The sequence below is a fragment of the Paenibacillus sp. JDR-2 genome, from assembly GCF_000023585.1.
Lineage (GTDB): Bacteria > Bacillota > Bacilli > Paenibacillales > Paenibacillaceae > Pristimantibacillus.
Genome location: NC_012914.1, coordinates 1,773,872 through 1,831,542, shown reverse-complemented (window position 1 = coordinate 1,831,542; position 57,671 = coordinate 1,773,872). Strand labels below are relative to the sequence as shown.

General features: G+C 51.0%; 49 protein-coding genes (1 of these 49 cut by a window edge). 12 read left to right on the top strand and 37 right to left on the bottom strand.

Annotated elements, in window-relative coordinates; genetic code table 11:
* Nucleotides 1-639: 639 nt before the first annotated feature.
* Nucleotides 640-1,368 (bottom strand): hypothetical protein, encoded by a 729-nt coding sequence (locus PJDR2_RS07950; RefSeq protein WP_015843152.1) that lies wholly within the window; start codon nucleotides 1,366-1,368, stop codon nucleotides 640-642.
* A gap of 89 nt (nucleotides 1,369-1,457) precedes the next feature.
* Between PJDR2_RS07950 and PJDR2_RS07945 the strand changes: the two genes are divergently transcribed.
* Nucleotides 1,458-1,652 (top strand): hypothetical protein, encoded by a 195-nt coding sequence (locus PJDR2_RS07945; RefSeq protein ID WP_015843151.1) that lies wholly within the window; start codon nucleotides 1,458-1,460, stop codon nucleotides 1,650-1,652.
* Here the strand turns inward: PJDR2_RS07945 and PJDR2_RS07940 are convergent.
* The 4 genes from PJDR2_RS07940 to nrdR form a co-directional block, all read right to left on the bottom strand.
* Entirely contained in the window at nucleotides 1,646-2,035 is a 390-nt protein-coding gene (locus tag PJDR2_RS07940) for a hypothetical protein (protein ID WP_015843150.1), read from the bottom strand. The two genes, PJDR2_RS07945 and PJDR2_RS07940, sit on opposite strands and share 7 nt — an antisense overlap.
* Before the next feature lie 824 nt (nucleotides 2,036-2,859).
* Nucleotides 2,860-4,587: an SGNH/GDSL hydrolase family protein gene (locus tag PJDR2_RS07935; RefSeq protein ID WP_015843148.1), complete on the bottom strand. Its 1,728-nt coding sequence runs from the start codon at nucleotides 4,585-4,587 to the stop codon at nucleotides 2,860-2,862.
* 94 nt (nucleotides 4,588-4,681) lie between these two features.
* Entirely contained in the window at nucleotides 4,682-5,065 is a 384-nt protein-coding gene (locus tag PJDR2_RS07930; RefSeq protein WP_015843147.1) for a VOC family protein, read from the bottom strand.
* 79 nt (nucleotides 5,066-5,144) lie between these two features.
* Nucleotides 5,145-5,612 carry a transcriptional regulator NrdR gene (nrdR, locus tag PJDR2_RS07925; protein ID WP_015843146.1) on the bottom strand — a complete coding sequence of 156 codons (468 nt, stop codon included), beginning with the start codon at nucleotides 5,610-5,612 and terminating at the stop codon, nucleotides 5,145-5,147.
* Nucleotides 5,613-5,729: 117 nt separating this feature from the next.
* Here nrdR and PJDR2_RS07920 point away from each other — a divergent pair, with 117 nt between their 5' ends.
* Nucleotides 5,730-5,939, top strand: a complete 210-nt coding sequence (locus tag PJDR2_RS07920) for an alpha/beta-type small acid-soluble spore protein (RefSeq protein WP_015843145.1) — start codon at nucleotides 5,730-5,732, stop codon at nucleotides 5,937-5,939.
* Between the two features lie 82 nt (nucleotides 5,940-6,021).
* On the opposite strand, the gene PJDR2_RS07915 is transcribed toward PJDR2_RS07920, so the two are convergent.
* The 13 genes from PJDR2_RS07915 to PJDR2_RS07855 all read right to left on the bottom strand — a co-directional run bounded on the left by PJDR2_RS07915 (nucleotide 6,022) and on the right by PJDR2_RS07855 (nucleotide 23,966).
* Nucleotides 6,022-6,588, bottom strand: coding sequence for a lytic transglycosylase domain-containing protein (locus PJDR2_RS07915; protein ID WP_015843144.1), 567 nt, complete (start codon nucleotides 6,586-6,588; stop codon nucleotides 6,022-6,024).
* The gene (gene coaE, locus PJDR2_RS07910) at nucleotides 6,585-7,181 is read right to left on the bottom strand and encodes a dephospho-CoA kinase (protein WP_015843143.1); all 597 of its coding nucleotides are present in this window, start codon (nucleotides 7,179-7,181) and stop codon (nucleotides 6,585-6,587) included. The genes PJDR2_RS07915 and coaE overlap by 4 nt, the downstream gene beginning before the upstream one ends.
* 44 nt (nucleotides 7,182-7,225) lie before the next feature.
* Entirely contained in the window at nucleotides 7,226-7,930 is a 705-nt protein-coding gene (gene ytaF, locus PJDR2_RS07905; protein ID WP_015843142.1) for a sporulation membrane protein YtaF, read from the bottom strand.
* 113 nt (nucleotides 7,931-8,043) lie between these two features.
* Nucleotides 8,044-8,907: a DNA-formamidopyrimidine glycosylase gene (gene mutM, locus PJDR2_RS07900; protein ID WP_015843141.1), complete on the bottom strand. Its 864-nt coding sequence runs from the start codon at nucleotides 8,905-8,907 to the stop codon at nucleotides 8,044-8,046.
* Nucleotides 8,908-9,004: 97 nt separating this feature from the next.
* Complete coding sequence (polA, locus tag PJDR2_RS07895) at nucleotides 9,005-11,677, bottom strand: DNA polymerase I (RefSeq protein WP_015843140.1); 2,673 nt, start codon at nucleotides 11,675-11,677, stop codon at nucleotides 9,005-9,007.
* A gap of 130 nt (nucleotides 11,678-11,807) precedes the next feature.
* Nucleotides 11,808-13,703, bottom strand: coding sequence for an S-layer homology domain-containing protein (locus tag PJDR2_RS07890; protein ID WP_015843139.1), 1,896 nt, complete (start codon nucleotides 13,701-13,703; stop codon nucleotides 11,808-11,810).
* A gap of 158 nt (nucleotides 13,704-13,861) precedes the next feature.
* Complete coding sequence (phoU, locus tag PJDR2_RS07885; protein WP_041614094.1) at nucleotides 13,862-14,533, bottom strand: phosphate signaling complex protein PhoU; 672 nt, start codon at nucleotides 14,531-14,533, stop codon at nucleotides 13,862-13,864.
* A gap of 22 nt (nucleotides 14,534-14,555) precedes the next feature.
* Nucleotides 14,556-15,329, bottom strand: coding sequence for a phosphate ABC transporter ATP-binding protein PstB (pstB, locus tag PJDR2_RS07880; RefSeq protein WP_015843137.1), 774 nt, complete (start codon nucleotides 15,327-15,329; stop codon nucleotides 14,556-14,558).
* Between the two features lie 207 nt (nucleotides 15,330-15,536).
* A complete protein-coding gene (locus tag PJDR2_RS07875) occupies nucleotides 15,537-16,676 on the bottom strand; it encodes a methyl-accepting chemotaxis protein (RefSeq protein ID WP_015843136.1) in 1,140 nt (379 codons plus the stop codon).
* A gap of 192 nt (nucleotides 16,677-16,868) precedes the next feature.
* Nucleotides 16,869-19,064: a hypothetical protein gene (locus PJDR2_RS07870; RefSeq protein ID WP_015843135.1), complete on the bottom strand. Its 2,196-nt coding sequence runs from the start codon at nucleotides 19,062-19,064 to the stop codon at nucleotides 16,869-16,871.
* Between the two features lie 445 nt (nucleotides 19,065-19,509).
* A complete protein-coding gene (locus PJDR2_RS31805) occupies nucleotides 19,510-20,049 on the bottom strand; it encodes a Gmad2 immunoglobulin-like domain-containing protein (RefSeq protein WP_190276182.1) in 540 nt (179 codons plus the stop codon).
* A gap of 223 nt (nucleotides 20,050-20,272) precedes the next feature.
* Entirely contained in the window at nucleotides 20,273-21,532 is a 1,260-nt protein-coding gene (gene tyrS, locus PJDR2_RS07860; RefSeq protein WP_015843132.1) for a tyrosine--tRNA ligase, read from the bottom strand.
* Between the two features lie 358 nt (nucleotides 21,533-21,890).
* On the bottom strand, nucleotides 21,891-23,966 hold the full coding sequence (locus PJDR2_RS07855) for a beta-galactosidase (RefSeq protein WP_015843131.1): 2,076 nt from the start codon (nucleotides 23,964-23,966) through the stop codon (nucleotides 21,891-21,893).
* 126 nt (nucleotides 23,967-24,092) lie between these two features.
* On the opposite strand from PJDR2_RS07855, the gene PJDR2_RS07850 reads away from it, so the two are divergent.
* From PJDR2_RS07850 to PJDR2_RS07835, 4 genes are all read left to right on the top strand, one after another.
* Nucleotides 24,093-24,920, top strand: a complete 828-nt coding sequence (locus PJDR2_RS07850) for an AraC family transcriptional regulator (RefSeq protein WP_015843130.1) — start codon at nucleotides 24,093-24,095, stop codon at nucleotides 24,918-24,920.
* 98 nt (nucleotides 24,921-25,018) lie between these two features.
* Nucleotides 25,019-26,200, top strand: a complete 1,182-nt coding sequence (locus PJDR2_RS07845) for a M20 family metallopeptidase (protein ID WP_015843129.1) — start codon at nucleotides 25,019-25,021, stop codon at nucleotides 26,198-26,200.
* A gap of 192 nt (nucleotides 26,201-26,392) precedes the next feature.
* A complete protein-coding gene (locus PJDR2_RS07840) occupies nucleotides 26,393-28,087 on the top strand; it encodes a M3 family oligoendopeptidase (RefSeq protein WP_015843128.1) in 1,695 nt (564 codons plus the stop codon).
* 14 nt (nucleotides 28,088-28,101) lie between these two features.
* Complete coding sequence (locus tag PJDR2_RS07835) at nucleotides 28,102-28,974, top strand: GNAT family N-acetyltransferase (RefSeq protein ID WP_015843127.1); 873 nt, start codon at nucleotides 28,102-28,104, stop codon at nucleotides 28,972-28,974.
* A 463-nt stretch (nucleotides 28,975-29,437) separates the two neighbouring features.
* Here the strand turns inward: PJDR2_RS07835 and PJDR2_RS07830 are convergent, their stop codons facing one another.
* From PJDR2_RS07830 to PJDR2_RS33430, 4 genes are all read right to left on the bottom strand, one after another.
* The gene (locus tag PJDR2_RS07830; protein ID WP_015843126.1) at nucleotides 29,438-31,057 is read right to left on the bottom strand and encodes a glycoside hydrolase family 9 protein; all 1,620 of its coding nucleotides are present in this window, start codon (nucleotides 31,055-31,057) and stop codon (nucleotides 29,438-29,440) included.
* A gap of 185 nt (nucleotides 31,058-31,242) precedes the next feature.
* Nucleotides 31,243-31,599, bottom strand: coding sequence for a nucleotide excision repair endonuclease (locus PJDR2_RS07825; protein ID WP_015843125.1), 357 nt, complete (start codon nucleotides 31,597-31,599; stop codon nucleotides 31,243-31,245).
* Between the two features lie 52 nt (nucleotides 31,600-31,651).
* On the bottom strand, nucleotides 31,652-32,686 hold the full coding sequence (locus tag PJDR2_RS32350; RefSeq protein WP_265525109.1) for a PLP-dependent aminotransferase family protein: 1,035 nt from the start codon (nucleotides 32,684-32,686) through the stop codon (nucleotides 31,652-31,654).
* 68 nt (nucleotides 32,687-32,754) lie between these two features.
* On the bottom strand, nucleotides 32,755-33,054 hold the full coding sequence (locus PJDR2_RS33430) for a GntR family transcriptional regulator (RefSeq protein WP_041613353.1): 300 nt from the start codon (nucleotides 33,052-33,054) through the stop codon (nucleotides 32,755-32,757).
* Nucleotides 33,055-33,165: 111 nt separating this feature from the next.
* On the opposite strand from PJDR2_RS33430, the gene PJDR2_RS07810 reads away from it, so the two are divergent.
* Nucleotides 33,166-33,714 carry a pyridoxamine 5'-phosphate oxidase family protein gene (locus tag PJDR2_RS07810; RefSeq protein WP_015843124.1) on the top strand — a complete coding sequence of 183 codons (549 nt, stop codon included), beginning with the start codon at nucleotides 33,166-33,168 and terminating at the stop codon, nucleotides 33,712-33,714.
* Nucleotides 33,715-33,774: 60 nt separating this feature from the next.
* Here PJDR2_RS07810 and PJDR2_RS07805 read toward each other — a convergent pair whose 3' ends face one another.
* On the bottom strand, nucleotides 33,775-34,749 hold the full coding sequence (locus tag PJDR2_RS07805) for a 2-hydroxyacid dehydrogenase (protein WP_015843123.1): 975 nt from the start codon (nucleotides 34,747-34,749) through the stop codon (nucleotides 33,775-33,777).
* 59 nt (nucleotides 34,750-34,808) lie between these two features.
* Between PJDR2_RS07805 and PJDR2_RS07800 the strand changes: the two genes are divergently transcribed.
* A complete protein-coding gene (locus tag PJDR2_RS07800; RefSeq protein WP_265525108.1) occupies nucleotides 34,809-35,780 on the top strand; it encodes a helix-turn-helix domain-containing protein in 972 nt (323 codons plus the stop codon).
* A 22-nt stretch (nucleotides 35,781-35,802) separates the two neighbouring features.
* Here PJDR2_RS07800 and PJDR2_RS07795 read toward each other — a convergent pair whose 3' ends face one another.
* The 7 genes from PJDR2_RS07795 to PJDR2_RS07765 all read right to left on the bottom strand — a co-directional run bounded on the left by PJDR2_RS07795 (nucleotide 35,803) and on the right by PJDR2_RS07765 (nucleotide 43,176).
* Entirely contained in the window at nucleotides 35,803-36,522 is a 720-nt protein-coding gene (locus PJDR2_RS07795) for a response regulator transcription factor (protein WP_015843121.1), read from the bottom strand.
* A gap of 91 nt (nucleotides 36,523-36,613) precedes the next feature.
* A complete protein-coding gene (gene pnpS / locus PJDR2_RS07790; RefSeq protein ID WP_015843120.1) occupies nucleotides 36,614-38,389 on the bottom strand; it encodes a two-component system histidine kinase PnpS in 1,776 nt (591 codons plus the stop codon).
* A gap of 52 nt (nucleotides 38,390-38,441) precedes the next feature.
* On the bottom strand, nucleotides 38,442-39,359 hold the full coding sequence (locus tag PJDR2_RS07785; protein ID WP_015843119.1) for a bile acid:sodium symporter family protein: 918 nt from the start codon (nucleotides 39,357-39,359) through the stop codon (nucleotides 38,442-38,444).
* Between the two features lie 176 nt (nucleotides 39,360-39,535).
* Nucleotides 39,536-40,948, bottom strand: a complete 1,413-nt coding sequence (locus tag PJDR2_RS07780; protein WP_015843118.1) for a PAS domain-containing sensor histidine kinase — start codon at nucleotides 40,946-40,948, stop codon at nucleotides 39,536-39,538.
* Nucleotides 40,949-41,068: 120 nt separating this feature from the next.
* Nucleotides 41,069-41,767 (bottom strand): Na-translocating system protein MpsC family protein, encoded by a 699-nt coding sequence (locus PJDR2_RS07775; protein WP_049790031.1) that lies wholly within the window; start codon nucleotides 41,765-41,767, stop codon nucleotides 41,069-41,071.
* Nucleotides 41,768-41,890: 123 nt separating this feature from the next.
* Nucleotides 41,891-42,601: a Na-translocating system protein MpsC family protein gene (locus PJDR2_RS07770; RefSeq protein WP_041613351.1), complete on the bottom strand. Its 711-nt coding sequence runs from the start codon at nucleotides 42,599-42,601 to the stop codon at nucleotides 41,891-41,893.
* A gap of 275 nt (nucleotides 42,602-42,876) precedes the next feature.
* On the bottom strand, nucleotides 42,877-43,176 hold the full coding sequence (locus PJDR2_RS07765; protein WP_041613349.1) for a hypothetical protein: 300 nt from the start codon (nucleotides 43,174-43,176) through the stop codon (nucleotides 42,877-42,879).
* Nucleotides 43,177-43,473: 297 nt separating this feature from the next.
* On the opposite strand from PJDR2_RS07765, the gene yfbR reads away from it, so the two are divergent.
* Genes yfbR through PJDR2_RS07750 form a run of 3 tightly spaced genes read left to right on the top strand, consistent with a single transcriptional unit; the run spans nucleotide 43,474 to nucleotide 45,159 of the window.
* Entirely contained in the window at nucleotides 43,474-44,070 is a 597-nt protein-coding gene (gene yfbR / locus PJDR2_RS07760; RefSeq protein WP_015843115.1) for a 5'-deoxynucleotidase, read from the top strand.
* A 59-nt stretch (nucleotides 44,071-44,129) separates the two neighbouring features.
* Nucleotides 44,130-44,576 carry a hypothetical protein gene (locus tag PJDR2_RS07755; protein WP_015843114.1) on the top strand — a complete coding sequence of 149 codons (447 nt, stop codon included), beginning with the start codon at nucleotides 44,130-44,132 and terminating at the stop codon, nucleotides 44,574-44,576.
* Between the two features lie 22 nt (nucleotides 44,577-44,598).
* Nucleotides 44,599-45,159, top strand: a complete 561-nt coding sequence (locus PJDR2_RS07750; protein ID WP_015843113.1) for a DinB family protein — start codon at nucleotides 44,599-44,601, stop codon at nucleotides 45,157-45,159.
* Between the two features lie 600 nt (nucleotides 45,160-45,759).
* Here PJDR2_RS07750 and PJDR2_RS07745 read toward each other — a convergent pair.
* The 6 genes from PJDR2_RS07745 to PJDR2_RS07720 are packed head-to-tail and all read right to left on the bottom strand — an operon-like array spanning nucleotide 45,760 to nucleotide 54,088.
* Nucleotides 45,760-46,632, bottom strand: a complete 873-nt coding sequence (locus PJDR2_RS07745; RefSeq protein WP_015843111.1) for a sugar phosphate isomerase/epimerase family protein — start codon at nucleotides 46,630-46,632, stop codon at nucleotides 45,760-45,762.
* Nucleotides 46,629-47,681: a glycoside hydrolase family 18 protein gene (locus tag PJDR2_RS07740; RefSeq protein WP_015843110.1), complete on the bottom strand. Its 1,053-nt coding sequence runs from the start codon at nucleotides 47,679-47,681 to the stop codon at nucleotides 46,629-46,631. The genes PJDR2_RS07745 and PJDR2_RS07740 overlap by 4 nt, the downstream gene beginning before the upstream one ends.
* Nucleotides 47,682-50,321: a transglutaminase domain-containing protein gene (locus PJDR2_RS07735; RefSeq protein WP_015843109.1), complete on the bottom strand. Its 2,640-nt coding sequence runs from the start codon at nucleotides 50,319-50,321 to the stop codon at nucleotides 47,682-47,684.
* Nucleotides 50,318-51,352, bottom strand: coding sequence for a carbohydrate-binding family 9-like protein (locus PJDR2_RS07730; protein WP_015843108.1), 1,035 nt, complete (start codon nucleotides 51,350-51,352; stop codon nucleotides 50,318-50,320). The genes PJDR2_RS07735 and PJDR2_RS07730 overlap by 4 nt, the downstream gene beginning before the upstream one ends.
* 28 nt (nucleotides 51,353-51,380) lie before the next feature.
* Nucleotides 51,381-52,667, bottom strand: a complete 1,287-nt coding sequence (locus tag PJDR2_RS07725; RefSeq protein WP_015843107.1) for an alpha-L-fucosidase — start codon at nucleotides 52,665-52,667, stop codon at nucleotides 51,381-51,383.
* Between the two features lie 26 nt (nucleotides 52,668-52,693).
* Nucleotides 52,694-54,088 carry an alpha-L-fucosidase gene (locus PJDR2_RS07720; RefSeq protein WP_015843106.1) on the bottom strand — a complete coding sequence of 465 codons (1,395 nt, stop codon included), beginning with the start codon at nucleotides 54,086-54,088 and terminating at the stop codon, nucleotides 52,694-52,696.
* Between the two features lie 118 nt (nucleotides 54,089-54,206).
* Here PJDR2_RS07720 and PJDR2_RS07715 point away from each other — a divergent pair, with 118 nt between their 5' ends.
* Nucleotides 54,207-56,465: a helix-turn-helix domain-containing protein gene (locus PJDR2_RS07715; RefSeq protein WP_015843105.1), complete on the top strand. Its 2,259-nt coding sequence runs from the start codon at nucleotides 54,207-54,209 to the stop codon at nucleotides 56,463-56,465.
* A gap of 40 nt (nucleotides 56,466-56,505) precedes the next feature.
* On the opposite strand, the gene PJDR2_RS07710 is transcribed toward PJDR2_RS07715, so the two are convergent.
* A protein-coding gene (locus PJDR2_RS07710) for an extracellular solute-binding protein (protein ID WP_015843104.1) crosses the window boundary here: on the bottom strand, nucleotides 56,506-57,671 show its 3' portion. 472 nt of this gene lie beyond the right edge of the window; 1,166 of the gene's 1,638 nt are visible here — the last part of the coding sequence; its start codon lies off the right edge, out of view — the gene reads right to left on this strand; it ends in the stop codon at nucleotides 56,506-56,508.

Sequence of the window (57,671 nt, the reverse complement as noted above, 5' to 3'; positions counted from 1 at the left end):
TTCTTGTTTCATAAGTAAGTTTCAGACATCAAGGCAACAAAAAAAGCCACTCCGCAATGTGAGTGACCCTGTTATACGTATATAGTTACAATGTGCGTTGCCTTTAAGACCTTGGAACTCACCGTCGTTCCAAACCTCCACTCCCCGCCCCTCACTATCGTTCGGCATTTCGCTATCGCAAAATGGGGATGTTGTTTTTAAACCATAATATGAATTGCCTTTAGATCAAAGGCACGGTAACACTTCGCTCACCGCAGAGCGCGCGTAGAACGCGCCATTACTTAAAAGCATACGAACTTTGTAACTTTGGAGATAAGAAGACAAGACCATTATACTGATGTTCAAATTTAGTCGTCAAATTCAAAATCAGCCGTTTTCGACCATAAACACCGAACATATGTGCCTATTCTTTACCTATCTTTATCAATAGAGTTTTTTCGAGCTTTTTCGACAGCATCTAAAAGGCGGTTAACCGTGCACACGTGTTTCTCCAAATAACCCTTGTGAAATTTCCTCATACACACGTTGCAGCGTTCTGTCTTAACCCGTGTCTTAGAGCTCTTCAAAGGATTAGCGAGCTCATTCAAACGCCTATCAACTCCTTAGATAAAATAATAAAAGCCGCTCGTGTGAGCAGCTTTATTCGTAATACCCTTTTTTTAATTCAGCCTGCAGATCAGCTCTTACTTTTGTTAATAACCGATCAATTTCTTCTTTCTTGGCACTCATTGCTTTACGTAGCTCGACCCCATCAGGGCCTTTCATTTCATCTTCAAATTCAATATCAACTAAATAATGGAGCATGTAAATACTTAATTGATGCAGTTCCTCTGCAATATTTTCGGAGAAATACAGCCATTGAAGTAATGTTTGATTTCTTGCCTCAGTCACAGACATACGTGCCTGAACGATTTCAACCCTTTTAATAAATTTTCTCAACTCAACGTATTGATGCTCCCTGTCTTCAGTCTCCCAAGAAGCAATAATAGGATCTAAATAAACATTATCGAGTTCATAAATTTCCTTTAGAGTGTGCCGCAACTCGATGCTGCTCATGTTTTTATAATCCGGTACTCTACGACCACCTCTCAATTCATTCAATCTTCCCTGGGCATTTAGGAACAACTCATACACATTAGGATATATCGCATGTTTTTTTGAATTATACAAACTGAAATCATGCATTTTCCGTTGCAAATCGAATTTGTTATACTCTTGTAAACTTTGCAATTCAGACTTATGGTTCTCTAACTTTTTGTTGAATATATGATCAACGTTAACCTTTGTGAGATATTTAACCCCCGCCCAAACTGTAATAATTAAGACGGCAACTGAAATTGTTAATTGTCCATATGTAAATGTAAACAAATTTTTTCCCCTCTCTGTCGAAAAAGAAATTCGCCATTTGAAAGGAAATTCCTTCTATTCTCCCGAAATGTAACCAAGGAGGCGATTACGTGCAACTCGAACTCATAACCGATGAAGACTTTAAATTCGCAATCGAAAGCGGCCAGACCGTTTCTTATCTTTCAACTGACTTCATTGGCAGCGGCCCGATCAGTCGCTACACCAGCGATTCTGTCCAGATCGACGGCAACCTGTTCCTTCGCTCCGAATTTAAGTTCTTCATAGAAAAAGCCATCCTTCATTGAGTGGATGGCTTAAACATTCCTGCTATATAATTTCCCAGCCGCATGCTCATCTCTGACTTAACGAGCATCTTCATGATGCCGAACTCTTCGCGATAACCCCGCAGCCTGAACTCAAAATGAATGGCAGCCGGATCGTAACGGTCCAACTTGTTCACCTTGCAGCCGATCCGTTTCAGTTCCTTCCGGATTTCATACAGGTCCGCGTGAATCCTTTTCCACAACGCATCAGCAGCTTTAATATATAACGGCTTTAGCGTATGGTCCGTGAATTCCATGTCCTTCTTGTTCTTCTCCACCAAATCGAGAAGCAGCGGCATGAGACAATAATCTCGAATTAACTCAATCTCTTCCTTGCTCGGAATATTTGGTTTTTGTCCGTCCAATTCAATCACCTCATGGCGATTATATAGCGAACAAACGTTCGAATCAAGTATTGACATATCCAGAGCCCGCACGATACGTAGTGAACTCAAGCCATGTCCCGGTTCAGGCTTTTTACGGGGAGAAAACAGCACCGGAAACGCGAAACTCCCATAGTAAAAATCGTGGGCATGGATTTGCACCATACATAGCACCATTTGACCGTCGGATTAACCGGCGGCGGCACCTTACTGGTAAGCGTCTACCTATTCCGCCACCACGATATCTCCGCAAGCTTGTGTCATTAGGCGAAGGCCATCGCCCCTTTTCTGTTAGTCGGTTGCCAACCGAGAGTGCGGAGTAAGCTAATACATCATCAGACGTTCTACAAGGCGATCTCAGACGTTGCAGGCTACCATACACAGATATACCACCACTACTCAGAACATATGTTCTGTGACCGCCTGAGAGCGTCAGATGACGAGATGCAAGGATCACCTCCGGCACAATGTCTGCCTTCAAGATGATTACTAAGGACAATCGCGATTAATCCCCGCTATGCTACCCTTGCGGTCATGCCGGAATGGGTACTGTGTTGTGTCGGGCAATGCGTTTTGTCCTCTCAACTATAAAGGGCATTTGTACGGCATAAAAACGCAAAAAAAGCCTCCGAAGAGGCTTTAACATTAACGGCTATGTTCACGATGCAATTGTTTCTCGAGCACCCTATTTGATGGTAGTGTTTTCGACTCATCCGCTCTCCCAGCTGAGCTATGGCCCCGGACAAGCAAAATAATAGCACAGACATTTCCACACTGTCAATCATTTTGCTCCTTTATTTTTACAGTCACTTCACATAGCCGAACCCTAGTATCGTAAACCTCTTGTCTTCCTGTCCGGAAGCCATTCTTATCTCGACGTTGTGCTCTCTTGTCTGCTGTTCGTTATACAAAATAACCGCATTGCAATGCGTCCAATTGTTCACATGCGGATCTGCGGTACTCACCAGTTGACCGTCCACCCAGACCTCGGCACTGCCGAAATCCTGACTGCCCGAGTCCTTGAACACTAGTAAAAGGCGCTTGCTGTTGATGGTCATTCTGAAGCCGCTCTCTCCCGACTCAGTCGAATGCATCCAGTTATGAGGGAACTGCGGCGTTCCGAAGGGATTGCTGTCCATCTCAACGAACTGCAGGTCGATGTCGCTCTGATCGAAACCGCCCGTTTCTATCCAAGCAACACCTTCATAGCTGCTCCGATCCAGCAAGCGCACGTCCACGAAATCATTCCCGATAACCGGAAGCATATCAGTCACTATGTCTTCTGCATTCGCCACTGAACGATCCGTCTCTTCGAATAAATAGGCCAAACAATCTGACATGACGGTATGGCCAACATTCGTCGGATGATAGATATCGTAGAAGAATTGCCTTTTTGATAGGATATTGCCTTCGACCTTAGCCAACTTGAACTGGTCGACTACCGCATCCTTTACGCTTACCATTGGAAGATCATAATGCCAACCGACAGGGGAAAGACGGTCCTGCAGGTTCCAGTCGTTCACAAATACGCTGAACAATAAAATAACGGCCGGCGCGTTGTCAGCATTGAGGGCTTTGAGCACCAGACTTTCATAACAGTTCCCTTTTGTCTCGTCCCCTTCATCATTTACGGCAAACTCAATGATAACGATATCCGGATCGATATCTCCATTCCGCAAAACATCCCGATCGTAACGTATCATTCCAAGTTCGGAAGGCGTGCCGCCAACCCCGGCTTTAATCAGATGGATATGCTCAGCGCCGGCACCAGCCTGCCCATACATCCTTTTAAACCGCTCATAAGCTTTGAACGCATAACACTCCGTATGAATCGGTTTCGCCCCGGCTCCTTGTGTAATGGAACCGCCAATATAGGCAATGGTAACATCCTCGCCTCGTCTTGCCTTCTCAATAGCGGCCTTCAACCGTTTGTTATTACCTTTATTCAGTAACGATTTGGCGATCATCCCGCGATAAACATCCGTCCCGAATTCAACAGGAGGTTCAACTTCCTTCTCCGGAACTTCAAATCCATCATTCAAGTACAGCTTTATGCTAACTGTCGCAAGCATACCGGCTTGGTCAAATTCAAATGCAAACTTGCCGGGCACGTCATCATCCGTTGACCATTCGATATCTGCTAGAACAACTACGGTCTCCGATCCGTCATTCTCGCAAGGAATCCGGATCCTGGTGCCAGACTCATATTTGCTTGTTTTCCCCCAATTCTCCAGACTGAAGAAAACCTCTGATCTGCAGTTGCTTTCATGTACGTTCACCGTTATCCCCATGCTATGTACCAGCTTGCGGAACCCTTTGCAGCTAGATAGAAGCGCCAATATTTCTTCGTCCTCAACGCCTCCGGAGAATTTTGCTTTCTCGCTCAGCCTTCCTTCCAGGTAGATCTCTTGCGTGAAATTCCCGTCCTGACGGGCACTTGCTTCTATTATGGTATCAAAAAGAATAAAAAATCCGCTTCGCTTCCCGGCCGGATCTTTAGGTGCTGCCGGACCTGTAAAGTTGCTATTCTGCAAATCTATCGCCTCCTGCTCCGAGTATCTCTCTATTCATTATAGAGAACGACCAAGCGAGCCCGCGCGGTAGAAATTAAAGATGTTATAGCAGAAATTATGTATAATTGGATACTTCCACGAGATTAAAATCCGGATCGCGAAAGTACACCGATACTATTGTTCCAACTGCCCCTGTACGGGCGACCGGCCCTTCTTCGACCGGCACATTGCAAGCTGCCAAATGTCGGATGACCTCATCCATCGATGTCTTCGTAACGAGACAGAAATCCGCAGAGCCCGGACGCGGGTTCCTTGCCTTTGGTTCAAATTCTTTACCCGCTTCATGCAGGTTGAACTTCTGCTGGCCGAATAGCAGCGCTTTCCGGTTATCGCCAAAGACGATGACCTCCATATTCAGCACCTTTTCGTAAAAAGCAGCTGTCTTCTCAATATCAGCCACAGTCAACACAAGATGATCCAATGCTTCAATCTTTACCATTTCCCCACTCCTGACTTGTATAGATGATTAGATGCAAAAATAGTCCTTCCCACAAAGGGAGGACTATTCACGTGCAGAATTAATTGTTCATTGGATGTTTGGATAACAAGCTGTTCAGTTCCTTCATGAACATGTCGATGTCCTTGAACTGTCTGTACACGGATGCAAAGCGCACATAAGCCACTTCGTCAACCGGGTACAGCTGGCTCATCACGATCTCGCCGATCTCGCGGCTTTCGACTTCCGCGAGCGCTGTTGTCCGGAGCTCCTTCTCCACTTCGGAGACGATGACCTCGAGTCGTTCAACCGAGACGGGACGCTTCTCGCATGCACGGATCAGACCGCGCAAAATCTTGTCGCGGCTGAACTCTTCCCGGCTGCCGTCTTTCTTAATAACAATAAGCGGTGTTTCCTCAATCATCTCGAAGGTCGTAAAACGGCGGCTGCATTTTTCGCATTCACGCCGTCTGCGGATGGACTTGTTCTCGTTAGCTGGCCTAGAATCAAGCACTTTCGTACCGGCAAAATCGCAGTAAGGGCATTTCATTTTTTTCACTCCTTCCGAATCCTGTTTTTATCTTTTAGGAAATTTCCAATCGTTACCTGAATGAAGTTGCGAATTCCGCACATAATACATTTACCAACCGCAAGGAGGTGAACATCAATGAGCAATAACAGCAACCAAGTACTTGTACCGCAAGCTACTGCAGCACTGGACCAAATGAAATATGAGGTCGCTCAAGAGCTGGGCATTGCGTTGTCGCAAGACGGTTACTACGGCAACCTGCTTACTAAAGACGCAGGCTACATCGGGGGTAACATTACTCGCCGCCTAGTGCAAATTGCCGAACAATCCCTTGCTGGCCGCCAATAATGATTTCATCAGTCATGTATAACAGATGCTTTGGCTGTTCCGTCCTGAAGCGACGGACAGCCAAGGCTTCTTCTTGTCCAAGTTAAATAACAGGATAAAGATCTTTGTACTTATTATAATAATAAATAACGCGTTGTACATAGTGACGTGTTTCCCCATACGGAATTTGATCCGTTGTGTCCAGCTTGCCATCCCATTTGCCCGTATCCAGCCACTTTTTCACATTGCCGGGACCGGCATTGTAAGCCGCAATTACGGCTACCGTATTCTGCTTGAACTGTTTATGCAAGGACTGCAAATACCATGCCCCTACTTCAATACTGACATCCGGGCGGTTCTGCAGCATATCTCTTGTGACATTGTTGAAATCTGCCTGCTTCACGATCCAGTCAGCCGTATCGGGCATGATCTGCATGAGGCCAAGCGCCCCTTTTTTGGAGACTTGTCCGGTCGAATAATTCGTTTCCGTCCGGATAATTGCCGCAATCAGATGCGGGTCAACACCATAATTTGACGCGCTTGCGCGTATGTCTTCCTTATATTGAATCGGATACATCATCCGGGCAAGCCAATTGGAATTAAGAAATAAGACGCCAATGAAGCCAATGAGCAGAATTAGCAGCACTCTTTTTCGAACTAACCACTTCATGGCAAACCCTTGCTCTTCCAAAAATCGTCTACCTGCCGCCTAGTCTCGTCAAGTGAGCCGCTATTATCAATAACCCATTCCGCATGGCTTCTCTTCTGCTCAATGTCCATTTGAAGTCCAATGCGTCTCTGTGCTTCATCTTCTGCTAGTCCGTTCCGTTCCATTAGCCTTTTTAACTGTAGCGTCCGGGGAACATACACGACCATTACCCCATCGTACAGCTTTTCTTGACCCGTCTCATACAAAAGAGGAATATCCGCAACGACCAATTGCCGGGGGTTCAGCTCTTCATACTGTCTGATCCGCTGCTGCATACGGTTGCGTATTGCCGGATGCAGGATATTCTCAAGCTGCGCCAGCAACTCTCGGTTGTTGAACACGATGCCGCCAAGCGCCTTCCTGTCCAATGTTCCATCCGTATGTATAACAGCTTGTCCAAACGCGGAGGCGACCGCCTCTAAAGCCGGTTCGCCGGGCATAACAACTTCTCTCGCAACCTGATCAGCATCGACCAGCATCGCACCGCGTTCTACCAGCATGGCAGCCACGGTGCTTTTGCCGGTAGCGATTCCGCCGGTTAAACCGATCTTCATTAGCTTTCACCCCGTTCGAGTAAATCCTGCGTGTTGCTCGTAATTTATAACAGCTTTAATATGCCGATTATGATTAATAAAATGCCCGGAAGCACCGATATCGCCCGCATGCCCTTCCAGTTTGAGAACCGGAAGCCAAACCGCATCCCGCCAAGCAGGAATAAAGCACTGGCTGCAGCAATCATAATAGGTGTTAATAAAGGAGATAATCCGATCATAGCCGCTCCGATTCCGGCGCCAAATGCGTCAAACGACAAGGCTACGCCAAGCATTAACGCTTCGGTTGCGGAGATCGTACCCGACTTATCCACGTCGGCGGCTTGCGGAGTCCGCAATATTTGTATAACCAATCCCAAGCGCTTCAATTCAACGATCACGACAAGAACCGGATGCGTGCGGTCAATCTGCTCCTGATCGGACCCCGCCGAATGATCCGCATCACCTTCAGCCTGGCCCTCGGCAGCTCCCGCTTCCCGGCCGCTCCGCCGAAGCTGCAGCAGCGCCCATGTGCCAATGCCCACAAGTACAACGGCTCCAATCAGCTTAGCCACAAAAGGCGACAAATACCCCGTAATCCATGAACCCACTATCATCGATAGGAAAATGACCAAACCTGAGCAACAAGCGATAATGACAACCGACAAGAGCGGTATTCTTATTCGCCGCAATCCGTATGTCACGCCTACTCCGAAGCCGTCCACGCTGACGGCAAAAGCAAGCACCAGCAAAGAAGCAAAATGCGCGAACAACCCGCAGCCCTCCCCGCATACCGGATGTCTCTAGCTGCGCCGACGCGCTTATCTAGACATCCGCCTATTGTTCGTAACAACAATAGCATATGCGGGGAAATCGTTACGGTGCATTAAACCTGCGGGACAGCCTTTTTGCGTGCCTTTGGCAAAGGCTGGCAGCTCGCGCAGGTATGCGTTCCTCTTCCGCCTACAACCGATTTCTCGATTAATCTGCCGCAGCTTGCGCAAGGCTCGTCTTTCCTCCCGTACACCAGCAGCTGGTGCTGGAACATCCCCATTTCGCCTTGTCCGTTTACGTAGGATTTAATGGAAGAGCCTCCTGCCGCTACAGCCTTCGCAAGCGTCGATACAATGGCCTCATGCAGACGGATCCATTCCGCTTTCTTCAAGGAATCCGCTGTCCGCTCCGGATGAATGCCCGCTAAGAATAAAGCCTCATCCACATAAATATTGCCAAGCCCCACGACATATTCCTGATTTAACAGAAGCGGCTTGATTAAACCTGTTTTTTTCCCAAGCAATCCTTTCAAGGCATCCGCTGTAAAAGCCTCATTCTCCAGCGGCTCGAGGCCAAGCTTGCTTAGCGGCTTCATCTCGAATTCCGTCCCCGGCTCGAACAGATGCATGGTGCCGAATTGACGTACATCCTTATATCTCAGATCCGTTCCGTCATCGAAGTGGAACAGGACATGCGTATGAAGCTCGACAGGCTCGTCGCTTGGAAATACGCCGTAGCGTCCTTCCATCCGAAGATGGGAGACCAGCACAAGACCGTCCATGACTACTCTCAAAAACTTTCCGCGGCGCTCAACCGTTTGGATCGTCCGTCCGGCAAGCGCCATTTCGAACGCCTCCGGTTCAGCCGGGCGTTGTATGATACGCGGCAGCTTCACTTCTACCGAAGCAATTCGCTTGCCTGCGACTAATTCAATTAATGTTCTTCTTACCGTTTCTACCTCTGGCAATTCGGGCATTATTATTCACCTCAAACCCATTATACCTGATTCGGATGGGCTGCGGGACGGGATTAGTTGACAATCCCGTTGCTTAGGCGAAACTTTCGCCATCTCCTTACTTCGCCTCGTACCAGTTAACCCCGTAGTTGACATCCGCCTTCAGAGGAACATCGAGAGTCAGCGCCCCGGCCATGGTGCTTGGCACAAGCTCCTTCATGAGCTCAAGCTCCTCTTCCGGAACTTCGAATACCAATTCGTCATGTACCTGCAGCAGCATACGGCTCTTCAGCCCGCGCTCGCGGAGCGTCTCATTCATGCGCACCATCGCCAGCTTAATAATATCGGCTGCCGTGCCCTGGATTGGCGTATTCATCGCCGTACGCTCTGCGAAGGAGCGCAGATTGAAGTTGGAGGCTTTAATATCCGGCAGGTAACGGCGGCGTTCCAGCAAGGTTGTCACAAATCCATCGCGACGGGCTTGCATAACAATATCGTCCATATACTTGCGTACGCCCTGGAACACCTCGAAATACTGCTCAATAAATTTCGCGGCTTCCTTACGGGTAATATTCAAGTTCTGGGATAAACCAAAGTCGCTGATGCCGTATACGATACCGAAGTTAACCGCCTTCGCCGAGCGGCGCATATTCGAATCCACTTGATCAGCCGATACGCCAAATACGTCCATCGCTGTTTTCGTGTGAATATCCATATCGTGAATAAAAGCTTCCTTGAGCCGCTCATCGCCGGAAATATGAGCGAGAACGCGCAGCTCGATCTGAGAGTAGTCCGCCGCAAGGATGTACCAGCCCGGTTCGGACGGGACAAACGCCTTGCGGATCTGCCGTCCTTCCTCAAGCCGGATCGGGATGTTCTGCAGATTCGGGAACTGGCTGCTGAGACGACCGGTTGCCGCAATCGTCTGGCGGTAATAGGTATGAATTTTACCCGTTTCCGGGCGGACCTCTTTCAGGAGACCTTCAATATACGTTGACTGCAGCTTGGACAAAGTACGGTAATGCAGAATCAACGGAACGATCTCATGATAGGGAGCCAGCTTTTCCAAAACTTCCGCATCTGTCGAATAGCCGGTCTTCGTCTTCTTCTGAACGGGAAGTCCCAGCTTTTCAAACAACACCTCGCCAAGCTGCTTAGGAGAGCCGATATTGAACTCCATTTCAGCCAAGCGGTAAATTTCGCTCACGGCTGCCGACAGCTTGGTCTCCAGCTCGCTGCCAAGACGCTCCAGCTCAGCCTTTTCCACCTTGATCCCTTGGCGTTCCATACCGGCCAATATAACAGACAACGGCTGTTCCAGCTCGAAATACAGCTCGTTCATGCCCCGCTTCTCGAGATCGGCACGCATCAGAGAAGTAAGCTTGCGGACGGCGTCCGCCTTCGCGGACAGATGACGATGCAACGTTTCGTTATCCGGCACTTTGAATTTGGCGCCTTTACCGTACACCGCTTCGTCATGAGGCACCGAAGACTGGCCATAACGGTCGCATAACGCATTTAGCGTCAGGTTCGTATCGGTCGGATCGAGCAGATAAGCGGCTAACTGCACGTCAAAAGCTGCACCGTGCCACTCAATTCCTCTCCATCCAAGCGCCAGCTCTATTTTATGCGTATCAAATCCGTTTTTAGGCTTGTCCGCATCCTCCAGCCATTTCCGCAGCTCCGCCGTGAACGGTTGTTGCAGCGCCGCTACAGGCACTACATACGCCGTATCGCCTACTGCTGCAGCAAGTCCCAACACTTCCGCCTGATGAGGATTCTCGCCGATTGCTTCCACGTATAAGCCATGCTCCGTGCCCTGCAATGCAGACAGCATGTCCTTCAGCGCTTCACCGTCATTATCGGATTCAATAACCACGATGTTAAGCTCTACTGCGGGAGCTGCCGACTCGTTGCTCCCCGCACCTGCTCCGTTGAGATCCAGCCGCTCGATAAGCGACTTGAATTCCAGCTTGCGGAACGCATCCGCAAGCGTTGCCGGCTGGTAGCCTTCGTAACGGATATCCTCCGCGCTATGCTCAAGCGGCACCTCGCGGAAAATCGTGGCCAGCTTTTTGCTCATGATCGCATCGTCTTTATGCGTCTCGACCTTTTCTTTCATTTTGCCTTTGAGGCTTTCCGTATTCGCCAGGACTTCCTCGACCGTGCCGAACTCATGCAGCATCTTCAGCGCCGTCTTCTCGCCTACGCCCGGAATACCCGGAATATTATCCGATGCGTCGCCCATCAATCCCTTCAGGTCGATGATCTGCATCGGCTTCAGCCCGTACTTCTCGTCAATGGCAGCCGGGGAGAAGTGCTCAACCTCGCTGATCCCTTTGCGTGTAATCGCAATCGTAACGTTATCGGAAGCGAGCTGCAGCATATCCTTGTCGCCCGTTACCACCAGCGTCTCAACCTTCTGCTCATCGGCCAGACGCGTCAGCGTTCCGATAATATCGTCGGCTTCGTAACCGGACAACTCGAATTGCGAAATGCCAAATGCCTTCAGCAAATCCTTCATTACCGGGAATTGCTCGGACAACTCCGACGGCGTTTTCGCGCGGCCGCCTTTATATTCTGTATAGCCTTCATGGCGGAACACCACTTTACCCGCGTCAAATGCAACCAGCACATGGGTCGGCTTCTCGTCTTCCAGCAATTTAAGCAGCATAGTCGTAAATCCAAATACCGCGTTTGTATGTAAACCTGCTGAATTCGTAAGCGGCGGCATCGCATAAAAGGCACGGTTTGCGATACTATTGCCATCAATTAATATCCACTTGTCCATTCCGACACCTCACCTCATTGTTCTACCCTCTATCATACCATATTTATGAAGCAATCTCCTTGCCGGCGGCCGGGCAACAATAAAACCGCCAGGGCATCCGCCCCGGCGGTTCACACTTCAACTAATCGGTTTATTTCGTAAACGTCAGGATCGACAACAGTCTGTACAGCATAGCCACGCTTTCGGCGCGGGTAGCTTCACCTGCGGGGTCAAACTCGTTGCCCGGTTTGCCGTTTACAATACCAAAGCCTGCAAGCTGGCTGATCGCTTCAGCTGCCCATGCCGGAATATCGCTTTGGTCAGTAAATGTTTCAGAGCCGGCAGCATCGCCTTTGTACCCTGCGAACGCCAGACCGCGAGACAGAATGACTGCCATTTCCTCGCGCGAAATCGTCTGATCCGGTCTAAACTCGCCATTTTCATAGCCATTGATAAGACCGGCCCCAGTTGCAGCAGCTACAACGGATGCAAACCAATCCTCCGCCTGAACATCGCCAAAATTGCTGTTTCCTGCCGCAGCCGGTGTAGCAAGACCAAACAGGCGAACGACCAGCGCCGTGAATTCGGCACGTGTAATGGAACGGTTCGGATCAAATGTTCCATCGCCTACTCCGTCAACAATCAGGAGGCTCGCGAGCGCATCAATTTCTTTTTTCGCCCAATGGGTCTGCGCGTCGGCAAACGATTTGTCTGTCTGCACGATCAGGAAGGTCCCATCGGTACGGCTCATCACGGAAACTTCGGAACCGCTGAGCGTAAACGGCACTGGCGTGTAGACGGGATTGCCTTTTGCATCGGTATCGACGCGGACAACCGCTACATGTCCGGCAGCCGGCTGGCTGCCAAGCTTAACCGTATGTTTGATGTAATGGCCAAGATCGTTAAGAACCATCTCTTGACCATCCTTTTTCACAGCTTTGAGCTTAAAGCTAGCTGAACCCAGAACATCAAGACCTGTCTTTTCTGCAGAATCGGCTGCCGTCTGGTCTTTTGCTACCTCGAGCTTCAACTGCAAGTCGGTCAACGAAAGACCAAGTAAACCGGCGAGCTTGCTCCAGTCGTATTGACCCGGATTAAAGCTATACGAGCCCGACTGCGATTCAAAGACGATTGTCTCTACTTTGTTCTGAGCGAGGAACTTCGCAAGTTCTGCCGCGCTGATAGCAAAGCTTGTACCCGGTACCTTCACCGTAATCGTGGAAGAGGTCGCATTGTTCAAGGCTTCCTCAAGCGGGCTTGAAGATTCAGACGCGCCACCGCCACCTCCTCCGCCTACAGGTGGAGTTACGACGGTCTCATCCTTTTTCGTAACCGTTAACGTGTAGGTCTCGGTTACAGTTCCATCCGGAGAAGTGACTTTAATAGTGAATACAGTGGTCTTGTCGGGGATACCATAGAAAACTTTTATTGGCTCTTCCGGATCCTGGACACCCCCCGCGATAGTTAATTGGGAATCCTCATCAGTCGGAATAATGCTCATCCAAAGCTGCTTTGTATTGCTTTCCACCTCGACAGAGTAGTTTTTTTCATCAGGATTTAGAACCGGCGACTTATCTACATCGTTCGTATTATCATACACGCCCAATCGCTTCAGTGAAGCATCCTTCTGATTGGTGCGTTTAACAATAATCTGGTATGACGCGCTTTTATCGCCTTGATCAACATGCACATGAACGATATAAGTTTTGCTATCCGGGGTAGCAAGCGTTACACTACCGCCTGTCTGTGATACAGCACCTGAGTAAGTGATTACCGCACCTTCCAATAAAGGCGTTGCTTCAAATGATAACTGAGTTACGGACGTGTCTACTACCAAGTCATAATTCCACTGCCACGAATCAAATTCAGGCGTAAGCAAATATTCATGATTGTCCTGGTCTTTAACGGTTAGATTCGTCAATCCATGTTCTGCATTGCCTGCAGCCTGCGCTGTTGGAATTCCTATACCGGACAATAATCCTACAGCCAACAAAACAATCAGAAGCATGCTTATCCATTTCTTTTGTTTGTCTAAAAAATTTAACATAACCCACTCCCCCAAACTAAATTGTAAAATCTCTCAAAATTTATAATAACTTTAATAAATATAACGATCTGAATCCTCCGTTGGCAAGGATATTTATGGAAGCAACGCAAAAAGCCCGTTACCCGAGTCACTCGGATAACAGGCTTCTTTTTAACCTCTTAAATGCTATGCTGAGTATTCAAATCAGGACGCTTGTTCGTTACGAGGTACACGACGCTTTCGCCTATGTTGGTTGCATGGTCGCCAATCCGCTCGATATTGCGGGCTACGAAGTTCAGAACCGTCGCCTGCGAGATGTTACGCGGGTTCTCCATCATAAGCGACAGCAGCTCGCGAGAGATTTGTGCGCATAGCGCATCCACCTGATCGTCCTCCGTCGCCAGCTTGTAAGCCAGATCCACGTTTTCCTGCACAAAAGATTGAATCGACTCGTACGTCATCGTCTGTACGATTTCCGCCATACGCGGCAGGTCAATCAAAGGCTTGATAAGCGGCTGGCCTTCGAGACGGATAACAAACTTCGCAATGTTTACGCAAAGGTCGCCCATTCTCTCCAGATCCGATGCAATCTTGAACGCGGCCAGAATCCGGCGAAGGTCCTTCGCAACCGGTTGCTGCGTCGCAATCAATTTAGAGCCAAGATCGGTAATCTTGTCCTCTAGATTATTCAAATGCTGATCATTGTTAATAATTGCTCTTGCCTTTTCCGTATCCGTGCCGCTCAGCGCCTTCATCGAATCAACAAGCGCTTCCTCCACGAATGTTCCCATTTCAACCAGCAGATTATGAAGCTGCTCCAAGCCATGGTCAAACTCTTTTCTTGTAGTCATCATTGTACACTTCCCCCTTGTGTTAGCCGAAACGTCCGCTAATGTAATCTTCCGTGCGCTGGTCGCTAGGATTGGAGAACAGCTTCTCCGTTTCCGAGAACTCCACAACCTCGCCGTTCAAGAAAAATACCGTTTGATTCGAAACACGAGCCGCTTGATGCATGTTATGCGTAACCATAACAATCGTATAACGGTCTTTCAGCTCTTGCGCCAATTCTTCAATCTTCAGCGTGGAGATCGGGTCAAGCGCCGAAGTCGCCTCGTCCATGAGCAGAACATCCGGATTAACGGCAATTGCCCGCGCAATACAAAGACGTTGCTGCTGACCGCCGGAGAGGCTAAGGGCGGAGCGCTTCAAATAATCCTTCACTTCATCCCACAGTACAGCCGACTTCAGACTTGTCTCGACAATCTCGTCCAGCTGCTTCTTGTTCGTAATGCCATGGAGACGCGGACCGTAGGCTACGTTGTCGTAGATGGATTTCGGAAAAGGATTCGGCTGCTGGAACACCATGCCAACCTTCTTGCGAAGCGTCTCGACATCTACATCGTTAGAGTAGATTTCCGTTCCGCCAATCGCGATGCCGCCTTCGATTCTTGTGCCCGGGATCATGTCGTTCATCCGGTTAAGCGTCCGGAGCAGCGTCGATTTGCCGCAGCCGGAAGGTCCGATAAAAGCGGTGATCGCTTTCTCAGGAATCGTGAGCGATACATCCTTCAAAGCATGGAAAGCTCCGTAATACAAATTCAGTTTGTTAATGTTAATTAAGGGTTGCGTCTGCAATAAAGTTTGCATGATCGTTCTCCTCCGTATATACATGGATAATGAACGGCAGCCCCAGATGAACGAATTTCATACTGAGGCTTGGCCATTCATTTCGAATCATAACCGTGAGTATAATGGGTAACCTATTGGATAATCGTAAATCACGTTTTTTTGCTCTGACGTATCTATCCTACTAGCCGTTTGTAAATCGGGTATTGTTGTTTTGTAAATTCCGTGTTAAAAATAGGACCCCAGAAGCTTATCGATCTCCTTGGAGACATGTACCGTCTGCTGATAAGCCTGTTCTGACAGCTTGCCAATCTGCTCCGAGCTGTTTTTGCTGTTCGCCGATGCCTGGAACAGGTGACTGAACACGCTGCCTGCTTCTTGAACGCATGATTCGCTGACTACAGCTTCTTCCCGGCCTTCGCGCGCAAGCGAAGCGGTCTGTTCAATCGCCGCAACAATTGTCTTCGTCAGCGTTGTAATCGCCTCGGCGGAACGCTTCGTTTCGTTGGCCAGCTTCATCACTTCACCGGCTACTACCGCAAAACCTCTTCCATGCTCGCCTGCGCGCGCCGCTTCAATAGAAGCGTTAATGGCAAGCAGGTTACTCTGCTCGGCCAGCTCTTTGATCAGCTTGGAGACATGGCTGATGGAGCCCGCTTCAGCCTGCAGCTCATTCATCCGCTGCTCCTGCTGCATCGAATTCGCGGCAAGCTTGCCGAAGGCTGCGGTCACCTTGTCCAACTGATTTTTGCCGCTTAGCGTCAGGTCCACCATATCCGCGGAAATCTGCTTTCCTTGCAATGCCGATTGACGCACCGAGCTTACGGCCTCATCGATCTCTTTCACCCGGCCGCCAACGCTGTTGATTGTCTTCACCTGTCCGTCCACCGCTTCCTGCTGAAGCTGTCTGGACATCCGAAGAAGATCCGATACGGTCAATATCCCAATAATCCGTTCTTCTCTGGTTACAATTACGCAGTTATATAAAACGCTGTCGTCGCGTTTTAGAGCATTATCGATTAATTGCTGCGGGGAATACGATTGATCTACGATTAACGGGGATGGGTCCATCAGTTCCGATATCGGCTTTTCATAATACAGATCTACGCCAAACCTCTGACTGAGCCGCATAAAAAATTGATTGCGCATCATAAGACCAACCGGCTTGTCCTTTTCGATCCCCTCACCGGCTATAACTGCGCATTCACTGTCCGGATATTGCTTGAATAACGCAATGGTATCTTTGCAGGAACAGGAGGCTGCAATAACCGGCGCCTTGCGGATATACTCCAGCAGGCGGGTTGAGATTGGGGCAGCAGCTTCAACTTGTCTCTCTTGCGGTTGACGATCCAATACAGCAATGGTCATAGTCTCTCACCTTTCTCTGTATGAACTCCTTTAGCACTACTATAGGGCTTAAGCATCAATTCCATTTCATAGAAATGTTTTCGCAGCGTAAAAAGTTGCCGAAAAATACCGGATTATTGTCGAAGCTAGCCGCATAGGCCAAAATAAAAAAACGGCGCATCTATGCGCCGTTTTTTGTTTAAACTTCCCTATTTAGTTCCAGGCCGCTTCCACCAATACGCCTTCCGGCTTGCCCGAGTGACGGATGAGCAGAGTTCCCGAGGCTTCATCGTATACATGATCCGCCGCAATTCCATCCACCGTTACTTCCTTAGGAGCCGAAGCGGCTAATAAACGGGTGCTGACCGTCATATCCGACGGGCTCTCCGAACGGAACGAAATCGCCTTCGCATCCGCCGTTTCGTCTTCGATACGCGAAGAGCTGACCAGAACCTTGGCCGATTTGCCGTCGCCGGCTGGCCCCGCAGCATCCAAATCGTATAGCAAGCAATTGTCACCCGGCTTTAGTTCCACGTTACGGACAATCGGGAGGTCATCCTCAAACAGATCAATATAATTCCCTTCGATTGCACTGCCATCGGTAACCTCGGACTCATCCAGAGCTTGCGCAATGACATAAGGTCCGCGCTTGATGCGGAGGATCCCGCTTTCCCGGTAAGCATCCGCTTCGCCCCTGAGCTTCAGCGCCAGCTGCACGCTGCTCCGGACGGAATCCGCGCCTTCGCTTGTACGCGACAGAGCGGCCGGATGAACGCGTCGCACAAGGACAAATCCGTCTCCGCAAGCATACTCGCCATCCTCTTGATTGGCCGCTAACCCCAGCGTTTCGAACAGATGCTGGTCCGGACGCTCGTAAGAGCGGCGGCTTCCTTCCCGGTTCCACCATTCGCGTACATCGTGGAAATCATCCGATCCGTCCCCAACGTAGATAAGCACGCCGCCGTCTCGGACCCATCCCGCAATAGCTTGGTGCAAGCCCGCATGCTCAGGCTTCATGAACTCATAGCTGAGCAGCAATACTTTGTAGTCATCCAAGTATCCCGGGAAGGTCAGCGCGTTATCCAGCTGTACCGGACGCAGCGGAACACCATGCTTCACAAGCGGCAGCGCCAGCCCGTAAAAGGCCGAGAAATCGAGCAGCTCACGTTGTTCCGGTGACAGCATATCCGAGGTTGTCACGCCGCCTTCTTTTTTGCCTGCCGAGATTTCCGGCTCTTCCGGCAGAACATCGCCACGCTGGTACATGGCCGAATTGGACAAAAGCAACCCGATCCCGCTTGTATAGACGTCAGTCTGCTCTTCCTCGTGATGATGAAGATCCCGGAGTACGTTCATCACCGTAAGCAGAACGGTTTTGTAGCTCGCCGGTATCCCTTCCTTACCTTGACCGTCCTCCGTCGGATAGCCGCGTGTGAATACCCTCCACGGCCAAGGACAGACCTCAAACTTCGATACGCCTGGATGAAGCAGGGAAGCGACAACCGTCGCACGGTAGTTATAACGGTAATCGCTCCAGCTATAGCGGGGATTATCCTCGATCGGATCGTGGAGGAACCACATGTCCCTTCCCGTACCGCGGGTCAGCTCCTGCATGACGCCGTATTCCAGGAACGCCGTCTCGAAGGTACGCTCCCGCCGGACACCCCGGTATACGTTCGGCGTTCTTGCCGTACCCGTCCAGATCTGAGCGATAAATCCGTCGCAGGACGGCATCGACACAAGCAGCGCCTCCGGGCTGATAATGCGCCATTGCGTGTAGTTAATCAAGCTATGAGTAGGAACATAGAACCGAACTTGGCGGTTATACGTAACAAGCGCGTATTCCTTCATCTGCGCGCAGAGCCGGTCAAGCGCACGGTAGTACAGATACGCCTTCAGCTTAGAAGCACGGTATTGAGCGTCCGGCGATAAGTGAGGAGCCGTCCACGGCTCCCCGTAATAAGTCAGCCACTCGCGCTTGAACGCCTCGGAATACCCCGATGCCGCCCAGTATTCCGGTTCCTCCAGATGGATCGCTTCGACGCCGCAGTCAATCGCCTTCTTGATATAAGTCGCCAAATATTCGGAGAAAGCGATTGTCGGGTCCATATACGGCACGTCTTTCCCATGCTGAATGTAGTTGCCGAACCGGTCCATCTGGGCTTCGTCCCAGTGATTTCTTCCGTCGAATTTCTCGTACAAATAATCCTGGTACTCGCCCCACGAGACGCCGGTCATGAGATGAATCGTATAGCCGGCTTTCCTCCAGCCCTCGATTCGCTCCTCCAGCTTATCCGACAACCCGTACACCATGACAAAATCCGTTCTAAGATCATACTTCGGGCCGTAAGGACGAGATTCCTGAAATCCCGTCCACTCGGCACGTTCATGCTGTTTCCCCACTCGCATGATGCCTCCTTTGCAGCCGAACCTTAGTTCGGCCTGTCGTCTTCATTTGATTGTGAAGGTCATTAAGATGATTCGGAAAATCAGAAAGTACAAGAAGTAGTTCTTGCCACACATATTAATATAAATATTAGATATAATCAATATTTCATTATTAGACCGATAGTGAATGATTCGACATAAAATGTCACGATTTTAAGATAAATTCGTCAAATTTCGAACCATTTCGCGGATTTTCTCTTCTTTTTGACCCATTTATTATATTTAATATTATTAAATTATGTTCTTATTTTATTTTTCTCTATTAGCCGGCCAAAAGATAGGACGGAAGAATCAATTTTCGAGAGCAGCAGCAAAAAACCGCAAGCCAAAGCGCATAATGCGCTTTAACTTGCGGCTTTATTGGCAAGACTGCTTTTAAAACAGCCAGCTCATTCACGGGAGAGTGCTAGAACGTTTCCAAAGGGATGCTTAACACATTGATTTGCGATCCGTCCTTCGCGCTGTTTTCGAAAAGCTCGAGCGTTAGCGTCCCGTTAGCAGGCAGCTGATCCGGCGGGATTGTTATCTTCAAAGAGAACGGCGACCAGGCAGGCGCTCCCTCGCCTAACGATTGATGACCTTCGAGCAAATAATCGTGTCCGTCTTCTACCGCGTATTGCATAACCCCCTCGAATACCCTACCCTTTCCGGTCACGGTATAATGACCACCCGAGCCGGTGACCAACACATCGCAGAACGCATTATTGCATGGGGCGATCACGGCTCCCGAGGAAATGACGACCTTGCCCAGCTTGTCATTCCAGGCCACGGAAGCGCCCAGCATATCCCCCATCGCCCGGAGCGGAACGTAAGTGTTGCCTTTGTAGACGAGGGCAGGCAATCCCTGCCCGGTATAGACCGAGCCGTTAACTTCGATTGGGTATGCCGCTTCCGTCAAAGAATAAGCCGTCTTATTCGTAGCCGCCATGGACGGAAAAGCCGTCATGAGCAGACCTCCCATTACTAAGCCAACCATAAAGCCTTTATATCCTCGAAGCATGTCTACACCTCATCTCAAGAATTCGCCCACCTGAACCGCTATATTCCATTCTATGTGGACAAGCATGCCGGACATGCCTATTGCCGCAACGAATCTGATCGACAAAAATAAAAACACCCCTGCCTCCTCCCAAACGGGGTAGAAGCAGGGGGTGCTATTTCAATCAGCCTTAAGCCATCTTCACCAGACTGTATTTCTTCTTGCCCTTACGGATAATGATGAACCGTCCTCCAATCGCATGTTCCGAGGACACCTCAAGCGTAAGGTCGGTTACGCGCTCGCCATTCATGGAGATGGCACCGTTCGTAATATCCTCCCGTGCTTGACGCTTGGAAGGCTCAATGCCGAGATCAACCAGCCAATCAACGATGTTCTTCGCTTCATTCGTCGACTCGAACGTCGGCATTTCCTTGAAGCCCTGCTCGATCTCGTCCGCGCTCAGCGACTTGATATCGCCGCTGAACAACGCAGCCGTAATGCGCAGCGCTTGCTGCAGCAGCTCTTCGCTGTGGACAAAGCGCGTCATCTCTTCGGCAAGCTTCTTCTGAGCTTCGCGTTTATGCGGCTCCGTAGCCACTTTCTCAGCTAAGCCTTCAATCTCTTCCTTCGAGAGGAACGTGAAGTATTTCAAGTATTTAACGACGTCACGGTCGTCCGTGTTAGCCCAGAACTGGTAGAACTCGTACGGTGTTGTCTTTTCCGGATCCAGCCAGATGGCGCCTCCTGCCGTCTTGCCGAACTTCGTTCCGTCAGCCTTCAGCATGAGAGGAATCGTAAGGCCAAACGCCTTCGATTCGCTGCCTTCCTTCTTGCGGATCAGGTCAAGGCCGCTCGTAATATTGCCCCATTGGTCGGAGCCCCCGATTTGAAGCTGTACGTCCTCTTCCCGGAACAAATGCAGGAAGTCGAGCGATTGCAAAATTTGGTACGAGAACTCGGTAAACGAAATGCCGCTCTCAAGCCGGCTCGATACGACATCCTTCGCAAGCATCGTATTGATGCTGAAGTTTTTGCCGTAGTCGCGAAGGAACTCGATAACATTGATTTTATGCGTCCAGTCATAGTTGTTGACCATTCGCATATTGTTGTCGCCTTCGGTGAGGAAAAGCTTGCGCAGCTGCGCACCAAGCGCTTCCACATTCGCCTCAATCTGTTCCAGCGTCTGCAAAGAACGCTCGGATGTGCGGCCGCTTGGGTCGCCAATCGTACCGGTCGCTCCTCCGATCAGAATAACCGGACGGTGGCCCGCCAGCTGGAACCGCTTAAGCACCATAAACGGGATCAAGTGGCCGATATGCATGCTGTCTCCCGTCGGGTCAACCCCGCAATAGAGCGAGACAGCCTTCTCGCTTGTCAATTCGCGCAGTCCCTCTGCGTCGGTTTGTTGGTTAATGGCGTCGCGCCATTCCAGTTCGTCAATAATGTTCATCCGTTTGCACTCCTTTTTAATCGTGGTGAAGACAGAAAAAAACGCCCCTATGTCTAAATAGACACAGGGACGATTGTTTACCGTGGTACCACCCAAATTGCATGAAGCCGCCTTGCGCAAGGCTGACCTTCATACCGCTCTAGGCGAGATATCGTTCGCCATAACCGCCCGGCATTACCCGGGATGCTCCAGAGTGTATTTCGCGGGACTTAATGTGTGCCGGGTTCCATCGCCCCCCGGCTTTCTAGAACAGGGATTAAGCCGCTACTGCGCTCTTTCGCCGCATAAGTTATATCAAGTTACAGAAATTATAGAGAATGGCGCAATAAATGTCAATCGCCTTTCGCCCGCAGCAGGCTTACGAGTGGAAGCTTGCTTTTCTTTTCAGAATTCGCACTCCGTTAAGCGGAAGCTCAAGCTCATTGCCCACCTTGCCGCCGGCAAGAACATCCTCGTACTCCTGCTCGTCAAGCTTCACTTGCTGTGCCGACTCGCTGAAATTCAGCACGAATACGTAATCAAACTCGCCGTCTGAACGCAATTGAGCCGTAACGCCTTGCGGAAGCTCCGTCTCAACAACGCGCTTCAGTCCTTCCTGCTCGACCAGCTTCTTGAAGAAATCGGTGAAGAACGGTTCGGTATTGCGGGAAGCGACATAATACGCTTTGCCTTCGCCAAGCTGATTCACCGTCAGTGCCGGGCGGCCTGCGTAGAAGTCATCGCCGTATACCGCCAAAGCTTCCGCGCCTTCCAGGTGAATCAGGTCGCAGAGTTCAATTGCATCATAGGAGCCAACAAGCCCCAGCTTGTTGCCTTCCGACATCACAACGCTGTTCTTTTCCCCGTCATACAGGGAGTCGATCTCTTCGGACCAGATGCCAAGCGTCTTGCGGAGCGGTCCAGGGAAGCCTTCCAGGAAGCAAAGATCGCTTTCGTTAACGATACCCGACCAGTAAGTCGCAACAAACGTACCGCCATTTTTCACAAACTCCTCAATCCGCTCGCCAACGCCCGGGCGAACCATATACAGCATTGGCGCAATCAGCAGTTTGTAAGAATCAAAGCAGCATTCCGAATCAATAATGTCCACAGGCACGCCCATATCCCATAGAGGACGGTAGTGACGTTTCAACGTTTCTTCGTAATGAATGCCGCCGTTGCGCGGTCCTTGCGAGTCCTTCACCGCCCAGCGATTCTCCCAGTCATTGATAAGAGCGACCTCAGGCTTAACGGAAGAACCAACAACCTCCTGCAGCTTCTCAAGCGCCTGACCGACATCCGTAACATCCTTGAAGACGCGGGTATTCTCATGGCCGACATGGTCTACGACGGCACCGTGCAGCTTCTCGCTGGAGCCGCGGCTTTTGCGCCATTGGAAATATTGAACCGTATCCGAACCGTGGGCAACCGCCTGCAAGGAAGCCAGCAGATGCATACCCGGCTTCTTCAGCTTGCTGATCGGCTGCCAGTTCGTCATGCTTGGCGTGCTCTCCATCAGCATAAACGGCTTGCCGCCTTTGAGCGAACGGAATACGTCATGGTTGAAGCCGATCCACGCCGCAAGCTCGCTTTGATCCTTCGCGTCATGCCAGGTCGGATAAGCATCCCAGGAGATAACGTCGAGAAGCTCGGAAAATTTCCAGTAGTTCAGCGGCTCAAAGTCCAGCATGAAGTTGGTTGTAATCGGCAGCTCCGGATTAATCCCGCGAAGCGGCTCCATTTCGTTGCGGCAGAAATCTACCGTTTGATCGGTGACGAATCTTCTCCAGTCCACGTTCATGCCGTGTACGGCCTTTTCCCCGCGGTAGGTTGGCGTATCGATCTGGCTGAAGCTTGTATATTTGTGAGCCCAGAAGGTTGTCCACCAAGCATGGTTCAACGCTTCAATCGTACCGTAGCGCTTCTCCAGCCAGTTCTGGAAAGCTTCTCTACAGTAGTTGCAGTGGCATTCGCCGCTGTATTCGTTGGAGATATGCCAGCCGATTACAGCCGGATGCTGCGAATAACGCTCTGCCAGCTTGCCGTTCATCTCCTTCACCTTCGCGCGGTATACCGGCGAGGAGAAGCAATGGTTATGGCGCGCGCCATGCATATTCCGGATTCCGTTCTCCTCTACGCGGAGAACCTCCGGGTATTTCTCCGACATCCAAGCCGGTCTTGCGCCGCTTGGCGTGGCAAGCAAGGCATAAATGCCGTTGGCCGCGAAACGGTCAATCAGCTGGTCCATCCATTCAAACGTATATACGCCTTCTTCAGGCTCATAAGCTGCCCACGAGAAAATGCCGACAGACATCACGTTGCTGCTCGACAGCTTCATCAGGCGAATATCTTCTTCCAGAACATGAGGATAATCAAGCCATTGGTCAGGGTTATAATCCGCTCCATGGAGCATTTGCGGGAATTTCGGGCTGATTGGCGGGAACTTCAAGGTCATGGGTGTTAACCTCCATACAAGTATATTGTCTATTACGATATTAATATTGTAATACGCTTTCAGATCCAATAAAATCACATTATATTCACATCACTTTAAATATATGAAACTGGAAGTGGCTCCATTATGGATAAATTGGTATTTCCTATTCTGGCCGATTCCGACCGTAAGCTCCCCATCTACGTGGACATTATCGGGCACTGGAATAACCAGGAGACGATCGACCGGCAGCAGGGCTTTCCGCATTATCAATGGCTTCAGTCCACCGGCGGCGAAGGCGTGCTTTGGATCGGTGACGAGAAATATACCGTAAAGCCCGGGCAGGGCTTCTGTTTATTCCCCGGCGTTCCCCACCGTTATTACGCGGTCCGGGATCCCTGGGATGTTTATTTCATCAGCTTTGGCGGCAGCCTTGCCAAGGACTTGCTTAACCAAGCGGGCATTAAGGAACCCGGTCTGTACTCCGTTACCGACAGCGAAATGATCGTTGCCCATCTTCGAGGCATTTCCGCCATGGCGGAGTCGGGGCTTCCATTTCTCGGCCTTGAATGCTCGAAGCTGTTGTATCTGTTCCTGCTCGATTTGATGAAGGTCGTACAGGTCAGCACCCAATCGGCAGAGCAATATTACATGCGGCTAAATCCGGTCATCCGCTATATCGAGGAGCATATCGACAGCGTCATGACGATTCAGGATTTGTCTTCGCGCATTGGCGTTACCCCGCAATATTTGTGCCGCTTGTTCAAGCAGCTGATGGGCATGCGTCCGATGGAATACGTGAACCGTGAACGGATTAACCGCAGCAAAGAGCTGATGTTTCTCGGCCGGGAGCATAAAATGCAGGAGATTGCGGCGAAAGTAGGTTTCGACAGCGCCAGCTATTTCAGTACCGTCTTCAAGAGAATGGAAGGGATGAGTCCGGAGCAGTTCAAGAAGATGCATGGCTTCCACTAAGCAAGACCGAGCTTCTTCACTAGCAGGCACTAGCAGGCAATGATGCGGCTTATCGGTTATAATGGTGGGGATAAAGTTTGATAGAAGGAGGCTTGTCCATGACAAGCAGCAACAAGCAACTCGTAATTGACATCATTGAATCCCATGCGGAATCATTCAAACAAATCTCGCGAACGATTGGCGCTAATCCGGAGCTGGGCCACCAGGAGTTCAAATCCGCGGCCATGCTGATCGAGGAGCTGGAGAGACAAGGCTTCTCGGTTGAAAAGGGAACGCTTGGCATTCCAACCGCTTTTATCGGAACCTATACGACCGGCAAGCCGGGTCCTACCGTTGCTTTTCTATGCGAATATGACGCCCTGCCGGAAATTGGACATGCTTGCGGTCATCATCTCATCTGCACGATGGGAATTGCGGCAGCTGTTGGGCTAAAGGCCGTCATGGATCAATTTGGCGGAACGATCCGCGTCTACGGCACGCCTGCCGAAGAGACCAAAGGCGCCAAGGTGCCTATGTCCGAAGCCGGGCTGTTCGACGATTGCGACTTCGCCCTGATGGCGCATCCTTATTATACGTTTGAGAAATCCGGCGATTCGCTTGCGCTTGACGCGATCCGGTTCGAATATTTCGGCAAGCCGGCCCATGCGGCGGCAAGCCCTTACGAAGGCGTGAATGCCCTCGACGCGGTTCTGCAGCTGTTCAACAGCATTAACGCTCTGCGCCAGCAGACCCGGAGCGACGCCCGCATTCATGGCATTATCGATAACGGCGGCAAAGCTCCTAACGTCATTCCAGACTACGCTTCCGCCCAGTTTTATGTCCGTTCCGCTTCCCGTGCCTACACGAACGAGCTTGCCGATAAGGTTCGCCGCTGCGCCGAAGGGGCCGCTTTGCAGACCGGCTGCAGGCTGGAGATGAGCAACTACGAGTTTTCCTATGACGAGCTGCTTACGAATGAAGCTTTGTCCGAATGCTTCACCGCCAATCTGTTTGAGCTAGGCGTAAAGCCGGAAGAGATCGAGACCGGGAAGGATCATGGCTCTCTGGATTTGGGCAATGTTTCCGTCCGCTGTCCTGCCATTCATCCTTACGTAAAAATCGTCGAGGAACGTTTCCTTCTCCATACCGTGGAATTCCGTGACGCGGCAATGACGGAGCGTGCGCTCGAGCGGATGATTTTCGCCGCCAAGACGCTGGCTGCGACCGCTTACGACGTGGTTTCCGATCCGGCCCTGCTTGCACGGATTCGCGAGGAATTTGAGCTCAGAACCCGGAAATAAACGCTGTATTCTGAACATACTTTCATGAAAGGCTTCTCTTCGCCTGAGCATTGGTGAAGGAAGCCTTTTTGCTTACGGATGAAGCAGGATTAACCGCTAATCCTAACGAATAGACATTTCAAGACAATCATTCTGCCATCCATTTCCTATTTCCCAAAAAAACATTGATCAAGAGAGGACAGGTGTATCCCCGTGAAATTTAATGAGTATCGTTACGAACGTCCCGAAGTAGCGTCTTTCGAAAAGCAGTTCAAGGAGCTTCTATCCGCCTTTAACGCGGCAAGCCGTTTCGAGGAGCAAGACGCCGCGATGACCGGCCTGAACAAGCTGCGGAGCGAATTTGATACGATGCAGCAAATTGCGAGCATCCGTCATTCGATTGATACCAACGATGAATTTTATAAAGCCGAGCAGGATTTCTTCGACGAGAACGGACCTGTCGTTCAGGAATACATAACGGATTATTACCGGGCGCTTGTGAATTCGGCATACCGCTCGGAGCTTGAAGCCAAATGGGGCCGTCAATTGTTCCAATTGGCCGAACTCTCGCTGAAAACTTTCAGCCCGGAGGTTATCGAGGATCTGCAGCAGGAGAATAAGCTGTCCACCGAATACACGAAGCTTATCGCTTCCGCCAAAATTTTGTTCGACGGCGAAGAACGGACGCTTTCGCAGTTATCGCCGTTCCAGCAATCGACCGACCGCTCCGTCCGCAAACAAGCGTCTGAAGCTTCTTCCGGTTTCATGAGCGGTAATGAAGCTGAATTTGACCGGATTTACGACGAGCTCGTCAAGGTGCGCACCCGCATCGCGAAAAAGCTGGGCTTCAAGAATTTCGTTGAGCTTGGTTATGCCCGCATGAGCCGTACCGACTATACGGCGGAGATGGTGGCGAATTTCCGCAATCAGGTGCTTGAGCATATCGTGCCGGTGGCGAGCAAGCTGAAGGAACGCCAGCGCGAGCGCATCGGCGTCGACCATCTCTACTACTACGACGAGAATCTTGCTTTCCTAACCGGCAATGCGAAGCCAAAAGGCAGCCCGGATTGGATCGTTGAGAACGGAGCACGGATGTACGCGGAGCTGTCGCCGGAAACGGATGAGTTTTTCCGGTTTATGCTGGATAACGGCCTGATGGATCTCGTTGCGAAAAAAGGCAAGCAAGGCGGCGGATATTGCACCTATATCAGCGAATACGGCGCACCGTTTATTTTTTCCAACTTTAACGGTACCTCCGGGGATATCGATGTGCTGACGCACGAAGCCGGCCATGCCTTCCAGGTGTACGAGAGCAGAAGCTTTGCCGTGCCGGAATACGCCTTCCCTACTTATGAAGCCTGCGAGATTCATTCGATGAGCATGGAGTTTTTCACCTGGCCGTGGATGGAGCTGTTCTTCAAAGAAGACGTGGATAAATACCGGTTCCAGCATCTGGCGAGTGCCCTTCTCTTCCTCCCTTACGGTGTAACGGTCGACGAATTCCAGCACTTTGTCTACGAGAATCCGGATGCTACTCCGGCTGAACGGAAGGCTGCATGGCGCGAAATCGAGAAGAAGTATTTGCCTCACCGTGATTATGAGGAGAACAGCTATCTCGAGCATGGTGCTTTCTGGCAGCGTCAGGGGCATATTTTCGGCAGTCCGTTCTACTATATCGATTACACCCTGGCGCAAATTTGTGCCTTTCAGTTCTGGAAAAGAATGCACGAGGACCGTACCTCGGCATGGGCCGATTACCACAAGCTCTGCCAGCAAGGCGGCAGCCTCTCCTTTACCGAGCTCGTTAAGGTGGCCGGCCTGATCTCGCCGTTCGAGGATGGCTGCGTTACTTCCGTCATCGGCAGCATCGACGGCTGGCTGGAAAGCGTTGACGACAAAGCTCTGTAAGGAGACTGCTGCTTATGAATGTGACATTCCAACCTCTCAGCGAGCTTCCGGTCAAGGAAATATCGGAGCTGTGGAATCAGTCCTTCGAAGGTTATTTTGTTCCGGCTGCGCTTCCGCTTGAGCGGTTCGTCGGCCGGGCCGCCTCCGAAGGCCTCTCGCTTGAGTATTCCCTCGCCTGTTATGTCGACGGAGAAGCAGCCGGACTTGTCATGAACGGCTTCCGTGAATATGACGGCCGAAAGCTGGCATGGAACGGCGGAACCGCCATCAAGCCGGCCTTCCGGGGCAAAGGCATCGGCAAGGCTCTTATGCTGAGGAACCTGCAGCTATACGAGGAGTTAAGCGTTGACCAGGCAAATCTCGAGGCGATCTCGCAAAATACGAATGCCATTCGGCTGTATGAAGCAATTGGTTATAAGCAGATCGACCGCCTCCTCATCCAGTCCACGGATCAGCCGATTCCGGATATGGACGACACGTACGAGCATCCATACCAGATTGAGCTTGGCATGGCAGCGGAAGCCGCACGGCTTCCGTTCTACACCCCGGGCGAAGTCTGGCAGGCTGGTCTGCCTAGCCTGAAGGATGGCGAGAGCGTTGCCGTCTTCGACGGCGGAGAAACAGCCGGTTATGCCTTGTACAGGAGGACGTTCAGCCCGGACGGCGACCTGACGGGCATTGTCCTGTACCGGGCTGAAGTCGCTCCGGGACGTACCGACGCCAAGGATGTAATGTTGGCCGCGCTGCAAGAAGTCTGGCAGCCCAGCGAGACTTGCCGGCGCTCGGCCTTTAATATCCGGGCATCCCATGCGGTGCTGGTCGAGCTGCTCGCAGAGATGGGGCTTGTGACCACATTGGAGCAGGTGTTGATGGTGCGAGAGATGTAGCTGGGTATGGTTAAGATCCCTAAGGGACCTTAACCATATCAAGCTGCTCCGTTTACTTCCTGTTAAGGTCCCTTAGGAACCCTAACAGGAAGCACCCCCCTCGTTTTCAACTATTCTAGGCTGTCCGTTCGTGATTAAGGCCCTTTAGGGACCTTAATTAAGAAATACGTTGCCTTAAGATGTAAGTTAAGGTCCCTAAGGGACTTTAACTTACTATAGCGGTTACGCAAAAAGACCCCGACGGGGTCTTTTAACTTGCCATCAGCTGTCTACTAACAATTCAGTAAATAAGACCCCATTAGGGTCTTATTCCGTGTTTGGCCCGCTTCTGCGTGGCACTTTTCAACTACCACAAATGCAATAAGACCCTCAGAGGGTCTTATCATTGCCATTTAGCCCACTGGGCTTATCAATAAGACCCCATCAGGGTCCTATTCCTATCCATGCTCAGCGCTCGGCCCTCCTATACAAAATGACTCAACACAAACACGGCAGGAGAATTCCAGTAGATCGTTACTTCGTTTGTCGAGTAGCTTTCCATCACATCCGCGAAGGAAGCGGCTGGGGCTCTGCCAGCCAGATGCTCCCGGGCATAGTCATCCTGAATGCCAAGGTTTGGACCGCCGGATACAAGCCCCGGAACCGGATCGTCCACGCCGTCGCCTTCCGATGGACGATGATGCGGATGTTTGACCGACCGGCTGCCGAACCCCGTTACATAACTGATGCCCATCACATTCATCCCGAATAGGTAATGGATATGATTCAACGCCAGATCCGCATACGTAACTGTTCCAGCCACGCGATCAGCAATTAGCAGCAGCATCGCATGATTGAGTACCAGCATATTGCTGCCCCATTTGTACTGCTCCGGCTGTAAAGATACGCCGAATCCATCCTTCCGGCTTACATCAGCAAGCCGCTCGGCTCGTTCCAACAGACCGGCCCGAAGCCGTTCTGTAACAGCCAGATCCCCCCGACGTTCCGACAACAGATAGGAGATTGTCCCGTAGCCGCCCATATCGGCCCAGCCAAGTTCGTACTTGTCGAATTCCCGCTCCGCCAACAGGAGAAAAGCCTCGTGATACCGCTCTTCTCCCGTTGTACGATACAGCTCGGCTGCTGCCCAATACCGCTCATCAATGTCCAGCTTATCGCCATATTCACCGGTTACAATCTCCGGCGGATTACGGAAGCCCGGTACTTCCGGATGCCGCTCAAGCCAATCCCATGCCCGCTCGGCGGCAGCTTTGCAACCGGCGGCAAGCCCTGCATCAAAACGCCCGTACACGCGCGCAGCCATCGCCATAATGGCGGCAAAACAACCCGTTGCCGTGGCCGATACCGGAGAAACGTACAGCTCGTCCGTATCGTCCTCCGGCATTGTATCCGGAGCAGGGAAACGCATAGTCGTCAGCTTATGGAACACGCCGCCGGACTCCGCATCCTGCATGCGTTGCATCCATTCCAGCTCATACCGGCATTCATGGAGCACATCCGGCATCACGCCGTCTGATTCAGGCAAAGGCAGCACACGCGCAAACGCATCCGGATAACATTCATAAGCAAGCAGCAAATCCGCAACGGCTTTTGCTCCCGGCCCCACGTATTTGCCATAGTCGCCGGCATCATGCCATCCGCCCCAGGCATCCACATTCCTCGATTCGTCTCCGTATACAATCGCAGGCGTCAGATGGCAAGCATCATGCTTCCACGCTCCCGCGTACGACTCCTCCAGTTTGATTCCGCAGCGGAAATAATAAAACGCTTTCAACAATGCCTGATGAGCAGCCCTATATCCCTCATCTCCGATAGCAAACCAATCCGAGACTTGCCCATGCTCCGTCTCCAGCTTGTAAATCCCGGCTTGCTGCACGCCGGAAAAATCCGCCCTGCTAACTTTCCTGCCGCTGGATCTGTCCCCAGCTGCAGTCCCGGTTTCCCCCTCCAACACCACTTCGCCGGTTTCCTGACTAATCAACCTGAACGTTCCGCCTTCTCCTTCTATAACAGCCGTCTTCCGGTCCATTCTCCGGAACCCAAGCTGGTTAACCGCAATCCTATTCCGCTTCCCCTGTTCCATAAGCAATCCCTCTTTTTCTCAGAAAATCGATATGCCGCTACAGTATAGCTTATCCTCTCGCGAATGGAACTACCGAAACTAAAGAACATCCTGAAGGATCTATACATTCCCCCATTCCTACTACAATCCCAATAAAAAAAGGCCCTCATCGCTGAGGAGCCTTCATAATCAGTCGCTTCCATTTTCTATCGGAACAACACCTTGTCCACGTTATACTTCGCCCGGAATTGATTGATCAGGTAAGTCTCGTAAATTTCACGCTCCACCGCATCCTCATTCACGTAAATCTCGATCTTGGTCACTTCATCGCGGTAATTTTTCATTGGGGATACGCTGTCTTCGAAATGCTTCTTAATGCGTGGTCTCAGCTTTCTGGCCTTGCCGACAAACAGCACGTCTCCCTTGAAATTGTAAAAAATAAAGAAGCCGCCCTTTTCACGCGTAATCAGATGGAAATCCGTAAAGTTGTAAATATGGCTGAGCTGCGGGTTCGTCTGTTTGTAAATCGTAACGTCCGGTTCCGGAATCGTAATGGTAATCAAAAAAATTCACTTCTCTTTCCTTAGTTAGGTCTCCATCGTATTGTATCACATCTTAAGGGAGCCAAGCCTTGCGCAGCAGAATAATTCCTTCGCGGATTTTCTGTTCGTTAAGTCCGCCAAAACCCAGCATGATGTACGATGGCGGACAAGCCTCCGGATTCAGCCAATGCTTCCTTGGCGTGTAAGTTATGACTCCATACTCCAGTGCCTTCTCCACAAGTTCATCGCCGGATCGTCCATAGACATCAAGCAGCAGATGCATGCCCGACCGCTCCCCGATAATGCCGGCATGGCTGCCGAGCTGTTCCTGGATCGAACGGAGCAGCATCCGGTGGCGGGATTGGTACAGCTTCTTCATCTTGCGGATATGACTTTCGAAATAACCTTCCTTCATGAACCGGTACATGGCGGCCTGAATAAGCGGCGATACCGATTGGCTGTATGCCTGCAGCTTGCTTCTGAAATCTTGCGCAGCCCGTTCCGGCAGCACCATATAGCTTAAACGTATTCCCGGCAGGAACGATTTCGAGAACGTACCCAAATAAATAACCTTGTCCCCGGTGTCCAGCGCCTTAAGAGCTGGAATCGGCTGCCCCTGATAACGCAGCTCGCTGTCGAAATCATCCTCGATGATATAGCCTTCCTGCTCATAAGCCCATTGAAGCAGCTTGATACGGTTCTGGACCGGCATGATCATCCCTAGAGGAAACTGATGGGAAGGCGTCACGTATACCATACTTGCCGCGCTTCCTCTCAAATGCTCGACTGAGATCCCGTCATGCTCGAGCGGCATAGGTATGATTCTTCGCCCCATGTTCATCAGTACCGTTCTAACCCCGTTATACCCGGGCTCCTCCATCGCAATCGCCTCAGGCAGAGGCAGCAGCTGGGCTAGCAGGCTGATCATTGTCTGAGTCCCGGCGCTCAAAAAAATTTGATCCGGCGCGCATACCACCCCGCGTGACTGGTACAAATAACGGGCAATCTCGGAACGAAGCCCCTTATGCCCTTGGCGATCGCCGTAGCCATATACCTCTGTCGTACATTCCTCCAGAGCATCGACCAGGCATTTCTTCCACAGCCGCACCGGAAAATGCTCCAGCTCTACATCGCCATATTCAAAGTTGATCGCGTTATGCGGCAGCGAATCCAGGCTTAACTCGACTTCTGATCTGGCCGGCTTTTTCTCCTTAATCCCCTCAAGCTGATCAAGAGCATTACGTATAGGCCGCTGCGAAGCCGGCTCTGAATATAGCCTTCCGCCAGTAGCTGCTGATAAGCGGATTCGACGGTATTTTTGCTGACGGACAAATAAACGGACAACTGCCTGATCGAGGGCAGACGGTCATTTTCATGCAGCATGCCCAACTCGATCTGTCCTTTTAAATAAGCAAATAGCTGCTGATAAAGCGGAATCTCGCTCTGTTTATCCAATTCCGGCGTTAAGCTGATCATCCTGCACCTCAATCTGTACCCTTTGTTTCGAATAAAACTGTACCTTTTGGCAGGGACAGATTCCTTCTACAATGATAACACAATGAACCGAAAGAAAGGCAGTGAAGTAAAATGTTTCCCATCCGCTTGCAAAAAAGAGCCTGTACCGATGCAGGCAAAATCGAACGTTTCCTGGGGCAGGCCCGGACCGGATTCCTTGGCCTCTGCTCGGATAATGTTCCTTACGTCGTGCCTTTAAACTTCGTCTGGAAGGATAACGCCATCTACTTCCACGGTGCATCCGAAGGGCGGAAAATCGAAATGATTGCAGACAATCCGGCGGGCTGCTTTACGGTCAGCGAAGAGTACGGCACGATCGCCGATCCAACGCCTGCCCATGTGGATACCGCTTATATGAGCGCCATTATCTACGGCACCATCGAGAAGGTCGACGATTGGGAGGAAGCGACCGCCGCGATGCAGGTCATGCTGGACAAATACGTTCCCGGTTATTTCGACCGGCCGCTGGCAAGGACCCACTTGGAACGGTACGTCTCCTCAATGGGCAGCAAAACCTCCGTATTCAAGCTGGTATCCAATTCCCTCTCCGCAAAGGAAAGCGAAGTTAACCCGGCAAAAATGTATGTGGAAGGAAGAAAAAGCCACGAGGACGGGCATTAACACGATCTTCGCCTCCGCAAAAAAAGGGCTGCCCCAGTACAGGAGCAGCCTTTTTCTCTATTAATTCTTCAATTCCGGAATCACGTATTGCGGCTCTCTGCCATATAGCGCATCCACCAGATTGCGGGCCGCAACCATAGCCATGTCGTTCCTCGTCTTCTTGGTTGCCGAACCGATATGCGGCAGCGTCACGACATTATCGAGCTGGAGCAGCGGATTATCCGGGCTGACCGGCTCCTTCTCGTACACATCGAGGCCTGCCGCATAAATCCGTTTCGTGCGCAGGGCTTCAATCAGAGCCGCTTCGTCAACCGTCTCGCCGCGCGATACGTTAATAAAGATCGCGGTCCGTTTCATCCGGTTAAACTGCTCTTCGCCGATCATATGCTTGGTCTCCGGCGTAAGCGGAGTCATAAGCACGATAAAGTCCGACTGCTCCAGCAGCTCATTAAGCCCTAGGTAATTTACGCCAAGGCGCTCCTCGGTCTCCGGCTTGCGGCTGCGGTTATAGTAGGAAACCTCCATATCAAAACCGAATTTGGCGCGTTTGGCAATCTGCTCGCCAATGCGTCCCATTCCGATAATGCCAAGCTTTGCGTGATGCACATCGAGTCCAAACAGCTGCTCGCCAACGCCCCGCTGCCATCCCCCGCCGCGGACGAGATTATGCAGCTCCGTTACTCTTCTGGCCGCTGCCAGCATAAGGGCAAGCGTTAAATCCGCCACCGTCTCATCCAGCACATACGGTGTATGAGTGCCGATAATGCCGCGTTTTTTCATCGCGTCCAGATCGTTATGGTTATAGCCTACCGAAATATTGCTGACCGCCCGCAGCTTTGGCGCTGCGCTCAGCAGCCGCTCGCTGATTGCATTGCCGGCTGCAAGCAGCCCTTCCGCGTCGCCGATCTTTTCGGCAAGCTCCTGCCCGGTAATCGCTCTCTCCGGGTTTTGCCACATTTCGCATTCACAATATTGGTCGAGGTATGCTTTTACCTCATCGGATACTTTGGATGATAGGTACACTTTTGGCCGCATGCCGTCATCTCCTCTCGCGTTCTGACTCTATTATACCTATGTCCCCGGCGATTTGGCGAATGGTTGCCTTTAACGCCGAAGCCCACTACAATGAAGAAGGCAACCTGTCGCCCGCGGGCGTCAAGTGCGGAATCAAACTTCAACGTAAGGTGGGACCAGCAAAGGTGGAGCCGTTTAACGAGAAAGTTGTCTATGAAAACCCTTTGTTATCCTTGCGTGTCTGGCAGCCGATCCGGAAGGATGACGATTTCACCAACTGGCATTATCACCGGCAGCTTGAGCTGCTCTATATCATAAAAGGCAGGCTCGATGTGGATGTCGAGGAAGAGAGCTACCATCTCGAACCTGGCGATATCATTATGATCGGCGCTTCCCAGCTGCACCGCGACAAGAGTGTCGGGCATCTCGACTACATCGTCCTGCAGTTCGAGCTGGAGCCGTTTTTCGATCAAAGCACGATTGCTTATATGCGTTATTTCTCCGAGACTGAGAATCCGCTCAGCATGGCCAATTATATTTTCCAAGAGAACGGCAAAGTGAAGAAGCAGATCGGAGATTACATTCGCCAGCTGCATCATGAGGCGGAACGCAAGGAGACCGGCTATGAAATCGCGGTTAGCGTACTGATCAAGCAGATTCTGCTGACGCTGCTGCGCAACGATAACCGGAAGATGCTCGCCGAGCAGGACGATTTCGACCGACTCCGGCTGAAGCCTGTCCTGGACTATGTCGAGAACCGGCTGACCGACAGGATTCAGGTGGAAGAAGTATGCCGGATCGCCAACATGAGCTATTACTACTTCGTCAAGTTTTTCAAGAAAACAATAGGGATGTCTTTCACGGAATTCGTCAATTACCGAAAGATCAAATGGGCGGAACGTATTCTTCTAACGAAGGATCTAAGCATTACCGAGGTCGGAGAGCGGATCGGAATGCCTAACATGGCCCACTTCTATAAGATGTTCAAGAAGTACAATGACTGCTCCCCCAAGCAATTCCAACGCAAGATGCTGGATTGGAACCGGCAATAGCGCAACAAAAAACTCGTCCACCTTATCCCTTTGGTGTGACGAGTTTTTTTGACATGACTAATTTATAACCGACGCCGCGAATCGATTCGATCTGTACGGATTGACCAAGCTCCAGCTTCTTGCGCAGCGAGCTGACATGGACGTCAACCGTACGCTGGCCGCCGATATAGTCAAAGCCCCAGACCACGTTCATCAAATCATCGCGCGTAATAACCATCCCCGGACGCTGTACGAGATACAGCAGCACTTCGAATTCCTTCGGACGAAGCGGAACGGTCTCCCCGTTCAGAATAACTTCGTATTTCTCCGGATAAATCGACAAATCTCCTACGGTAATGACTTTCTCCGACGTTTCGATTGGCACGCTGTCATCCTGCTGCGTCCGGCGCAATACGGCAGATACCCTCGCGAGCAGCTCCGCAACGCCAAACGGCTTCGTAATGTAGTCATCCGCGCCATGCTTCAGCCCTTGAACGACTTCTTCCTCCGCATTGCGCGCGGTCAAAATAATAATAGGCGTCTTAACGCCGTTCTGGCGAAGCCTTGTTAATATTTCAAAGCCGTTCAAGCCTGGCAGCATGATGTCCAAAATAATGAGATCAAAGTTGCGCTGCAAAGCGGTCTGAAGCCCGGTTGCACCATGATCAATGACAGTCGTATCGTAACCCTCTTGCGTCAGATTATACGACAAAAGTCGCGCGAGTGTCGGTTCATCCTCAATAACGAGCACTTTATGTGACATGAGTACCTCCAGCTTGTCCAGCCTGGACACAAATTTTCTACCTTAGTTTATCACGATTTCATGAAGAATGGGTAAATTTTTCGGCCGGCTGTTATTGCTGGAGAACGGGCAGCTCAATGACAAATGTGGAACCAACGCCTACGGCGCTTGTCACCGCTATTGTGCCTTTATGCAGCTCAACCAGATGCTTGACGATCGACAGACCAAGTCCGGTGCCTCCTGAACTGCGGGATCTTGCTTTATCCACCCGGTAGAACCGCTCGAAAATCCTTGGCAAATCCTTCTTCGGAATGCCAATGCCGGTATCGCTGATCTGGATCCGGATATGATCCTCATCGATGCTTTCGATATTAACCGATACTTTACCGCCTTCTGGTGTATAGTTTACGCCATTTGCGATAACATTCATCATAATTTGTCGTAAACGGTCCTCATCGGCTTCCACATACAAGCCATGCTCCATCTCCAGCTGCAGCTTGATCGACTTCTTCGCTGCCTCCGACTCCATCATCGTCACGGTCTTCGTCATGAACGAATCCATCTCCACCGGCGAGAAGTAAAGCGGAACACGCTTCGACTCAATTTTCGACAAAGCCAGAATGTCCCCAATGAGACGGTTCAGCCTGTCGCTCTCGTCATAAATGATTTGCAGGAAAGAACGCGCGGTCTCCTCATCGTTCACCGCACCGCCAAGAAGCGTCTCGGCGAAGCCTTTTACCGCTGCGATTGGCGTCTTCAGCTCATGGGATACATTCGCTACAAATTCGCTGCGCATCCGCTCGAGGCGACGGATCGCCGTTACGTCCGCAAGCACGAGAAGCACCCCGCCGAACTCCTGGTTCTCCTGATTAATCGGCACCAGGTTAAGCTCCAGCAAGCGTTCCTCCGGGAAGTAGAACGTAATCTCCTCCCGGATATGCTCGCGGCCCTCCAATGCCTCTTGGATCAGCTGGGACAGCTCGTATTGCTGCTTGGCTTCCGCATAATTCCTACCGACAAGCTCACCGGAAGAAATGCCGAGGAGTTCTCCCGCGCGACGGCTCATCAGCAGAATCTTGCCGGCCGGATCAATCATCATAACGCCGTTAATCATGTTATCAAGCACGCTCTCCAGCTGGCTTTCGTTTTGCCGGATACGCGTCATTTGCACCTCAAGGCTTTCAGCCATGGCATTAATAGCATGACCAAGCTCGCCAACTTCATCCTGCTTCCTGACCTTCACCCTTGCTTTATAATCCATCTGCTTGATGCGCTGGGCAACCTTCGTAATTTGTTCAAGCGGCCGTGTTAAGCTTAAGGCGATCCGGTAACTGATAAAAGCGGCAACAATAAACAAAATCAGCAGCCCGATAATTAATACGGTCCACAGCTGATCGATGCTTTTGTCGACTTCCTTCAGACTCATCGCCAGCCGGATCACATTGGAATTTGGATCCGATGGATTAGCCGTAATGGCTACATACAATAAATTTTCTTTCAACGTATCGCTGTAACGGATTGCTCTGCCAATACCGTCTTTGTGGGCCTCCACTACTTCTACCCGTTTGCTGTGGTTATCCATCGTTTCCGGAGCATGGTCCGAGTCGCCAAGGACAGTACCGTCTCCCGCGATAAAGGTAACCCTGGAATCCGCGTAGGTTCTAAGAGTCTCGGCTTCCTTCGTGAAATACGGGAATAACACCGCATTATCTCCCTGCTTCCACTCGGTCTTGGCCAGAATGATATGCATCTCGCGGACCATATTGTCCTCAAGCGCATTGATATGGTTGTCCTTAAACGTCTTTGCCATGAAGAGACCGGCTGCGGTTACGGATAACGCAAGGATAATGATCATGGTTAACGTTAATCGGTTGCGAAAGCTGTTCATGGCCCTTCATCTCCAATTTGCCTATTTGTCACTCGTTTTATCGTACATGCCGTCATGCGGCTTCGCCAGTCTTGTTTTTGTTAAGTTTTTGTAAAACAAAGTGATGCACCGTCGCCAGCGGCTGCTGCACAAGGATAGAGAGCACAACCGGTACGGCAGCCAGCGGGCTGAAGTAGCCCAGCGCCAGGACGATGCCAAGCGAAATATTTCGCATGCCCGTCGCATAGGATACGGTTACCTGTACTTCCTTGCCGCCGAATTTGGCCGTTCCGAGGAAGCCTACTGCATAACATACCCCCACCAGAACAATAACAAGCGGGATCAGCTTCAGCATGTCATGCTTCAATTGGTCGACATACGGTGCAATCGCCGAAGCGTTCAAGGCCACCACCGCAACAAAGCAAAGCTTCGAGATTGGCATCGCAACCGGTTTCACCTTCTCCTGAATCCGCCCCTTGCTCAGCTCATATAAAACTACGCCAACAATGGTCGGCAGTACAACGATAACGAACAGGTCGAACATAATCGGACCAATCGCAATATCAACCGAGGTATTAAAAAATAAATGAATGCCGTATGGTACAACAAACGGGCTTAATGCGGAGTCCAGCACGACCATCGCAAGCACAAGCGGCACGCTGCCGCCCGACATCCCCACCCACAGAACGGTAGATACGCCAAGCGGGATGATCGTAAAGAGCACAAGCCCAACCACATAAGGCGAGGACGCTCCAAACAATAACGAGCCAAGCCCGTAGGCAACCAGCGGGGACAACAGATGCGCCAATAGCAGCGTCCATACCAGAATGCCGGGCTTTTTGATGACCTCATACAAATGCCGGAGTCCGCAGCCAATGCCCATCGTCAAGGTCACATAAGCAAACAGATACGGTACGGCATCCACCATCGGAGCAAGCGTATCGGCAAAAAGAAAACCCAGGACAAGCGATCCCGGGATCAGCAGAAACATCCATCGTTCAAAAAAATAATTAAACCGAAGTCCAAACTCCCTCGTAAGCCATCCCTCTTTTCTACATTATGTCGATCAACATTATAGCCTTTATAATAGCATACTCCATGGAAGATAACTGCCCGAAAACGAAGAAAGACACCCGAACATTCCGGCTGCCTTACTTTTATCTTTCTTCATTTAAGATCACCGGTTTCATCATGATTCCGTGCGCTTGCGGCCGGCAAACATATATGGATCGTAGTCCCTTTCCCATCCGTGCTTGTTATATCAAGCGTTCCGCCATGCGAATGTATAATTTGCTGGGTGGCCATCATGCCAAGGCCCGTTCCGTTCTCTTTGGTTGTATAAAAGGGAGATCCGATCTTCGCAATAAGCTCCTGCGGAATGCCTTTTCCCGTATCGGACACCTGAATCATAAGCATTTCCGGGCTTGGGCTGAAGGCTTGGATATCGATGACCCCGCCGCTAGGCATTGCTTCCATGGCGTTTTTGAACAGATTGATAAATACCTGCTTCAGCTGAGCTGCCACACACCGTACAGGCGGCAGGCCTATTAGGTTCGGCACTCTGATCTCCACGTTGTTCATCAAAGCTTGGGAGCTCATAAGCAAGTTGACATCCTGAATGATCTGGCAGATTTGTTCATCCTTGAATGCCTGAGCCTGCGGCTTGGCTAGATATAACAGCTCGCTCGTAATCAGCTCGATTCTGCGCAGCTCGTCCTTCATAATCGTAAAATAATTTTCGTTCACGCCCGTTACGGCCTGCTCGATGAGATGAACAAAACCCTTCAGCGAAGTGAGCGGGTTCCTTATTTCATGAGCGATGGAAGCCGCAAGCTGGCCAACGGCCGTCAATTTTTCCGCCTGCAGCAGCTTCGTCTTATTCTGATTCTCCTGCATAATATTTTTGGCAACGCCAAATACCCCCACGGATTCATGATTGACGATAATCGGCATATTGGTTACTTTCACGTCAATTACATGACCGCTCTTATGAATCGCCTTTGTTTCATAATGCTGCGTAATCCCTTTCGCTGCCAGCTTGAAGAGACTCTTTGTTTTCTCCAGCTCCTCCGCAGGGATCAGCGGGACATAGGACATCTTCAAGAATTCATCCGCTCCATAGCCTAGCAGCTGCTCCATCGCCGGATTTACGCTAAGATAATTTCCTTCCAGATCAAAGGCAAATACCGCATCCGGATTATATTTGAACAGCGACTCGTAGTGCTGCTCCTTCAGCAGCGACAAGCCTTTTTTCTGCGTAATATCCTGCAGGTAAATCGTTAGACCGTTGGAGGAAGGAAAGACCTTCACCTCTAACCAGACGGAGATAGGAGGACAATACGTTTCAAACTCAACCCGAACTTGCTCCTTCATGGCTTTAAGATAGTGGTCGTGGAAAACGGAATAAATTTCTTTTGGGAAGTCGCTCCAGATGCATTTGCCGATTGCTTCCTCCGGCTTAAGCGAGAACAATCTGGAGGCCTCCTGGTTCATATAAGTAAATTCCCAGTTGTTATTTAAGGCAAAGATGGCATCCGTTATCCGATCAAGAACCTCATACTGTTCTATGTATTGGCTCATATTTCCTAACTCCTTGTCCGAAAATAATTTACCCATAATAAAAAGCCTAAATAAGAGCCGCAGTAGCCGCTTTTATTTAGGCTGATGTCCAGCGATCTTTCTGGTTCATTACCGCCAAATTTATTGACTCGGATTTAATATGAACACCATGACGCTTTTATCCAGATGGAAATCCCAGTCTACAAACAAATCGATAACCTTTGCGTTTAAAAACTGCTGGAAATGACCATTGTTATGCAAATGACTCTTTTCAAGATTTCGTTTGGCCAGTCTTAAGCTCTCTTCATGACCGATCCGGATTAATTCTTTTTCGATGCTGATCAGAATCCCCACCCGAATAACGAGCAGAGTTCGATCATTGATTAGGCAAGAATACAATTCGTCCGGACGTTTCTGAACCTGCTGGCTGATTGTACTGACCTCGTGCTGAAGTTCAGTTTTACCTGTATATTCGCATCCGAGGAACGCTGGTTCCTGGTCATGCCCTGCTTCGATACCGACCATAACGCCAGATTGATTATGAAGACTCCAGTCATAATAAAATTCCTGAATATCCATGCCTGCCAGCACCAGCAAGTAGGCTTTGATCTCGGGAATCAACGATTTCATTAATAGGTCTCTGGTCGATTGAATCGAGTGGATTTGATCTTGCTCAAGAAGAATCTTCTCTGTCGGCGACAAGAAGTTTCTTAGATATAAAACGACAAATGGCCGATTAATGCTGACATAAATGGACTGTGGTCCTCTCCCGAAAGCTTCTCTCAGCAATCTGCCAACGTAGCTCGCTATTTCGGCTTGAGCCTCTTTTTCCAAGATCATTCATCCTTAATTTAGGCAAAAGCAATATTTCTTTCGCCCCAGATTTATTGTAGTAATATATTCGGAATAACTCAACCGAAACTTTACCTATTATTTGCCTTTGCCCGCATCTTATCCGTTTCTTCATTTAGGATTCGGATTTAGAATAAATACGATAACGCTTTTATCCTCATGGAAATCCCAATCCACAAACACGTCTGCAATCTGCGACTTGATTATCTCCTGGAAGCGGCTGCTATTAATTAAATAGCTTTTTTCAAGGTTACGTTCCGCGAGCTTCAAGCTTTCTTCGAATCCAAGGCGGATCAACTCCTTGCCGATGCTGATCAGAATTCCCGTTCTGACAACCAGGAGTGTCCGGTCATTGATCATATAGGAATAAGTTTCATCCGGCTTCTTTTGGATTTGGTGACTAATGCGATCGATTTCATCGTGCAGCTCCTCTTTCCCCGCATACCGTTCCTGCAGTCTGAACTCGAGAGAATCATCCGCTTCAATGCCAACAAGCATGCCGGAATGATTATGAAATCCCCAGTCATAATAAAACTCCCTGATGTTCATACCCGCAAGCAGGAGGAGGTAGGCTTTTATTTCCGGCATCAGCGATTTCATGACCAAGTCACGGGTATGCTGCACGGAATTCACCTGGTCCTGCTGAAGAAGAATCTTTTCGGTTGGCGATAAGAAATTCCTCAAGTAGATAACGATAAACGGGCGGCTGATATTAACAAAAATCGATTGCGGGCCTTTTCCAAATGCTTCTCGCAGTAGTCTTCCAATGTGACTCGCAATTTCTTTTTGAATTTGCTTTTCATTTTTTTCCAAAAAATCCATCCTTAATTTTAGGTAAACCTGCTTTTTTACCTTCAATATGAAATTCTAATAGAGACAAAAAAAGCCTAAATAAAAGTTGTAAGAAACCAACTCTTATTTAGGCTTATGTCCAGCTCCATCTCTGGTTCATTAATGCCGAATTAGTCGTTAACCGTTAAAAAGCAATTTAAAAAGGCAAAAGCTTTATTTCCTTTACCCTAGCATTATTCTAAAGACTTTTGACCATTTAAACAAGAGAAATTTAAGATTGTATAAAGACACAGACTCTAGACTTTTCAATCAACGCCCGGATTCTCGCCATAAACAATCTTTGATACCTCTTCGGTAATCGAATCGCCGCCAAGCTCCTTCCATTTCAGAACGAAATCATCAAACGCATCGACCGGTTTGTCTCTAACAATGATCTGCAAATACGTGTCATTCTCCAGCTTCTGAAGAGCATCCCACTTCATGTCCATGGTCGGCGTCGTCCCGTAATAAAACGGATAATAATGCCGCAGCGAAGGAATGCCGTCGCCTTCCTCTAACCGCTGGCCATACGCAATGCTGCCCCTTCCCCTATAGCTGCAAACCATCCGTCCCTCTTACCGAGGCTAACGAAACTATGTATCGTTATTTCGCCTAATTTTTCCGTTTCCAGATTCTAACGAAACGTAGTATCACTATTGGGCTGTATTCGCTCATTCGGCGGGCTTTTTCCAGCTAATAGCGTGTCTACGTTTCGTTAGAATTCCGATTGCCCTCTTTTTGGGCAAATAAGAATATGCAGTTTCGTTAGGATTTACCGTATGTATGTGGGAGTCTGTTGAATTATGGTAGGATATAGTAAAACAAGCACTGCGTGAGGGATTAGAGAGGAGTTTACGAAACAGATGGAAAGTCATTTCTTCGCCTATATGTACCGCCTGAAATATATCGAACGCTGGAGTCTGATGCGAAATACGACCAAGGAGACCGTTGCGGAGCATTCCTTCCACGTTGCGCTGCTTGCCCATATGCTGTGCGAGATCGGCAACAGCTTCTTCGACCGCAGCTACAATGCGGACCGCGCCGTAACGCTGGCCTTGTTCCATGATGCGACCGAGGTCTTTACCGGCGATATCCCGACTCCCGTGAAGCATCACAATCCGAAAATGCTCGCAAGCTTCCGCGAGATTGAAGCAATGGCCGCAGAACGGCTGCTCGGCATGGTGCCGGAGCCGCTTCAAGCCTCGTACGCCCCGCTTCTCGGCAAGCCGGGAAGCACGTTGTCCGAAGAAGAACAGGTGCTTCACAAAATCGTAAAAGCAGCCGACCTGCTGGACGCTTACTTGAAATGCCTGACCGAGGTATCCACCGGCAATAGGGAATTCCTCGTGGCGAAAGGGCAGACGGAAGCTGCCATGAAGCAGCTCGGGCTGCCGGAGACGGAGTGGTTCCTCGCCCATATGGCGCCAAGCCTCGGCATGACGTTGGATGAATTATCGTAAAGAGCAGAGTCTCTGCTCTTTACGATTTAATTGAAGAAGAAAGTTGGGGGGGAGTAATCATGACGTTCAGAATATCCAGAGGGCATGTCCTGATCCTGCTCGGAGTTATTTTCCTATTACTCCTTCTTGGATGGAATTATTTCAACGGCTTATACGGGCTCGCTGCTGCCGTATCTCTGTTCCTGGGTTTCTATCTTAGCGAAAGCTGCGAGATTCATGATGGGATGCTTACGAAATCCACGCTATTCTTTTTCAAGAAAAGCCTTGTAATCAAGGACATTAAGTTAATTGAAGCCATTACCAAAAAGAAACTGGGCTACATCTATATCAATCTCCCAAAAGGTCCGACGGAAGATTACTACCTTCTCCACTTTAAAGATTTGACAACCTACAAACTCGATGCCAACTTGTACAATAAAGGGCAATCGATAGGCAGATTCCTGGCCAAGAAGTATAAAATCAAGCTGAAAGAAAAAGAGGTCACGCAGTATCTGTACGGAAACTGATTAACCAAGGCTGGTGAGTCTTATGTCCATTCAAAGCACGATGGAGCGGATTAAGAGGGAGTTAAATCAAGTACTGAATGATTACGAGTATTGGTTTACTGCTCCGGAAGTTTTGCAAAACTACCAGCCTCGCGAAGGATGGAGCATTGCTCAAATTCTGGAGCATGTCACCCTTACGAACCATTTTCTGCTGATCCTCATTCGAAAAGGAAAAAACAAGGCTCTTATGCTCGCCGCCAAATCGAATTTGGAAGATTCGCTGAATCATTATCAAGACAATCTGGGAGAGCTGGATCAGATCGCGGAACACGAATCTTTTAAGTGGATTAGGCCGGAGCATATGGAGCCAAAGGGAGAAATGCCGCTTAATAAGGTTCATGCCTTGCTGGAAAGTCAGGTTGCAGAAAGCTTGGGCATCTTGCAAGAATTAAGCAATGGCGAAGGAATCTTATATAAGACAATGATGAGCGTAAATAACTTAGGCAAAATTGATGTGTATCAGTACATTTATTTTTTGGTACTTCACGCCAAACGGCACATTGCCCAGATGCAGAGGGTAAAAGCGGAATACGAACAACATTGAGAAAAACCTCTATCGACGCCTTTCGAAGAAGAGCGACCGCATTTAAAGGTTGGTTTTATCGCCAAATAAAATTTCCGTTTTCTTGGAACCCGCTATCGTTCCTAATCGGCGGAAAACCTCATTATTTATGAGGCTTTCCGCCGAATGGGTTGGCTAAATCGTCTCACTTCCAGTTACAGTGAGGTTTTCCTCCTTATTCGCACGTTCACCCTCACTAACTATGAGTCTAGCTTCACTATTGCATCGGTATGAGCTCAAATCGCACGTTTTTCAGCGATACGACTCACTATTTTATGAGGCAACTTCACTCTCTTTTGATCCCACCGGTTTACAATATCACTGGCTCCTTAAGCCATGCAGGCGAAATCAGCCGCAAATAAGGGGGTCAGAAACCAGCATTGCAGACGCAGGTTATGGGAGTGAAGAAAATTTTGCTTATCTGGACGCTTGCCCACAATTTGCTGAAGAAAGCTGTAAAGGAGCAAAATCGAAAAATAGCGCTGCAGGGATAACTCTCTGCAGCGCTATTTTCATGAAAATTAATTCACTAAGGCGAGCGTCTCTCTAGCAAGCGAACCCCTTTTTAGACGGTCCCTCTTATTATACTTCCTGCCATAACCGCTTCACGTTATCCATGGCAATGCGGGAGGCCATGCGGCACTCCTCCATCCCTTCGAATTCGACAGTCAGATAGCCATCGTAGCCGGACTTCTTGATCAGACGGAAGATTCGCCGGAGGTCGAGATCGCCGTGGCCGGCAATCGCGCCCCGCAAATACGTGCCGTGGGCAGATTTGAACCAATCACCGCCGCCCGGGGACTCGTCGCTAGGACGAATATAGAAGTCTTTAATATGGATAAGAGAAGCATACGGCAAGTTGCGGCTCACGCCAACGAGGGGATTCTCGTCGACGCACAGGAAGTTGCCGACATCGAGCGTCGTCTTGAAATTCGGGCGGTTCACTTCATGCAGGACGCGCAGCACGCGGTCGCTTGCCTGTACGCTGAAACCATGATTTTCGATGGTTGTCGTTATGCCGTATGCTGCGGCGTAATCGGCGATCAGCCGGCTTCCCTTGACCATGTGGTGCAAATTCTCCTCGAACCATTGAATCGTCATGTTCTCCGTCGGAAGCGTAAACGCCGTCACGTCGTGACGCATATGCTTCATGCCAAGTCGATTAACAAGATCAACATGTTCCTTGACGCGCGCGACTTCGGCCTGGAACGCTTCCTCGCTGCCTTGCACGAAGTTGGCAGGCATCGAATAGTTGGACAGCTCGATTCCAGCAATCTTCGCCTTATCCCGCACGGCGTCCGCAAGCTCCGGCTGGTCGACAAGCGTAAAGCCGTAAGGCACGATTTCCATATGCTCGCCGCCGTTCCCGGCAATCCATTCCACAACGTCAAGCACCGACATGTCCCCTGCCTTAAGCGCGGGGAGCAGACTGTATGTACTTAGTCCAACCTTCATAACGTCTCCCCATCTCCCCGAAATCCGTCTTGTATGGCATTGAGCAGCCGGCGAGTCCGGTCACAGCCGAATTCCCAGAACATCAGACCGCCTAATCCGCTAGCTTTCACGTAATCGCACTTATGCCGGATCGATTCCTCATCGTCGTAAGAGATAAAGCTTGAACCGTTAAACAGATAAGGCGCGCGAGCTTCCTCGTCCCAATATCGAACGAAGCCGTTTTTGCCAATGTATTCTGCAGTCAAAGCCGTGAAGTCCGGACCGTACCCGCCAACGCTGCCGGCCATCTGGTGAAGCCCGCGATTTCGGCCCGGCACCTGATTCCACATCCGGGAATAGAAGGCTGCTCCGATCACAATCTTCTCTTTCGGCACTCCGGCGCGAACGAACAGATTGACGGAAGCGTCCGTACTGATCCGGAACAAGTCTCCCGTCGGCGTATACAGGCTGGTATGGTGACCGGTCAGCACCTGGAACCCGCCGCGCATATCGTAGGTCATGAGCTGAACCAGATCCAGGTATTTCTGTGCCTTATCCATCTCGGTTCCGTCAATGTAATACTGGTCGGCTCCAGCCGCGATCGTAAGCAGATAATGCCGGCCGTCCAGCTCCCCTAGCTTATCCAGCGCTTCCCGGATAGCGGCAAGCAGCAATGTAAAGTTCGTGCGGTCCTCCGGGCTCGCCCCGATTCCGGCTTCGCCATAGCAAGGATACTCCCAATCCAGATCAATTCCGTCAAATGGAAACTCGATCACCGCGCGAACCGCCGATTCCGCCATAAGGCTTCTTCCTGCTTCGGTAGACGCCGCTTCCGAGAAGCCTCCGGCGCTCCAGCCTCCTACAGAGAGCAGGATATTCAACTGCGGGCGTTCCCTCTTAATCCTCGTGAGCTCGTCCAGATGGCGCATATGATCGGTTACGATAGCATCGCTCTTGACATGGCCAAACGCGACATTCAGATGCGTAAGCTTCGCTAGGTCCTCCCCAGTCAGCTCGACAAGATGTTTATCGCTCGCATAACCGGCGACCACGTAGTTCTGCTTTGTCATTTAAGATTCGCTCCCTTTCGTTGGCGATGATTCGTTGGATTGCCTTGCGGCAGTTAGCGCTTGCCATGCCTCTTTACCCATTCCGATTTTATAGCCCGATGCGGCATAGCGAATACGGTCTCTGCCATCCAGCACAAACAGATGCGGGTAGCCCGCCTCGCGGACCGCCGCTGACGGCAGCGAGACCGGTGAGCGATCCCTCGCGAATCTGACCTCTGACGGCAATTGCGGATATAGTGCGGGATCAAACGACGAGGTCCATTCCGCATCGCCGATCATGAGCAGGACTGCTCCCCCGAGATTGGCCGCAGAAACAGCCAACTCGCCCAACTCGCGAAGCAAATGCTTCGTAGGCTCACGCTCCGGCTCGATCCAAGCGACGATTGCACCATCCTCCATGATCTGTTCGCCCATCGTCAGAGCAGAACCGTCAAGCCCTTCGAGCGGTCTGGCCCGGTCCATAACGCCTAGCACAGGCAGATCCCGGGAGGCTTCACGATAGGTAAGCGATACATCCGTATTCTCGCCTGCATGTACGCGGAAATAGGAAAGCCTAGCCAATACCGTACCGTCCTGAAGCCGCATGCCCGTCGTAAGCCGGTACGAACCCGGCTCTACCTCTAGCATCTTGTCATAGACGTCACCGAATTTATCCGGATAGATTAACGTTTTGTAGAATCCGTTCTCCTCCAGTCGAGCCAAGGTAAAATTCTCGGCATACGACGGCTCTGGCGCATTCTCCGTTGCTTCGGGATCGCGTTGCAGCCAAACGCTGCCCTTGCCCCCAATCGAAGACTGAGGGGAATTCGCGCCTTGCATCGCGTCCCGCCATTCGCTGCCCGCCTTGTATTGCGGGTTTAGCTCATGCGGATGCAGCCGCGCCGGGATGCCTAAACTTCGGCAGACGGCTACGAAGAGAATGTTCAGCGAGTCCTGGTCTCCCCATTGCAGCTTAAACGTTCCGACCGGATTTCCTTTCCCCTTCAGATTCGGAAGGTCCTCCCACTCACCATGTCTGTCGTTCAGCCAACGCAACAGCGCAGACGGGTCCGACCGGAAGGTTTCCCGCTCCGGCTCCGTAAACGCCGTTTGGAATAACTGACGGTACGGCACGATCATCTCGTTAAGCACGCGCGGACAAAGCACGTAAGAAACGAACTCGTTATCGGGCAGGTCGCCGCAAGCGGCAAGCGAACCGATCAGATGATCGTCCAGCGTATCCTTTCGCGCATCGATCCAATCTTTCTCGCGAAGGCTCTCCAAAAGCCGCAGCGGCCACTGTCCATATTCGGCCGTCCGCTCTTGCAGGAAAGACGAGAGTTCGCGGAAGTTTCCGCGCGAGCGGCTTAGAATGTTCCACACTCGTTCCGCCGGAAGCCCTAGCGAAGCAGCCAATGTCTCGGCATCTTGCTTGGTTGCGAACGTGCTTTCATAGACGGCACGAAGCCTCGCCCCTTCTTCAAGCCGGTGAGCATGCCTGCTCTCCCGCTCGCCGGACAAGGATTCTGCCGGTTCGCCTTCGCTTTCCGGCGGGGGAACCATATCGAGGTCGAACATCCCTTCCGGCTGCTTCGTCCGATCCAGGACAAGCTCGAGCCTGTTGCTCCCATAGGCAGCCAGCTTAACCTCGCCCCATCGACCGCTCCAAGCGCCGCGAACCAGCAGATCGCCATATCCGGTCTTGAAGCTGATTTCTCCCCGGTCGTCCGAGAGCAGCGTCGCAATCGGATAAAATTCCGCCATATTGTACAACTCGAAGCGCACTTCGGCGCCCGGGACAGGGTTTCCGGCAATGTCTTTAACCAGAATGTCAACGGTACGCGTCGAGGCGTAGTTTTCGAGCAGATTAATTTCCGTGAACCATTCATTGGCTACCGTAATCTCTTCCGGACCGGGATAGTCGGCCAGGATGCGCGTATTCAGAAGCATCGCCCGGCGGGCCGGCGGACCGAACCACCCTTGGTCGAGCCGCGCTTCCGGCTCGCAGGCGCCGAGAAAGCACCATTTCCCATCCGCCCACGCTTCTACCCAGGCATGATTATCATCGCAATGCGCCCACCTGGGCGTGTATACCTGACGGGCGGGAATGCCAATGCTGCGCAGCGCCGCAACCGCTAACGTCGACTCCTCGCCGCAGCGGCCCCTTGCGCTCTTGATCATCGTAAGCGGCGACATCGTTCTCAAATCGCTGCCGATATAGGCAGCCTTCTCGTGACACCAATAATTCGTCTCCAGAATAGCCTCTTCCATCGTCAGCGACTTTGTGCGATAGGCCAGCTCATTGAACAAAACGCCGCGGTGATCCTCGATATTTTCCGTATTGACCCGGTAGGGGAGGACATAATGCAAGAACAGGGAGTCGGGCACCCGGTCGCCCCAAGGGACAAGCCGGCGGATCTCCAGCGTCCTCCGCACATGGTTCAAGAACAAGACGCCGTCATAATCGGCGAGATCGTTCACCGGCATATAGGCAAACAAATATTTGAGCGCCCAGCTCTCTTCCTCCGTCAGTTCCTCCCGGAACACATCGAACAGCTCGTGTTCTCTGGCCTGCGCCAGCTGGCGTTTTCTAAGGAATTTGCTCTCGATCAAATCCCGCTCCGCCGGGCTCAGCGAAAACGGCGAAGTCCAATTCGTCATGGTCCCACTCTCTCCTTCCACAGCTTTCCGTCCTCGCGAATGCACCACATTGACATTCCATCCTCCGACAAGGCCGAGATCTGAAACAGGCTTCGCGTCGTCTCGACTGTTGCTTCGACGAACCACTCATCGCCTTCCATCAATCGCTTCGCATCCGCTTCATACCCGCCTTCAGCCGCGTAATGGTTGCGCTGGCGGTAATACAGCTTCCTAAGCTCCCACTTGATGCGCTCGTCCGCCGGTATAGCAAAAGAATGCGGACCGTCATCGCCGGAAAACACCACATAGCCCCACAACTCCGGGTAATGCATGTTCACAATGCCCATCGGCGACCACACCCAGTTGTCCTCCGGATAGGGCTTGCCAATCTTCGGATTAATGACCTTGCGATAGCCGCCTTCTACATGCTCCGCTTGCCATTCCACTCTGGAGAAGTTGATGCGCCAGAACTCCCCGGTCAACGGCGGCCTGCTCTCCGCCGCGCACTCCCGCAAGCTGGCCCAAGGGATAGCGATTTCCACGCTCCACATACGGTTATCCGCCGCGGGATTATTCAGCTCTCCTTCAATGTAAACGGCACTCCGCAGCCCCGAAATATCCCAGCCGTTTACCGGCGGTCCGCCGTCGCGATACGGCTTGACGAGAAGCAGATCCCATACCGTATTCAGCGCATTGATCTCGATCTCGTAATAACCATGCGTGTCCCCGTCCGGGTCGATAAAGATTTCAAAATCGTTGTCGTAAAAAATAACCGAATCCCGCTCGGTGAGCGTTGCCCAGATCTGATCCTCGAGCAGCTCCGCCCCGACATACAAATATTCGTCATCCCACAGCATTTTGACGCGGGTCCGCTTCGCCGGCTTTGGGCGAACATCCCCTTCGATATCCGTAAAATCTTCGGTCCAGTCCGCCGCTTTCCAGAACGGCTTGTTCAAGCATCCGTCAAGCGCGAGCGGCCCTTTGGCACGCCGGCAAATATAATGCCTTGGCCCGTAATCGATTACCGGCTCCGGCACTCCGCTAAGGATCATATCCTGTCCCCCGATCGCTTTCTTCTCGCTAGTTATGAGTTACCACGGCTCCCGCGCCTCCGTAAAAATTCACTTCGTCGCCAAATTCCAGCTTCAGCACCGTTACGTGCTCATGCGTGTCTTCCGCCGTCAGCCCAACCCAGGTCGTCCCGGGAATATCGAACCAAGGAACGCCTCCATGAATCTCGAACGCCAGCTCTTTGCCTGAATGCAGCACGGTAATCCGCTTAATCGGATTGCATAGCCCCTTCAGGCATATATGCTCCTTCGGATCGTCATAGACGAACAGGTAGAGTGTCTTCTTATCGGGGGTCAACGTGCTTCCTCCCGAATAATAACGCGTCATGATGCCTTCCCTCGTTCCGTAAACAGCCTCCGCATGCTGACGGATCCATTCGCCGAGGCCAAGCAAAATATCTTCCTGACGTTTATCGATCGTTCCGTCCTCCCGCGGCCCGATGTCCAGCAGCATGTTCCCGCCCATGGAAATACAGTCGCAGAACATCCGGATGATCATTCCCAGCGATTTATAACGGTTGTCCGTCGGCACGTAGCCCCACGAGCCGTTAATAGTCGTGCAGAATTCCCAAGGCCCTTCCGGTCTCGTAATGGGGAGTCCTTGCTCCGGCGTTTTGTAATCGCCATGTCCCTGCAGCCGCGAGTTGACGATTACATCCGGATTAAGCGACCTCAGGTACTGCCTGAACGCCGGCAAATTCCATTGATCGGCGCTTCGCTCCCAATCCCCGTCGAACCAGAGCAGATCTACCCGGCCGTAATTCGTAAGCAGCTCCCGAAGCTGGCCGTCGTTGAACCGCAGGAACCGCTGCCATCTGTCCTCGTCCTGGGCACCGTCCGCCGGACTGGAAAACCGGTTGACTTGGCTTAGGTCCTCGGGAATCCTGCCGCCTTGATAGACGCTTGGATAATCCGGATGCGACCAATCGATCAGCGAGTAGTACAGACCAAGCCGAATATCCCGCTTCGCAATCGCGTCCGCGAACGGCTTGACCAAATCCCTGCCTGCCGGCGTCTTCTTCACGACATTCAGGTCGCTAAGCCGCGTGTCCCACAATGCCACACCGTCGTGATGCTTAGTCGTCAGAACGGCATACTTCGCTCCCGACTTCTCGATCAGATCGGCCCACCCTTCCGCGTCGAAGCTTGAAGCCGTAAACCCGCCAAGCTGCTTCATGTATTGCTCATAGGTCATGTTCCCGTTGTAAAAGGACCATGATTCCGCCACGCCGTCAACCGCATAGATTCCGTAGTGAATGAATATGCCCAGCTTGGCGTCTTCGAACCATCTCTGCATCCCGAGCCCTTCCTTTCAAGCGATAGTTACGCATGAATCCGAAAAACATGCGCGATTGGCGCTTCCATAGCGGAGCGCTCCGAATCCGGCAGACGAACGGCAATCCCGTTCTCGGTACGGCGATAGTCAAGCCGCTCCTCACCGCCGACCAGATCGATTCTTCCGGCTTCTCCGCTCCAAGGAAGATGAATCTCCTCCGGAACCGGCTCGCTTGCGTCCTTATACAGGTAAAACGCATAAACGACGCCGTTTTTCTGCGTAAAGCATGTATTGCCCTCCGAATACGGCTCGCAGACTCGAGTACCGTAGATCGCTTCACCGTATACGTTCAGCCATTTCCCCATACCTTTCATGCGGGCGATCGCCGTCTCGGGCAATCTGCCATCCGGCTGAGGGCCGATGTTAAGCGCCAGGTTGCCGCCTTTTGCCACAATCTCGATGAGCAGCTGGATGAGCTGACGCACGGATCTATAACGGTCCTCGTAACGGAAAGAAAACGACGTGCCCATCGTAATGCAGCTTTCCCACGGCACATGCAGCGCGCGTTCCGGCAGCGTCTGCTCCGGCGTGATCAGGTTCTCGTATGGTCCTCCCACAGTCCGGTCCGCCGAGAGGAGCCAAGGCTGGATTTCGCGCGCCTTCTCCACCGCTTCTCCCAGCCGGATATTTTGCTTGCGGTAATCGTTCACCCAGCCGGCGTCCAGCCACAGCACGTCGATCCGGCCGTAATTCGTCATCAGCTCCATGATCTGCTCATGCGTAAATTGAACGAATTTCTCCCATAGCCACGGGTATTCCGTAGGATCATAGCTCGGTCCTCTGGACGTCTTCGTATCCGGCCGTATTCCCGGTGTCCAATAATAGGGAGAATGCCAATCCGCTTTGGAGAAGTAGGCGGAGATGCCGAGCCCCTTGTCCCGGAACGAGTTGAACAGGTGCTTCACGATATCCGCGTGCTTATGCGTATGGAACGGACATTCTTGTCCCGTAATGCGATAATCGGTCGTGCGCGTATCCCACATGCAGAACCCGTCATGATGCTTGGTGGTGAAGTTCAAATATTTGAAGCCGTTCTCCGCCGCAAGCTCGGCCCACAGCTCAGGCTGGAAACGAAGCGGATTAAACGTCTTGTTCAAGGCAAAATATTGCCGCTTCAGCTCTTCCCCATCGATATCCCAGTCGATGCCTTCGCGGGACCAATCCCCATCCTCGTCGCTCAAGGCCCATGATTCAACCAGGCCCAGCTGGGAATAAGGCCCCCAGTGCATCATTAAGCCAAGCTTCTGATCCTTGAACCACTCGAGCCGTTCGAGCAGCAGAGGATCCTCAGGCTTAACCCAGCTCTCCTCGCTGCTGTAGTTATGTACCCCTTGTTCGACCGCTTCTTCTTCTACGGCAATTGCCTGTTCCTTCTCACTCATCCTATTTCCTCCTAAAAAACCATTCTTTCAAACCGATGAACGGTGTATAATAGATTTAATTTTCAGATATTTAAGATTTGTAAAAGAGATAGATAACCGTTGTCAGGGGGCGTACCATTTGAACCGGAACTATTTCAAGTCCAAGCTTTTTCTGAAATACACTTGGTCCTACTTATTCATCTTGTTGATTCCTTTGATTTTTACTTCGATCTTTATTTATGAAAACGCTTCGCACCGCCTTCGTTCCGAAATCGAACGCTCCCATCTCGACCAATTGACGCAAGCCGAAACGATCATCGACGGTCGAATGAAGGAACTTAGCGAGATTGCGGTCCGCATCTCGTACGACCACAGACTTGCCTCTTATCTCGTGCACGATCCGATTCATAGCGGAGAAGCTATTGAAGCGCTGGATCAATACAAAGCGACAAGCTCGATTATTGGGGAGCTGTACTTGTATTTCCACAAGGACGACCGCATCTATTCCAGTGAAGGGATGAACCACTTCGACGTATTCACGAGCAATCTTCTGTTCCAGAATTGGGATAAAAACGCGGTATACCAGGATTTGAACGACGTCAAGTTCCCGACAATGCGGCCTGCCGATATCGCAAGCAACTCTTCCGGCCGAAAACAATCGATGCTCGCCTATCTGATTCCGATCAAACCCAATAATCCGAATCCTTACGGAACGGTTATGTATTTGATTCAGAAATCCGAGCTGACGAGCCTCATCGATTCCATACTAGGTAACTATCAAGGCCAGTCCTATATTCTCGATAATCAAGGTCAAATTCTGGTTGACAATCTCCAAGGCGAGACGTTATCGGATACGGACACGCGTTCCTTGTTCGGACATTTGGCCCCGGGCATTCAGAAGCATGTCCTGAACGGCAAGGAGCATTCGATCGTCTCCGTTCAATCGCCGGTCAACGGCTGGACCTACGTGACCATCATGCCAAGCGAGCAGTTCTTCAGCAGCGTCCTTCATGTGCGGAGCTTCATCATTATGCTGCTTATCTTTGTTGTGGCCGCCGGCGCGGCAATCGCGCTGCTCTTGGCCCGAATGCAATACCAGCCGATTTCGACGCTGGTTGAATTCGCTGCATCCAAGAGCTGCAAGCCTCTGGGCCGGCCCGGCGAGTCCCGCAACGAATTGGACCGGATTCGGACAACGCTGCTGGAATACAGTGCCAGAGTCGATCTGCAAGAGCCGTTCGCCCGCCATCATTTGCTCTCCACGCTGCTCCGATTCGGCAGCTCCCGGATTCTGACGCCGGAGCTAAGAGAGGTACTGGATCTAAGGTTCGACCGCTCCCTTCACTTCGTTATGGTGATCGGCTGGATCAGCAACGAGAAAAACGGCGTGCTGGAGCATCAGGAGATACTGGAGCTGTTAACGCATATCGAATTACCGAATCTGAACAGCCGCGGGTACGGCGTTGAGCTTTCCCAATTAGGCCAAATCGGCGTCCTGGTCAGCTTCGACCCGGATGAAGCCGCGGACGAATTCGAACACAAGCAGCTTATCGTAGAAGCCTTGCGCAGCCATTTGCTGGAATCTTGCCAGATTCAGCCGGTCATTGGAGTCGGAACGAGTTATTCCGGTCCGGATCAACTGAATCAAAGCTATATCGAAGCCTGCTCGGCCTACGACCTGAGAGTGTCATCCAACGCCGGATCGGTGAATTATTTCGAGAAACAATCGGTTGCGACGGATCAAACTTTCTGGATACCGAATAACACATTGTTAAAGCTCTCCCAGAGCTTAAAGCAAGGCAGCTTTGAAGTAGCTTCGCAAATGATCCAGTCGGCCATCCTGAGCTTGCGGCAGTCCGAACTGTCCACGCTGCTCATCCGCTGCATCGGCATCGATCTACTGAATACCATTCTGAAGACCGCGTCTGAACTCGAGAACCAGCGGCTGATTCAAGAAATTGCGCCGCAGATGATCTCGGGCCAATCGCTTGACGAGCTGGAACGCAATCTCCTTCATTTGGCTTCCCGGCTATGCGAGCAGGTAGAGCAAGAGAGCCAGAAGGAAGAACAATCGCTAACGGACCGGATGATTGCTTACATCGAAGAACATTTTGCGGACAATGCCCTCAGTCTCGAGACCGTCGCTTCCGAATTCAGCCTGTCTCCGTCCCACGTCAGCCGCTCCTTCAAGGAGAAGATGGGCGTGAACTTTATCCAATACATCTGGCAGAAACGGCTGGAAGAAGTGATGCACCAGCTGAAGACGACGGACGATTCGCTCAAAGACATCATTATCCGGGTCGGCTACTTGGACGCGCCTAACTTCATCCGCAAATTCAAGAAGGAGACCGGCTACACGCCGGGGCAATACCGCAAAATGTTCGCTTATGTCCAATAGGACCAACCGCCAACGACCGAGGTCGTTGGCTTATTGCCTGTTACTTGCCCGACTTCCAGCGGTCGTACGCACCTTGATACACTTCCGTTATGCGGTCTCCGCCCATCTTTTTGACCTGTGCCAAATACTTGTCCCAACCCGACATCGGCTCTTGTCCCGTCACGAACTTCGCTTCCATCTGCTGAACGTAAGTGTCGAGGTCGGACAGCAAGGACGTGATTTCGCTTTGCTCGTCATTAGTCAGATAAACGTTAGGGAACGGAGCCTTGCCGATCGGCTTCAGCTTTTCTTCGCTTTCCTTTTGAATCCAATTATCAAACTCGGTTGTAAGACCATTCGTTAATTCGTTTATTTTGATGCCCGGAGTCAAGATGCCAAAGTTTGGAGTAAGCGTACCTCTGAAATCTTCGCGTTCCTGGCCGTTCGGAAGCTCTACCCATTCCTTCTCGTGAGTGTCCTTATTCTTGTACTTCCAGAGCATGCCTTCAGGTCCTTGGTTCATAAGCGTTGCGCCTTCGTAGCTGTATTGATAGTCAACCCAGCGCATGGTAGCCTCCGGATTCGGGTCCTTGCTTGTGATGGCAAACGTTCCGTTGGCGGAGATGCCCGGATGCATGCCATAGACCGGCGATCCCGCGATTTCGCTGCTGACCGGCGTCATGAGCGGATTATCCCCGCTAGGCTCGCCGCCAAGGGTAAAGTAAGGGAAATAGTCGTTAAACACCGCGATCTGGTTATTCTGGCCTTTCGCTTTTTTCTGGTCGGAGGTCTGAGAGAAGGTCTCGTGATCCAGCAGGTTCTCATTCCACAAGCGGTTCAGGAACGTCAGGTAACCCTTGTAGCCTTCCTCTTGCGGCGAGTAGTGAACCTTGCCATCCTTGTCGGCATAAACCTTCTCGTCATACATACCCCAGAATCCAAAGAAGAACATGCGCAGATCGTCAAGCTTCACGGAAGTGAGCGGAATTTCGTCCTTCTTCCCGTTCCCGTTCGGATCCTCGTCCCTCACTCGCTTCAGGAAGTTGTATAGCTCCTCCGTCGTCTTCGGCAGCTCCGTCACGTTTAACGCCTTAAGGAATTTGCCGTTGTACCACATTGGACTGCGATACCAGATAGCCGATAGATCGATGTACGGGAGAGCATACATATGTCCGTCAGGCGTCGTAAACGATTTGCGGATGTCCGGATGCTCGTCGAAAATCTTCT

What these genes read in the sequence shown, in the direction of transcription:
- PJDR2_RS07930 (WP_015843147.1), bottom strand. Translation starts at nt 5,065, where the DNA reads ATGGTAAAGATTGAAGCATTGGATCATCTTGTGTTGACTGTGGCTGAT.
- nrdR (WP_015843146.1), bottom strand. Translation starts at nt 5,612, where the DNA reads ATGAAATGCCCTTACTGCGATTTTGCCGGTACGAAAGTGCTTGATTCT.
- PJDR2_RS07920 (WP_015843145.1), top strand. Translation starts at nt 5,730, where the DNA reads ATGAGCAATAACAGCAACCAAGTACTTGTACCGCAAGCTACTGCAGCA.
- PJDR2_RS07915 (WP_015843144.1), bottom strand. Translation starts at nt 6,588, where the DNA reads ATGAAGTGGTTAGTTCGAAAAAGAGTGCTGCTAATTCTGCTCATTGGC.
- coaE (WP_015843143.1), bottom strand. Translation starts at nt 7,181, where the DNA reads ATGAAGATCGGTTTAACCGGCGGAATCGCTACCGGCAAAAGCACCGTG.
- mutM (WP_015843141.1), bottom strand. Translation starts at nt 8,907, where the DNA reads ATGCCCGAATTGCCAGAGGTAGAAACGGTAAGAAGAACATTAATTGAA.
- polA (WP_015843140.1), bottom strand. Translation starts at nt 11,677, where the DNA reads ATGGACAAGTGGATATTAATTGATGGCAATAGTATCGCAAACCGTGCC.
- PJDR2_RS07890 (WP_015843139.1), bottom strand. Translation starts at nt 13,703, where the DNA reads ATGTTAAATTTTTTAGACAAACAAAAGAAATGGATAAGCATGCTTCTG.
- phoU (WP_041614094.1), bottom strand. Translation starts at nt 14,533, where the DNA reads ATGACTACAAGAAAAGAGTTTGACCATGGCTTGGAGCAGCTTCATAAT.
- pstB (WP_015843137.1), bottom strand. Translation starts at nt 15,329, where the DNA reads ATGCAAACTTTATTGCAGACGCAACCCTTAATTAACATTAACAAACTG.
- PJDR2_RS07875 (WP_015843136.1), bottom strand. Translation starts at nt 16,676, where the DNA reads ATGACCATTGCTGTATTGGATCGTCAACCGCAAGAGAGACAAGTTGAA.
- PJDR2_RS07870 (WP_015843135.1), bottom strand. Translation starts at nt 19,064, where the DNA reads ATGCGAGTGGGGAAACAGCATGAACGTGCCGAGTGGACGGGATTTCAG.
- PJDR2_RS31805 (WP_190276182.1), bottom strand. Translation starts at nt 20,049, where the DNA reads ATGACGGCTTTTCCGTCCATGGCGGCTACGAATAAGACGGCTTATTCT.
- tyrS (WP_015843132.1), bottom strand. Translation starts at nt 21,532, where the DNA reads ATGAACATTATTGACGAACTGGAATGGCGCGACGCCATTAACCAACAA.
- PJDR2_RS07855 (WP_015843131.1), bottom strand. Translation starts at nt 23,966, where the DNA reads ATGACCTTGAAGTTCCCGCCAATCAGCCCGAAATTCCCGCAAATGCTC.
- PJDR2_RS07850 (WP_015843130.1), top strand. Translation starts at nt 24,093, where the DNA reads ATGGATAAATTGGTATTTCCTATTCTGGCCGATTCCGACCGTAAGCTC.
- PJDR2_RS07845 (WP_015843129.1), top strand. Translation starts at nt 25,019, where the DNA reads ATGACAAGCAGCAACAAGCAACTCGTAATTGACATCATTGAATCCCAT.
- PJDR2_RS07835 (WP_015843127.1), top strand. Translation starts at nt 28,102, where the DNA reads ATGAATGTGACATTCCAACCTCTCAGCGAGCTTCCGGTCAAGGAAATA.
- PJDR2_RS07830 (WP_015843126.1), bottom strand. Translation starts at nt 31,057, where the DNA reads ATGGAACAGGGGAAGCGGAATAGGATTGCGGTTAACCAGCTTGGGTTC.
- PJDR2_RS33430 (WP_041613353.1), bottom strand. Translation starts at nt 33,054, where the DNA reads ATGATCAGCTTAACGCCGGAATTGGATAAACAGAGCGAGATTCCGCTT.
- PJDR2_RS07810 (WP_015843124.1), top strand. Translation starts at nt 33,166, where the DNA reads ATGTTTCCCATCCGCTTGCAAAAAAGAGCCTGTACCGATGCAGGCAAA.
- PJDR2_RS07805 (WP_015843123.1), bottom strand. Translation starts at nt 34,749, where the DNA reads ATGCGGCCAAAAGTGTACCTATCATCCAAAGTATCCGATGAGGTAAAA.
- PJDR2_RS07800 (WP_265525108.1), top strand. Translation starts at nt 34,809, where the DNA reads ATGGTTGCCTTTAACGCCGAAGCCCACTACAATGAAGAAGGCAACCTG.
- PJDR2_RS07795 (WP_015843121.1), bottom strand. Translation starts at nt 36,522, where the DNA reads ATGTCACATAAAGTGCTCGTTATTGAGGATGAACCGACACTCGCGCGA.
- pnpS (WP_015843120.1), bottom strand. Translation starts at nt 38,389, where the DNA reads ATGAACAGCTTTCGCAACCGATTAACGTTAACCATGATCATTATCCTT.
- PJDR2_RS07785 (WP_015843119.1), bottom strand. Translation starts at nt 39,359, where the DNA reads ATGTTTCTGCTGATCCCGGGATCGCTTGTCCTGGGTTTTCTTTTTGCC.
- PJDR2_RS07780 (WP_015843118.1), bottom strand. Translation starts at nt 40,948, where the DNA reads ATGAGCCAATACATAGAACAGTATGAGGTTCTTGATCGGATAACGGAT.
- PJDR2_RS07775 (WP_049790031.1), bottom strand. Translation starts at nt 41,767, where the DNA reads ATGATCTTGGAAAAAGAGGCTCAAGCCGAAATAGCGAGCTACGTTGGC.
- PJDR2_RS07770 (WP_041613351.1), bottom strand. Translation starts at nt 42,601, where the DNA reads ATGGATTTTTTGGAAAAAAATGAAAAGCAAATTCAAAAAGAAATTGCG.
- PJDR2_RS07765 (WP_041613349.1), bottom strand. Translation starts at nt 43,176, where the DNA reads ATGGTTTGCAGCTATAGGGGAAGGGGCAGCATTGCGTATGGCCAGCGG.
- yfbR (WP_015843115.1), top strand. Translation starts at nt 43,474, where the DNA reads ATGGAAAGTCATTTCTTCGCCTATATGTACCGCCTGAAATATATCGAA.
- PJDR2_RS07755 (WP_015843114.1), top strand. Translation starts at nt 44,130, where the DNA reads ATGACGTTCAGAATATCCAGAGGGCATGTCCTGATCCTGCTCGGAGTT.
- PJDR2_RS07750 (WP_015843113.1), top strand. Translation starts at nt 44,599, where the DNA reads ATGTCCATTCAAAGCACGATGGAGCGGATTAAGAGGGAGTTAAATCAA.
- PJDR2_RS07745 (WP_015843111.1), bottom strand. Translation starts at nt 46,632, where the DNA reads ATGAAGGTTGGACTAAGTACATACAGTCTGCTCCCCGCGCTTAAGGCA.
- PJDR2_RS07740 (WP_015843110.1), bottom strand. Translation starts at nt 47,681, where the DNA reads ATGACAAAGCAGAACTACGTGGTCGCCGGTTATGCGAGCGATAAACAT.
- PJDR2_RS07735 (WP_015843109.1), bottom strand. Translation starts at nt 50,321, where the DNA reads ATGACGAATTGGACTTCGCCGTTTTCGCTGAGCCCGGCGGAGCGGGAT.
- PJDR2_RS07730 (WP_015843108.1), bottom strand. Translation starts at nt 51,352, where the DNA reads ATGATCCTTAGCGGAGTGCCGGAGCCGGTAATCGATTACGGGCCAAGG.
- PJDR2_RS07725 (WP_015843107.1), bottom strand. Translation starts at nt 52,667, where the DNA reads ATGCAGAGATGGTTCGAAGACGCCAAGCTGGGCATATTCATTCACTAC.
- PJDR2_RS07720 (WP_015843106.1), bottom strand. Translation starts at nt 54,088, where the DNA reads ATGAGTGAGAAGGAACAGGCAATTGCCGTAGAAGAAGAAGCGGTCGAA.